Source organism: Streptomyces shinuiensis, from assembly GCF_043660855.1.
Classification (GTDB): Bacteria; Actinomycetota; Actinomycetes; order Streptomycetales; family Streptomycetaceae; genus Streptomyces.
On the sequence record NZ_JBIHML010000001.1, the window covers coordinates 3,061,421 to 3,118,017 of the forward strand.

The following is a 56,597-nucleotide window of genomic DNA, read 5'->3' on the forward strand; positions in this document are numbered from 1 at the left end:
ACGACGCCGGGGAAGGAGTTGGCCTTCACCGCATAGTGGACGGCCGCCCACTCCGGCAGCGCCGCGCGCAGCTCGCGGGCGCGCGCGGCGGCGGCCCGGCCGTCGTAGAGGTAGGCGGAGACGGGCGCCTCGCCCTCCGCCAGCTCCAGCAGGCGCCGGCGGACCGGCTCGGGCAGGACCTCGGCGGGGTAGGCGGAACGCGGGGCTGCGGAGGGCGGGAGAACGATGGACACGGGCTCTACCTCGCTTGGTGCGGCATGGGCGGGGAGGTGGTGCGGTCGTCCGGTGCGCGGCGTCAGCCGCCGTCGGAAGCGCTCACGTCCCCTCCTTCCGGGTGCGTGCCCGGGCCGCCCGAGCGGCCATAAAATTAGGTGAGGCTAACCTAATGACTTCTCTCTTCTCGTCCAAGAGCGCCACGCGGCACACGGGCGCTCGTACCCCGCTTCCCGCGCGGACGCCCGCGCACGCGCGCCGAAGACGTCGAATCCCTTACCAGCGAGAGCGTTTGTAGTCCTGGCCGACGGCCGCCTGCCGGCACCGAGGAGAACGCGAAGCAGAGCGTAATACGCGTCATGCAATGCATTCATGGCCAAGGCGAGGATCAGCATCAGCCTGGACAGCGAGCATGCCGGGCGCATCAGGGCCCATGCCGAGCGTGCGGGCATGGATGTCTCCGCCTGTCCGGTCAACGCCGCCACACGGCAGACGGCGGAGACCGAGGCCACAGAGGCCCAGTTCTCCCACATCGGCGCGGTGATCGCCGCAGCCGAGGCGGAGGCCGCCGGGCTGCCCGTGCTTCCAGAGCCCGGCGACGGTGATCTCACCGGGGAGGAGCGGCAGGAGGTGCGCGAAGCCGTGGAACCCGTTCTCGGGGGCGACGCACCCGTCAGGGCCGACAGCCGCGCCGGGAACGCTGCGTGACCGCACGGGTGCCGGTGTACGACACCGGAATGCTCATCGCGCTGGCCGACCGCAGGGCGAAGGCGGCACGCCTGCACGCCGCCATGAGGGAGACGCCGCACCGGGCCGTGGTGCCCGGCCCGGTGCTGGCCCAGGTGTGGCGGCCCAGTCCGGCGACGGTCCACGCGCTGGCCTCGGTGCCGAAGGGCTGTACGGTTCCGCAGGCGCGCGGCTCCGAGTCGGCCATGCGTCCCACCGAGGTCGGCCAGACGGCGTGCATCACCTGCGCGACAGGGCCGGATCCTGCCGACTGGCAGCGTATCGGCGCGGCCTTGGGAAAGGCGGAACTCCCGCCGAAGAAGCGTCCGGACGCGGTGGACGCGCTGGTGGCGCTGTCGGCGGTCCGGCACGGCAGTGCGGTGATCTTCACGAGCGATCCCGGCGATATCGAGGCGTATCTCCAGGTGATGAACGCCCGTGACGTCCACGTGGTTTCGGTTTGAAACGGTTCTGTGGCCCGCAGCGGCGCCCGCGCGGCCCCGCGGCAGCGGTTTCCGGCCATGGGGCCGGGTACCCGGGGCACCCCGGGAGGAATCCGCGGCCGAGGCGTGTCACGCTTGAAGTCCGCCACGTCGACGAAGACGCCGAGCACCCGATCTCCACGGGGGTGCTCGGCGTCATGCGTTCCACGGGTTCCGCAGGGGTCGGCGGAACCGGCGGGACAACAGGAGCCGCACCTTCGAGGAGTACGCGTGATCGAGAAGATCTACGACCGGATACTGCACCGCAATCCCGGCGAGAAGGAGTTCCACCAGGCCGTGTGGGAGGTCCTGGAATCCCTCGAACCGGTCTTCGCCCGGCGCCCCGAGCTGCTGGACGAATCTCTGATCGAGCGCCTGTGCGAGCCCGAGCGGCAGATCATCTTCCGCGTCCCGTGGAGCGACGACTCCGGGAGGACCCACGTCAACCGTGGTTTCCGGGTGGAGTTCAACAGCGCCCTCGGCCCGTACAAGGGCGGCCTGCGCTTCCACCCGTCCGTCAACCTGGGGATCATCAAGTTCCTGGGCTTCGAGCAGACCTTCAAGAACGCCCTGACCGGCATGCCGATCGGAGGCGGCAAGGGCGGCAGCGACTTCGACCCCAAGGGCAAGTCGGACGCGGAGGTCATGCGCTTCTGCCAGTCCTTCATGACCGAGCTCTACCGCCACCTGGGCGAGTACACCGACATCCCGGCGGGTGACATCGGGGTCGGCGAGCGCGAGATCGGCTACCTATTCGGCCAGTACCGCCGCATCACCAACCGCTGGGAGGCCGGCGTCCTGACCGGCAAGGGCGTCCTGTGGGGCGGCTCGCAGGCCCGCTCGGAGGCCACCGGCTACGGCCTGGTCGTCTTCACCGCCGAGATGCTGAAGACGCGCGGTGAGAGCCTGGAGGGCAAGCGGGTGGTCGTCTCCGGCTCCGGCAACGTGGCCATCCACGCCATGGAGAAGGCGCGGCAGCTCGGCGCCGTGCCGATCGCCTGCTCCGACTCCGGAGGCTACGTGGTGGAGGAGAAGGGCATCGACCTGGAACTCCTCAAGGAGGTCAAGCTGGCCGAGCGCGGACGCCTGTCGGCGTACGCCGAGCGCAGCGGCGCGCGCTTCGTGCCCGACGGCCGGGTCTGGGAGGTGCCCTGCGAGGTGGCCCTGCCGTCCGCCACCCAGAACGAACTGGACCGGGACGACGCGGCGACGCTGGCCCGCAACGGCGTGCTCGCGGTCGGTGAGGGCGCGAACATGCCGACCACGCCGGAGGGCGTGCGCGTGCTGCGCGAGGCCGGCGTCCTGTTCGGCCCGGGCAAGGCCGCCAACGCCGGCGGCGTGGCCACCAGCGCCCTGGAGATGCAGCAGAACGCCTCGCGCGACTCGTGGACCTTCGAGCACACCGAGGCCCGGCTGACCGAGATCATGCAGCACATCCACGACCTGTGCCACACCACCGCCGAGCGCTACGGCCGCCCCGGCGACTACGTGGCCGGCGCCAACATCGCCGGCTTCGAGCTGGTGGAGGAGGGCATGGTGGCGCAGGGCCTGATCTGAGCCGTACGGCGGGGCGCTACAGCAGGGCGCCCAGGGCGGCGAGCAGGACGGAGGCGGCGACGACCGCGCCGTTGACCGCCGCCAGGCGGGCCGGGGAGGCGCGGTGGGCCAGCCGGGCGCCGGCCAGGAGCCCGGCGAGCTGCGGCGGCAGGCACACCGCCGCCAGCAGCAGCGCGTCCGCGACCTGCGCACCGTCGCCGACGACGAGGAACGTGGCGACCCGCACCACGGCCGCCACCAGCAGGACGCGCGTCACCACCGCCCTGAGGTCGTGCGGGGTCAGGACGCGCTGGAGGTGGACGACGAGCGGCGGACCGCCGATCCCGGTGAGGCCGCCGACGAATCCGGCCAGCAGCCCGGCCGCCCCGTCACGGGCGTCCAGCGGCCGGGACTCGCCCACCGGGCCCCGCCGCCCGGCGTCCACCACCGCCGCCAGGCCGGCGAGCACCGCCAGCACCAGGGCGACGGCGGCCACGGTTTCGGGCACGCGGGTCAGGGCCACCACCCCGGCGGCCGTCCCCACCGCCATGAACGCGCCGGTCAGCAGGCCCTCCCTGCCCCGGCGGACGCGCCGGTCCGCGGCGGTGAGCGCCGCGCCTGAGGTGGCGTCCAGGACTCCGGAGGCGGCGACGGCGGCCGGCTGGCCGAACAGCAGCGACGCCGCCGGTACGAACAGCGTCGCGGGCCCGAAGCCGGTGAGGCCCTTGAGGCCGTGGGCGACCAGGGCCAGGAGGCCGACGGCCGCGAGCTGCTCCGGGCCGGGGCTCACGCGTGGAGCCGGTCGAGGAAGGCGAGGAGGCCGGCCCTGGTGCGCTCCGCCTGCTCCTCCACCGTCAGCGACTCCTCCAGGCGCCCGCCGCCGTCGGGGACCTTCCTGCCGCGCACGTACAGCGAGCAGGCCAGATCGGCGCACATGTACAGCCCGACCGAGTCGCCCTCCCGCCCGGCCCGGCCGGCCTTGGGCGCGGCCATCAGGGCCACGCCGTCGGCCGGGTGCGTGGTCAGGCACAGCGAGCACATGCCGCCGCCGCGGCGGGTGCGGCCCGGCTGCCGGGCCGGGGAGCGGAGCGCCACGCCCGTGAGCAGGCCGCCGCGTTCGACGACGATGCAGCGGCGGTCGGGGGCGGCGGGGTCGCGCCAGCCGAGGAAGTCCAGTTCTTCCCAGGGCTGTTCGGTCAGGTCGCGCGGCAGCGCCATGCGCTTCGCCTCGCCCTTGGAGCAGTTGACGAACGACGCGCGGATGTCCTTCTCGGTCACGGGTCTCATGGCGGGCAGCCAACCATTCGCGGGGAATCTCCGGCAAAAGGTTAATACTCACGGGAACACCCTTCGTTGACGCGGCTTGGCGCCGCGCCGAAGCCGTGCCGGCGCCGTCTGACGGCGGGGCGTGAAGGCTGCGGAGCGGGGCGGCGGGACGGCGGGCGTGCGCGTGTCTGAACGGCTAGAGGTCCGAAATGATCCAGAATGGTGGAAACTGCTCCATGTTGACCACAGTTGTCCCGTTGCCGAGGAGCGTGGCATGCATGTTCGCGAAGGGCTCCCCGACCAGCCCACCCGCGTCGGCCGCATCGACTGGCCCAAGGAAGGCGACAACGGTACGCACCTGCGCCTGAGGAGCGGGCACGTCGTCGTCTTCGACCGGCAGCCCTGGCGGATCCTGGAGATCGACGAGTACCGGGACCACCCCTGGCCGCTCTCCTACGAGCAGGCCTGGCGCGAGCACCTCGAACTGTGGCGGCACTCGGAGGACCTGCGCCGGATGAACGGGCGGCTGAACGCGCAGCCCCCGGAGCGGGCCGACTTCTACAAGCGGCCCGTGGTACTGGTCCTGCGCAACGAGAACTTCCCGCGCTCTGCGCCCAAGCACTGGTGCGCGCCGATCAGCCACGGCTGGCAGGTCCTGCCGGAGCACTACGCGGTCTGCCGCACCTGCGGCGAACTGCCGCCCTGCGGCAACGGGGAGTACCGCGGGGAGATCGGTCCCCGCGCCGCCGCGCAGAACGAGGGCGCGGGGCTGTGTGTGCCGGCGGGCTGCTGCATCGGCTGCGCGGAACCCGTCAAGCCCCGGATGCGGACGGTGCGCTTCCCCGGCCCGAACCTCTGGTACCCCGACCTGGGCGAGGGCAGCGCGGTCTTCCACGCCCGCACCGCCTGCGCCGACCAGGTCGAGTGCTACCGGCTGCAGTGGAAGGCCGAGCACGTCCCCACCGCGCCGCAGCCGACGGCGCCGCTGTGGTCCCCGGGCACCGCCGAGAACGTGCTGCCGCCGCAGACCAGGCTCTCGCCGGACGCGTCGAGGTCCGCCGGTGGGTGGAACGTTCCGGCGGCCGGCGGCAACGGTACGGGTGCGGCCGAGGCGGCGCCGGCCGCACCTGCCGAGCCCCGGACCGAGCCCCGGGCCGCGCCCGCGCCCGAGCGGGCACAGCCGCAGGCGTCCGCTCAGCCGGCCCGGTCCGGCCAGTCCCCCCAGCAGGCGGAACCGGCGCCCCCACCCGAGCCCGTACCCCTCGTCCCGGCGACCCCGGCCGCCCCTGCCGCACCGGCGGCCCCTTCGACCCCGCCGGCGGCGTCCGACGCGCCCGCCGTGCCGCCCGCCGAGGAGCTGGACGCGATGCGCCGGCTCACCGAGGACCTCAGCAGCTCCCTGTCCGCGTCCGCCGACCGCCCCGCCTTCCACGACGCCGAGCAGGCCGCCCGTGTGATCGAGGAGCTCACCGCCGCGGTCCGCAACATCGCCCTGTGCCTGAACGGCACCAACCTCCGCGCCCGCCCCTGAACGCGGGGTCCCGAGGCCGGGCGGCGGCGCCCGGCCGCAGAGGGCGCTCAGCCCAGGCGGGTGAGCGCGAGGACGGCCAGGTCGTCGCGGAGCCGCTCGCCCCACCAGGAGTGGGCGTCCTCCAGCAGGGCCGCCACCACGCGGTCGGCGGGACGCCCGTCGCCGGGCGGCGGCGGGTGCCCGGCGAGCAGGGCGGCGAGATCCTCGGGCTCGCGGCGGTCCTCCGCCCCGGCGCCCTCGGTGAAGCCGTCGGTGTAGAACACCAGGGTCTCGCCCGGACACAGCTCCACCTCGGTCACCGGGTGGTGCAGCTCGTCCAGGACGCCCAGCAGCGGGCCGCGCACCTCCAGCGGCACGGCTCCGCCGTCGGCGCGGCGCAGCAGCGGGGCGGGGTGCCCGGCGGAGGCGATGCGGACGCGGACGGTGCCGGAGGGATCCGAGGGGGCCGCCGGGTCGGAGGACGGCCCCGGGGAGGGCGGCTCCAGAACGGCGTAGGCCAGGGTGCAGAAAGGGGTGTTCTGGCGCCGCAGCGCGTTGTTGACCAGACCCAGGACGTGCTCGGGGTCGGTGGTGTGCTGGGCCGCGGCCCACAGGGTGTGGCGAACCAGGCCGGTGATGGCCGCGGCGCCGGGCCCCTTGCCGCAGACGTCGCCCAGGGCCAGGACGTACCGGCCGTCGGGGGCGGTGAAGGCGTCGTAGAAGTCCCCGCCGATGTGCAGGCCGCTGCCGAAGGGGTGGTAGCGGGCGGCGAGGTCGAAACCGGGCAGCTCGGGCAGGCGGGGCGGGAGCAGCGGGCGCTCCAGAGCCTGGGTGGTGGCGCGCAGCCGGTGCAGCAGGCGGTCCCGCTGGATGCCGACGGCCACCTGGTCGGCGATGTTCTCCAGGATGGACAGGGTGGAACCGGGCAGGGCCAGACGGGTGCTCAGAGTCAGCACACCGATCAGCTCCCCGCCGGAGACCAGCGGATAGCCGGCGAAGGACCCCTGGGGCCGGCCGGACCCGGCGCGCGGGCCGCCGGGGGGCGTGAGGTCCAGATGGGGGCGCTGCCGGGCGGCGATCCGCCCGACCAGCTCCTCGTCCGAGTGCTCGGGGTGGAGGTGGTCGGCGGCGGTGGTGCGGTCGACGTCGGCGCAGGCGGCGGGCTCGGGCCTGCCGGAAGGCGCCAGGGTCCACAGGCAGGCGCGGTCGGCGCCCAGCCGGTCCGCGGTGGCCCGCACGCAGCGGTGCAGGCGCTCGGCCAGCGGCCCGGAGGCCGTCATGGCGGCGGCGACCTCCGCGCTCAGCAGGGCGTGGCCGGTGCGCTCGGCGAGCTTGCGCTGTGCGTGCAGGCGGTCGGTGACGTCCTCGGCGAGCACCAGGACGCGCTCGCGGCCCTCGGAGTCCGTCACCCTCTGGGGGGCTATGCGCATGGCCTGCGAGGTGCCGTCGGACCTGGTGCGTTCGAAGACCACGTCGGGGCCGGGGGCGGACTGCTCCCGGGCGGTGTCCAGGTGCTGCCGCAGGGTGGCGCGGGCGTCCGGCGGGAACAGGTCGGCCAGCGAACGGCGGAGCGAGCCGTGGTCGTCCAGCTCCAGGACGTCCGAGGCCCGGTGGTTCCAGGCGAGCACCGCGCCGTCGTCGTCCAGCATGAGCGCGCCGATCGGGGCCTGGGTGAGGAACTCGCCCAGCAGCCGCTCCCCCAACTGCCGGCTCATCACCGCGCCGGTGACGAGCTGCCGCTGGGCGGCGGCCCGTACCGCGGTCTCGGCGCGTCGCCGGGAGACGCCCTCCAGCAGTTCGCGGGCCGTCTGCGGCAGCAGGCCGGCCCGCGCGTCCGGGATCCGGCGGACGAGGTCGGCGGAGAAGAGTATCGGCAGCGTGGTGAGCCGGGAGTCGGTGGCGGAGGTGGCGACCACCACCGCCGCCAGGTCCGCCGGGTGGGGGCGCAGCGCGTGGATCAGGCCGACCGGGGCCGGTACCCGCCGGCCCACCACCGCCACGGCGGGCCGGCGCGCGCCGGGCGTCCCCTCGGTGTGCTCCAGGACGCTCGCGGCCGTGACGTGGACCAGCTCGGTCTCCTCCCCGAACGCGGCCCGGAAGTCCTCCGCGGTCTCGGGGAGGACGTCCACCAGCAGGATGCGGGTTCTCCCGCCGGGTATCGTCAGCACACCGTCAGCCTTCCAGCAGCGGTTCGTCCAGCAGGGCCTTGCCGGCCCACACCCGCAGCACGTCGGTGACCGGGGCCATCACATGGGCGGCACGGGCGTCGCGCAGCATCCGCTGCAGCGGCGAGCCGGTCCCGTAGCCGATCCCGCCGACCAGGGTCAGGGCGTCGTTCACGGTCGCCTCGGCCGCGTCGGCGACCTCGGCCTTGGCCGAGGCCAGCCCCGGCAGGGCTTCGGGGCCGCCGAGCTCCGCCTCGGCGGCGGCGTGGTAGACCAGCCGCCGGGTGCGCTCCACCCGGGCCCACATCGTGCCCAGCCGGTGCTGTACGACCGGGTTGCCGGCCAGGGCGCGGCCGGCGCGCGTGTGCCGTCGCAGCAGATGGGCGCGGGTCTCCTCCAGGGCGGCCGCGGCGACGCCCAGGTAGGTGCCGGACATGGCCATCAGGAAGTAGGGGGCGACGACGTTGAACATGTACCAGATCTCGTCGCCCTCCTGCCCCAGCAGGCACTCGGCGGGGATCTCCACACCGGGCAGCTCCAGGCCGCGCGAGGCGTTGCCCCGCATGCCGAACCCGTGCCACTCGGGTCCCCACTCCAGGCCCGGCGTGCCGCCGTCGACGACCGTGCAGGAGAACTGGCCGGGCGGCGTCCGCGGCCCCACGGCGACGGTGGACAGGACGTAGGAGTCGGCGCGGCCGCCGTTGGTGACGAAGCTCTTGGAGCCGGTCAGCCGCAGCCTGTCGCCGCCGGGGCGCTCCATGCGCGTCTGCGGCAGCCAGAACTCGCCGCCCGTCCCGGGCTCCGACAGGGCCAGGGTCGTCAGGTGCTCCCCGGCGGCGATCGGTTCCAGGTACCGCTCCCGCTGCACGGTGTCGGCCTGCGCGGCGATCACCGCCGAGGCGACCAGGTGCATGCCGAAGCAGATCGACGTCGAGGCGCAGGCCCGGCCCGTCGCCTCGCCCACCTGCGTCACGGCCAGCAGCCCGTGTCCCATGCCGCCGGAGTGCTCGGGCACCACCAGTCCGCCCAGCCGGGAGAGCAGGGCCGCCATGCCCTCCTGGGGCCACCGCTGCTCCGCGTCGACCGCTGCCGCCCGCGGGGCCAGGACCTCTTCGGCGATCTCCCGGGCGACGGACACCGCGGCCCCCAGTTCGATCCGCACCACCGCTGTACTCCGCTTCTTCGTACGAACCCGGTCGAGAGCATCGGCGGGCGTCACGGTCTCCGGCATCATTGCCGGACGGCAACGGTGCCGTAGCCTACTTGAGACATCTTCCGTATCGGGAGGCCAGGACTCCGGTGGGCCCGGTCCCGCTCCGCGGCCCGCCCGGCGCCCCTCCCCGCGGGTCCGTCCGGCGGCCGTCCGCGCCCCGCCCGGGGCAGGCGGCCCCGGCGCTTCCGGATGGACGAAATCCCAGTGCAGCCGCTGTTTCCCGCATCGCGCGCGCCCGGTTTCGGGCCGGTGCGGGCCGAGGCTCCGGGCATGTCCGAGGCCCCCGCCGACGGCGGCGGACCACGCGCATGGGGCGTGCGTCACAGCGCTCAGGTCTTCCCGCGCGCCCCTCCCGTCATCACACCCCGGAACCGGCCCGCGCCGGCCCGCACCGGCCTCCGGCGGGGACGCGGCCGTAGGCCGGCTGCCGTACGGCCGTCGTCCGATCGGTGCGGCCGCCGCGCGGGCGCGCGCCGCCCCGGCCGGCGCGCTGGTACAACGGCGGGCGGGGGACAGACCGCAGGCCGCAGGACGACCGGGTGGAGGCCTCGTGAACGCCATGCCGGGCAGAACGCCGGGCAGAGCACCGACCTTCGGCCGCACGGTGCCGGTGCCCGGCGGGCTCCTCGCCCCCCGAGGACTCAGAGGACTCGGCGGCGTCGGCACCGGCGCCACGGCCGCGGCGCCGGGCTCGCCGAGCGCCCTGCGGCGGGAGTCCCGCAAGCTGGCGGCCGTCTGCGTCCTGCTGGCGCTGTCCGCCGCCCTCCTGGTGCCGCTCACCATGCCGCTCGGCTGGGACGAGACGGTCTACGCCAGCCGCTTCTCCCCCTACGGCCCCCCCACCCCGTTCAGCGCCCCGCGCACCCGCGGCGTACCCCTGCTGCTGTCCCCGGTCGCCTCCTGGAGCGACTCGGCCGTGCTGCTGCGGGTCTGGCTGCTGGCGCTGTCCAGCGCCGCGCTCTACCTGGGGTTCCGCCCCTGGCTGCGGGTGGTGCCCCGGCCGTCGGCGGTGTGGGTGGCGGCGGCGCTGTACGGCTCGCTGTGGACGGCGCTGTTCTACGCGGGCGCCGCCATGCCCAACCACTACACGGCGATGGGCGCGCTCGCGGCGGTGGGCTGCTTCGCGGGACGCGGACCCGGCCGCGGCGCGCGGTACGCCGGACTGGCCGCCGGGCTGGCCGTGGCGACCCTGATGCGGCCCAACGAGGGCGCGGCCCTCGCCGCGCCCCTGCTGCTGGCCGCCGTCGCGGTGCCCGCCTGGCGCGGCCGGGGCAGGATCTGGGCCGTCGCCGGGGGCGCCGCGGCGGGCGCGCTGCCGTGGCTGGTGGAGGCGCGGCTGCGGTTCGGCGGGGTGGCGCAGCGGCTCGCCGAGGCGAGCGAGGTCCAGGGCGGCATGCGGCCGGTGCTGTCGGTGGCCGACCACCTCATCTCGCTGGACGGCCCGCTGCTGTGCCGCCCCTGCACGGGCGACGGCGTGGGGTGGGCGGCCGCGGCCTGGTGGCCGCTGCTGGCACTGCTCGCCGCGCTGGGGCTGCTCGCGGCACGCCGTACCCGTACGCCGTGGAGCATGGCGGGCACGGGTGACGCGGCGCCGCTGTGGCTGGCCGCGGCCACGGCCGGCTCGCTCGTGGCGCAGTACTTCTTCCTGCTGCCCTACGCCGCGCCGCGCTTCCTGCTGCCCGGCTACGCGCTGCTGGCCGTACCGGCCGCCCTCGGCCTGCTCCGCCTCGCGGACCGGGCCCGCCGCTCGGCGACGGCGGCCGTCGCCCTCACCGCGGTGCTGGCGGGCCACCTGGCCGTCCAGGCCGGCCTGGCGCACACCCACGCGGGCATCCAGGAGGAGGCGCGCGAGGACTGGCAGCGCATCGCGGCGGTGCTGCACGCGCACGGCGTACGCGCCCCGTGCGCGGTCACGGGCAACGACTCGGCGATCCCCGTCGCGCACGCCGCGGGCTGCGTCAGGACGGACCCACGCGCCCCCGAGCGGTCCGACGCGGTGGTCATGCGCCGGGCGGACCCGCCGACCTGGGCGCGCGACTGGCCGCGCCACCCGGTGCCGGACGCCTACAAAAGCGGCTGGACGGTGTCGGTCCGCCCGTGACGTCCCGGGCGGACCCGGCCCGGCTCCGGCGCGAGTCCGAGCCGCCATCCGCCCGCCCGCCGAAGCCCTCACGCCCGCCGGAGCCCTCGCGGGCCGCGACCGAACCACCGGGAGACGCGCATGCCGCCACCCGACCCGACCCGCCGGCCGCCCCCGGGCAGCCGGGAGGGCGTCCGCGACGCCCGCGGCGTACCCGCGGTGATCGCGGCGGCGCGGCTGGCCTTCATCACCGCGGCGCTCCTGACCGCGTACTACCTGCTGCCCGTGGACGAGGAGTTCACCGGCGGCACGGCCGTCATCCTCACCCTGGGACTGCTCGCCGTCCTCGCCCTGTTCCTCTGGGAGATCCGCGAGATCGAGCACTCCCCCCGCCCGATCCTGCGGGCGGCCGAGGCGCTGGTGAGCGTGCTGCTGCTGTTCCTGCTGCTGTTCGCGACCGTCTACCACCTCCTGGAGAGGGCCGAGCCGAACAGCTTCACCGAGCCCCTCACCCGCACCGACGCCCTGTACTTCGCGCTCACGACGTTCGCCACCGTCGGCTACGGCGACATCACGGCACGCTCCCAGACGGCCCGGATCATCGTCATGGTCCAGATGACCGGCGGCCTGCTGCTGGTGGGCGTCGCGGCCCGGCTCGTGGCCGACACGGTCAAGTCGGCGCTGCGCCGCCAGGCGCCCTCCGAACCTGAGGCGTGAACCGAGTGCCGTACGCCGCCCGGCTTGCGGCACTCGGCTTACGTCGCTCCGCCGGGCTCCTCGTTCCGGGGACGCGGGACCGGCGGCCGATGCCCGCCGCGCGCCCGGCCGATAGCGTGGCAGGCGCCCCCGTCCGCCCCACAGAGGAGACCGCCGTGCGCGTCACCGCCTTCGACCACCTGGTGCTCAACGTCGAGGACGTCGAACGCTCCCTCGGCTTCTACTGCGGCCCGCTGGGCCTGGAACCGGTCCGCGTGGACGAGTGGCGAGCGGGGAAGGCGCCGTTCCCGTCGGTGCGGGTGAGCGACACGACCATCATCGATCTGGTCGCCGGCCCCCGCAGCGGCTCCAACGTGGACCACATCTGCCTGGTCGTCGAACCGCTGGACTGGCAGGAGGTCGTGGACTCCGGCGCCTTCACCGTGGTGGACGGCCCCGGCCCCCGCTTCGGCGCGCGCGGCACCGCCCAGTCCGTCTACGTCCTCGACCCGGACGGCAACACCGTCGAACTGCGCTGGTACCCCCAGGACCGCTCCCAGGAGGGTTCCCGGGACGCCTGACAGGGGCAGGACGCCCTGCCATCCTGGACGCCATGTCCAGGGGGAGTGACGAAGAGGACACCGAGCGCGGTCTCGTACGCCGCCGGCGCTGGACGGGGGCGGCCGTCACCTGTGTGGCGACGGCGCTGGCGCTGGTCCATGTGCTGCGCCCGGACCTGAGCATCGACAGCACGGCGGTCGCGCTGCTCGTGATCGCCCTGGTGCCGTGGATGGGCGACCTGTTCCACAGCATCGAACTGCCGGGCGGCGCGCGGCTGGAGTACCGGCGGCTGGAGGAGCGCATCGGCGCGGCGGAGGAGCGCGCCACGCACCTGGACCAGCAGGTGGACGGAGCCACGGCGACCGCACGGGTGGCCCTCGCCGCGGCCAACAGCCCCGATCCGGAAGGCCGGGAGGAAACAGGGGGCAACACCTCCTGGGCGGTCGGCGCCCTCGAACGGCTCGTCACCGAGTACGCGGAGGTACGCGAGCGGATGCCGAGCAGCCCCCTGCGCACCGCGCGCCAGGAGCGGATCTTCGGCGAGATGCTGAAGGCGGTGCCGCAAGTACCCGGCTTCGACACCGACGCCATGCTGGCGTCAGAGGAGCCCGGCGAGCGTCTGGCCGCCCTCGCCCGCCTCTACGTCGAACCGGACCCGGCGAAGCTGGAGGTGCTGCTGGACGCCGCGGCCCGTGAGGAGTTGCCGTTCCTCCTGTACTGGTGCGCCAACACCACCGACCGCCTGCTGAGCGGCACGGCCGCGGACGCGTACTCCGTCCCCGTCGGCCTCGTCCGCCGTCTGCGCATCCGCCTCGCCGAACTCCCCGCCGGCAGCGACCGCGCCCGCTCCCTGCGCCGCGTCCTGCGCCACCTCGACCCGGCCGCCCCCTCGCCCGCCGGCGGCGGCTGAGCCGGCACGGCCGACCGGGCGCCTTGTTCCGGTACGCACTCGCTACGGAGCCTCTGCTTGGAGGCGGCCGCCTGCGGCGGGGATCTTGGGCGAGATTGGTGGCCGTCAGCTCTCGCGGTCGCGACAGATGGCCGCGAAGTCGCAGCCGGCGCAGGACGAGCACCAGCTGTCCAGGCGGGACAACCGGTTGGTGCGCAGCGAATCCGCAGCTCCCGTAACCCGCTTGCCGAGGTCGGCCATGACCTCGGGATCCACCATTTCACGGGTGTCGCGTCCCGCCTTGTCGAGGTTGAGGACCTCGACGACATCCGCGTCCTCCCCGGTCAGCTCCCGGTAACCGGGTACGTACAGGTGCAGCTGGTCACGTGTCAGGTCCTCGGCCAGGGCGCGTTAAGGCGGTTCCCAACCGGCCCGGCGGCCGACGCGACTCCATCGTGCGGGAGTTGCTGATCAACCCGGCCGTACGTTCCGTATCCCCCGCGCTGCGGTGGCACGCGGAGAACGACGCGTGGGTCGTGCTCGGCTTCGACACCGTGGAAGGCCGGGCAGCCGACTTCTCGCCGGGCTCCCCCGCCCTGCTGGCGGTCGTCGGTCTGGTGAACCGGATCGGGGAGCTGGACCTCCCCGAAGTGGCACGGGAGTGGCCGGAGACCCGATGGGAGCGATTCACCAAGGACGAGAGCCAGGCTGCCCTCCTCCAGGGAGATGACCTGCCCTACACCGACATCAACCCCAACAACATGATGATCGGGAAGCACACCGCCTGGGCGGTGGACTGGTCATGGCCCACCCATGGCGCGGGTTTCATCGACCCGGCCTGTCTGGTGGTGCAGCTCATCGCGGCCGGACACAGCCCCGAGTCCGCCGAATCTCGGGTCTCGGTCTGCGCGGCAGATGTGGAAGGCTTCACGGAAGTACTCCGACTCCGCACTGCCCTCCTGCGCGGCGGCTTCCTTGACCAGGGTCAGGTCCGCTTCTCCCACCATGACGGTCATCTTCTTCAGAGCCGTATGAGCATGGTGTCTCCGCCGTATGTGCAGTGGTCGCCCCACGCCTCCGGTACCGGTCGGTGGCCCCTGCCTCGGGGAGCACGGGGGTGCCGTCGGTGATGGCCATGGGCTCCCGGGACCAGGAGAGCTGGACGGGTCGGCCGTCGCTGAGGAGCTCGTGGCGGGTGGCCATGCACGGGCCGCCGGGGCTGATGGCACCGCAGTTACGGCTGTGTGCTCATCACCCGGCAAACCCCGTTTTGCAGCCAAGGAGGCGCTGCCCGCGGACCTGGTGTATCTGCTGATCCACCGGGCCGGTCTCGCGGAGGAGACGGTGGCCCGGCTCCAGCGATACTGGACCGAAGGAAACTGAGCGAGGGTGGTCGCCGTGGACGGTCCTGTCCCTCGGTCGGTCAACCGGAGTCGGCAGGGCGGGCGGTAGAAGGTGTTCGCTCAGCACCGCTGGAACGGCGCTGAGAAGTCCGGGGAACGAACAAGGCCCAGGTCGCTGACCTGGGCCTTCGTCATGGAGCGGGTGACGGGAATCGAACCCGCGCTCTGAGCTTGGGAAGCTCATGTTCTACCATTAAACTACACCCGCGAGGAGTGGGCGATCGCGTCGCTCACCGACGCACACTGTACCCCATACCGGGCCCCCGGCGCACAGCCGCGGGGTCCTTTTCGTCGTGTCCCCGGAGCGTGTGACGGGCGGTTTTCCGGGAAGCGGGGGAAGGGAGTTGGGGCGTACGGTGGGTGCGGAGCGCCGGGCGCGAGGCAGGCCGATTGATCCCCTAATGTGGCTTTGGTCGTACACGTAGTGGGGAGAGGCAGGCGATGGAGTCCACCGTCGTTCAGTGTGCCGATGGGCATGTGTTCAGCACCTCGACGTTCCCGATGCAGAACCTCGGCAGCGGCCGGATCGGTCCGGGCCGGCTGCTGCGGTGTCCGCGGTGCGCGCGGCTGAGGCAGGCGGTGCCGGTGGCGCGGCAGGCCGTGGCGGGCATGGAGGCCGCGAGGCGCTGAGGTGCCGACGCGTCGAGGCGGCCGTGGTGAGCGGTCGTGACGGGTGAGGGCACGCGGGCCCGGTGCGCAGGCGCCGGGCCCGCGGTCTGTACGCTCGGCGTCGTGCTTCTCTCAGACAAGGACATCCGGGCCGAGGTCGACTCCGGGCGGGTGAGGATCGATCCGTACGACCCGGCGATGGTGCAGCCGTCCAGCATCGACGTGCGGCTGGACCGCTTCTTCCGGGTGTTCGAGAACCACCGCTACCCCCACATCGACCCCGCGGTCGAGCAGTCCGACCTGACGCGGCTGATCGAGCCGGAGGGGGACGAGCCGTTCATCCTCCACCCGGGCGAGTTCGTGCTGGCCTCGACGTACGAGGTCGTCACGCTGCCCGACGACATCGCCTCCCGGCTGGAGGGCAAGAGCTCGCTGGGGCGGCTGGGCCTGCTGACGCACTCCACGGCCGGCTTCATCGACCCCGGCTTCTCCGGGCACGTGACGCTGGAGCTGTCGAACGTGGCGACGCTGCCGATCAAGCTCTGGCCCGGGATGAAGATCGGGCAGCTGTGCATGTTCCGTCTCTCCTCACCCGCCGAGCACCCCTACGGCTCCGCCCGCTACGGCTCCCGCTACCAGGGGCAGCGCGGCCCGACGCCCTCGCGCTCCTATCTGAACTTCCACCGCACGCAGGTCTGAGCGGGGAGCGGGGAGCGACGCATGGGCGACGAGCGGGAGAACCTGACCTACGAGCTGTTCGGGCGGGCGATCCGGGAGCTGGCGCGGGCCGTCGCGGACGACGGTTACGAACCGGACATGATCCTGTCCATCGCGCGCGGCGGACTGTTCGTCGCCGGAGGGCTCGGCTACGCGCTGGACGTGAAGAACCTGCACGTGATGAACGTGGAGTTCTGCACCGGCGTCGGCACGATGCTGGAGATGCCCGTCATGCTGCCGCCGGTGCCCAGCGTCGTCGACCTGAGCGAGAAGAAGGTCCTGGTCGCCGACGACGTCGCCGACAGCGGCAGGACGCTCAAGCTGGTGCACGACTTCTGCGCCGAGCACGTGGCCGAGGTGCGGTCCGCGGTGGTGTACGAGAAGCCGCGGTCGCTGGTGAAGTGCGAGTACGTGTGGAAGCACACCGACCGCTGGATCGACTTCCCGTGGAGTGTGGAGCCGCCGGTCGTGCGGCGGGAGGGGCAGGTCCTCGACTCCTGACACGTGACGGGGGTCCGCGCACCGGCGCGGGCCCCCGTCACGTGCGGCGTACGGGCGGCTGTACGGGCCGTTCCCGCCGCGCCCTACAGGGTGCCGAGCTTGAACAGCGCCAGCAGCGCGATCAGCTGGATCGCACAGGCGCCCAGCGCCTTCGGCCAGGGCAGGTCGTGCGAGCGGCGGACCATCGAGGTGAGCAGCACGCCCGCAGCGAGCAGGGTGATCCAGCCGACGACCTGGACCACCGTGGCGCTGCCGCCCAGGAACATCGCCAGCAGCAGCCGCGGGGCGTCCGTGATCGTCATGATCAGCATGGACAGGCCGACCGTCGGGGCCCACAGCCCCTCACCGCCGAGCTGGCGGGCCAGGGTGTGGGTGACCAAGCCCATCAGCAGGGCGGAGACGACGACGGCCAGGCCGGTGATCAGCACGAACGGGATCGCGCTGGAGAGCGTGGAGTTGATCGCGTCCTCGCGGGCCTGCTCGAAGCCGAAGACGGCGAGCAGGCCGTAGACGAAGGTGACGATGAGCGCCGGGCCCCACACCGAGTGGTCGCGCATCTGCCAGAAGGTGGCGCCGGGGCGCAGCACGATGCCGCTCAGCAACTGCTTCCAGTGCAGCCGCGGGCCGGAGGGGGCTGCGGGCGGCTGCCCCGCCGCGTAGGTGCCGCCGTCGGTGTAGCCGTCGCCGGCCGGGTGGCCCGGCTGCGGGGCGTGGCCGTGGTCGGGGGCCTCGCCGAAGCTGAACATCTGGGTGTGCCCGGGGTTGTTGGCGGGATCGTGCGCGGCCGGGCGCACCTGGCCGCCGTGCCCGCCGTGCCCGCCGTGTCCGGGGTGGCCGCCGTGGCCGCCGTGGCCGGGGTCGCCGAAGTACTCCGGCTCGCCGTGTTGTCCGCCGCCCTGGTGCCACAGGGTGTGCCCGGGCTGACCGGGCTGCTGCCCCGGCTGCGCGGGAGGCGCGTACGGCGGCTGCCCGGGTGCGCCGGGAGCCTGCTGCGGGGGGCGGTGCCCTTGCTGTCGTGCGTTCCGGGGATCCCGGCCGTGTCCCATCCTGAATCCAGCCACGCCTTCGAACGTACCGTGTCCGGCCGTACGTGGTGCCGTGGGCCGGGCGGCGGGCCGCGCATTGCCGCCGAGCTGTGACATCACCCGGGGGACGCCCCGTGGGGGACGCCCCGGGCGGGGGTCGGGGCACCCGCAGGGCGGCGCCGCGGGGACGGCCGTGGGGCCCGGCCCGCCGGACCGGGCTCCACGGGGGCGCGTGTGCACCGGAGCGCCGCCGAGGCGGCGGCCGGAGTGGTGCGGAAGGCGTCAGCCGGCGAAGTTGACGCCGAACAGCGGGGTGCCGGCCGTGGAGACGCCCACCCTGCTGACGGAGAGGAAGTAGCCGCCGCCGGCGATCTGCGTCCCGTCGGAACGGAGCGCGGTGACCGCGCCGTTGCCGTTGTTCTCGCCCAGGGCGCCGACCGTCAGGTCCGCCAGGCCGTCGCCGTTCATGTCGGCGAGGTGGACGTCGCTGCCGAACTGGTCATCGGTCTCGTTGCCGCCGGGGACGCCGGGGGTGTCCTGGTGGATGAACTGCGAGCCGGAGCCGGTGAGGCCGGAGCCGTCCGCCGCGCCGTACAGGACGACGACCGCGCCGGTGTACTGCGCGTCGCCCAGGGACTCGCCGGGTGCGCCGACGGCCAGGTCGAGGTGGCCGTCGCCGTTGACGTCGCCCAGGTCCAGTTCGGAGCCGAAGCCGTCGTACCGCTCCGAGCCGCCGGGGACGCCGGGGGAGTCCTGGGTGAAGGACTGGCGGTTGCCGTTCGGGCCGGAGGGGGAGCCGTGGAGGACGTTGACCAGGCCGCCGGTGCGGCTGCCGGGGACACCGGAGTCCGCGTCGAACCGCATGCCGATGACGATGTCGCCGAAGCCGTCGCTGTTGACGTCGCCGATGTCGGTGATCAGGCCGGCGGGGAGCTTCTGCTGGCCGCTCGCGGTCAGACCGGAGGCGGAGCCGGGGACGTAGTAGTTGGCGTTCCAGTGGTACTCGCCGTCGGCGGAGTCCCTCTCGTAGCCGTCCACGACCAGATCGGCGATGTCGTCGCCGTTGACGTCGCCGGAGTGGAGGTTCATCGGGCCGGTGTCCGCTCCGCTGAGGATGGCGGGGCGGACACCGTAGGCGCCGCCGTACTCCCCCTTGCTCTTGCCGAAGCCGCCGCGGAAGACGCGGACGTAGGAGGAGCTGGTGCCGACGGCCAGGTCGGCCTTGTCGTCGCCGTCGTAGTCGGCGGCGTCCAGCACGTAGCCGAAGCGGTCGTGGGAGCTCGGCGCGGGGTCGGGGACGGTGGTGCCCCCGTACAGGCCCGAGGCGGAGCCCCAGATGATCTGTACCGTGCCGCCGTTGACGTCCTTGCCGACCTTCTCGCGCGGGGTGCCGACGGCGAGGTCGGTGAAGCCGTCGTTGTTGAAGTCGGCCGCGGTGGTGTCGTGGCCGAAGCCGTCGCCGGCCTCGGAGACGCCGGGCACCCCGGGGCTGTCCTGGCTGATGAGGGTGCGCTTGGAACTGGTGGTGATGCCGTCGGCGGAGCCGTAGAGCACCACGATCTGGCCTGCGTCCTTCTGGCCGTTGACGGTGGCGAAGGGGGCCGAGACGGCGAGGTCGCGGTAGCCGTCGCCGTTGAAGTCGGCGGTCGGGCGGTCGCCTTCGGCGGCGGCCGAACCGGCGGTGGCGGCCATCAGGCCACCGGTCAGGGCCGTCACGGTGGCGGCCGCGAGGGCCGTACGGAAACGATTGTGCACTCGGAACTCTCCTGCTGCACGAGGAGGATGCCGCCAGGCATCCCGGGCTGATGTGGCCAAATCCGCCTGTGTCACCGGGCGTTGGCCAGGGGGTCACGCGGATATGCCTCAACAGGAGACCTCCGGGGAGGCGCCGGGGTTGTACGGGGGGCGGGGTTTTCTTCACCGGCCGGGCACGGGACCGTCTGTCGCGGGTGCGGGTTCGTCGGCCATACTGCCCGCCGTGGAACAGCTCAGAGGTCCGGTCATCCCGCCCGTAACCGCAGCCGGCACCGATCCGGCCTACATCCCCGGCCTCGCTCCGCCGAGCCCGGACCGGGCCGGTGAGGAGGCCACCGGGGAGGAGGTGGAGCAGACGGAGGAGAAGGCCCCTGCCGGGGAGGCGGCCCCGGAAGAGCCCGCCGAGGAGTCCGGCGGCCTGGACGAGGACGGGGACGACGAGCAGGACGAGGACGAGGAGGGTGACGAGGAGGAGGACGACGGGCCCGCCTTCGAGGCGTCCGACCGCCGCGGCTCGATTGCCGCCGGCCGCTTCGGGGTGGTGTTCCGGCTGGACGGCGAGGAGGCCCGGTTCCCCTGGGACGAGATCGGCGCGGTCGAGACGGATCTCCCGCGCTTCGGGCGCCGGTTCTCCGTGTCGGTCTGCACGACCGCCCGCCGCTGGTACGAGGCCGACGTCGACGCCCCCTCCCGGAAGGTCCTGAAGGAGTGGGACGAGGAGTTCGACGCCGTCCTGGACGAGTGGTTCGGCGAGGACTGAGGAACCGGGGAAAGGCCGGCGCCGGTACGGCACGGCAGGAGGACGCAGAGCGGCGGAGGCCGGCCACGCGGGATGCGTGGCCGGCCTCCGCCGTCTTGCGTACTGCCCGGGGCGCGAGCGCTACGAGGCGGGCTCGGTCTCGGGAGCCGGCTCCGTGCCGGCCGGGCCCTCCGGCTCCGCCGGGGTCCTGACCGACTCCAGCAGGAGCTGGGCGACGTCCACGACCTGGACGTTCTCCTTGGCCTTGCCCTCGTTCTTCTTGCCGTTGACCGAGTCGGTCAGCATCACCAGGCAGAACGGGCAGGCGGTGGAGACGATGTCCGGGTTCAGCGACAGCGCCTCGTCCACGCGCTCGGTGTTGATGCGCTTGCCGATGCGCTCCTCCATCCACATCCGCGCGCCGCCGGCGCCGCAGCAGAAGCCCCGCTCCTTGTGTCGGTGCATCTCCTCGTTGCGCAGGCCGGGCACGCGGCCGATGATCTCGCGCGGCGGCGTGTAGACCTTGTTGTGGCGGCCCAGGTAGCACGGGTCGTGGTAGGTGATCAGACCCTCGACCGGCGTGACCGGCACCAGGCGTCCCTCGTCGATGAGGTGCTGGAGCAGCTGGGTGTGGTGGATGACCTCGTAGTGCCCGCCGAGCTGCGGGTACTCGTTGGCGATCGTGTTGAAGCAGTGCGGGCAGGTCGCGACGATCTTCTTCTTGGACCGCTCGACGGTGACGCCCTCGTCCTCGTCCTCGCCGAAGGCCATGTTCAGCATGGCCACGTTCTCCTGGCCGAGCTGCTGGAAGAGGAACTCGTTGCCCAGGCGGCGGGGGGAGTCGCCGCTGCACTTCTCGTCGCCGCCCATGATCGCGAACTTCACGCCCGCGATGTGCAGCAGCTCGGCGAAGGCCTTGGTGGTCTTCTTGGCCCGGTCCTCCAGGGCGCCGGCGCAGCCGACCCAGTACAGGTACTCGACCTCGGTGAGGTCCTCGATGTCCTTGCCGACGACCGGGACCTCGAAGCCGACCTCCTTCGTCCACTCCAGGCGCTGCTTCTTGGCCAGCCCCCAGGGGTTGCCCTTCTTCTCCAGGTTCTTGAGCATCGTGCCCGCCTCGGACGGGAACGAGGACTCGATCATCACCTGGTAGCGGCGCATGTCGACGATGTGGTCGACGTGCTCGATGTCGACGGGGCACTGCTCGACGCAGGCGCCGCAGGTGGTGCAGGACCACAGCACGTCCGGGTCGATGACGCCGTTCTCCTCCAGCGTCCCGACCAGCGGGCGCTCGGCCTCGGCCAGGGCGGCGGCGGGAACGTCCCCGAGCTGCTCCTCGGTGGCCTTCTCCTCGCCCTCCATGTCCTTGCCGCCGCCGGCCAGCAGGTAGGGGGCCTTGGCGTGTGCGTGGTCGCGCAGCGACATGATCAGCAGCTTGGGCGACAGCGGCTTGCCGGTGTTCCAGGCGGGGCACTGGGACTGGCAGCGGCCGCACTCGGTGCAGGTGGAGAAGTCGAGGATGCCCTTCCAGGAGAACTGCTCGACCTGGGAGACGCCGAAGGTGTCGTCCTCGCCCGGGTCCTCGAAGTCGATCGGCTTGCCGCCCGAGGTCATCGGCTGGAGGGCGCCGAGCGCCACGTCGCCGCTGGACTCGCGCTTGAACCAGATGTTGGGGAACGCCAGGAAGCGGTGCCAGGCGACGCCCATGTCGATGTTGAGGCTGACGGTGATCATCCAGACCATCGTCGTGCCGAGCTTCACCATGGCGGTGAGGTAGACGAGGTTCTGCAGGGTGCCCGTGCTCAGCCCGTCGAAGGCGGCCACCAGCGGGTACGAGGCGAAGTACGCGGCCTCGTAGCCCTCCACGCCGTGCAGCGCGCCCTCCAGGCCGCGCAGGACGAGGATGGCCAGGCCGATGATCAGGATGACGTACTCGACGAAGTACGCCTGCCACGCGGTCGAGCCGGCGAAGCGGGACTTGCGGCCGGGGCGGGTGGGCAGGTTCAGCAGCCGGATCACGATCAGGGTGAGGATGCCCACCGTGGTCATCAGGGCGATGAACTCGATGTACATCTCGTACGGCAGGAAGCCGCCGAGGACCGGCAGCACCCAGTCGGCCCGGAAGAGCTGGCCGTACGCGGTGATGATCGTCAGGCCGAGGGTGAGGAAGCCGATCGCCACGAACCAGTGCGCGACGCCGACGATGCCCCAGCGGTTCATCCGGGTGTGGCCGAGGAACTCCTTGGCCAGGGTGATGGTGCGCTGCTTGGGGTCGTCCGTGCGCGTGCCCGCCGGGACCGGTTGGCCGAGCTTGACGAAGCGGTAGATCTGCGCGACGGCGCGTGCCAAGAGCGCAACGCCGACCGCGGTGAGTACCAGCGAGACGACGATCGCGGCGAGTTGCATGGCGGCTCCTCGAACCTGCGGGGCGGTGCCTGCGGCTGCAAGCTTACTAAGCGGTAACTTATCCGATCTGTTCGAGACTACCCATGAACAGAGGCCGTCTGTAGCCACTCGTGCGGTGATCTGCGTCGCTGAGGCGGCCCTTGCCCGGGAGGCGGCCGCGGGGCCTCGCGGAGGGCCCGGGAACGGAAGGGTGGATCCATCCTATAGACCTCCCGCATCCCGTCCTCCGAATCGGTGCCGAATGCGGTAAAAAGGGATGCATCCGTTTCCCGCGGCCGGGAGGAAGTCCCTATGCGCACTCCGCGCGCGGGGCTCGCGCGGGCCTCCGTGAGGCTCTGGGAGGGCCTGTGGGAGCGTCTGTGGGGGCGGCTGTGGGTCTGGCTGCTCCTCCCCTGGCTGCTCGTCCTCGCGGTCGCCGTCATCGAGGTCACCGACGGGCTCCAGGGCCGCGTCGCGCACGCCGGCTCCCTGCTCACCCCGGCGCCCGCGCTCGCCGCGGTCCGCGGACGCCCCCGTGACGTGCTCGCCGTCTCCGCCGCCGCCCTGGTCCTCGGGCTGGCCACGTCCTTCGAGCCGGTCACGTCCGAGACGGACACCTCCGCGACCGCACTGGTCTCGCTGGCGGTGGTGAGCGCCGCCAGCCTGGTGGCGGCCGCGGCCCGGCGGCGGCGCGAGGGGCAGCTCGTCCGGATCCGGCAGGTCGCCGAGGCGGCCCAGCTCGCCCTCCTCTCCCCGGTGCCGCGCCGCGCGGGCGGGCTGCGCCTGGCGGCCGGGTACAGCGCCGCCGAGTCCGACACTTTGATCGGCGGCGATCTGTACGAGGTCGTGGTCCGCCCGGACCGCACCCGGCTGATCATCGGCGATGTGCGCGGCAAGGGCCTGCCCGCGATCCGTACGGCGGCCGCGGTGCTGGGCGCCTTCCGGGAGGCGGCCCAGTACGAGTCCGCGCTGACGACCGTGGCCGGCCGCTGCTCGCGCGCGGTGGCGCGGTGCGCGCGGGAGGCGGCCGGCGGTGGCGGCCCGGACGCGCAGGCGGAGGCGGACGAGCTGTTCGTCACCGCCGCGCTGGTGGAGATCCAGGGCGGGCGGCTGCGCGTCGTCGACCTGGGGCATCCGCCGCCGCTGCTGCTCACCGACGAGGGCTGCGAGCCGCTGGTGGTCGATCCGCTGCCGCCACTGGGGCTGGTGCACGGCTTCACGGCCGGGTGGGACGACGAACGCGGCCTGACCGTCCACACCCGGTGGCGCCCCGGTGACCGGCTGCTGCTCCACACCGACGGCATCGACGAGGCGCGCGACGAGAGGGGGCGCTTCTTCCCGCTCGCCGAGGAGCTGTGGGAGATGCGCGGGGTGCCCACCGAGCGGCTGCCGGACGAGCTGATGGCTGCGGTCGCCCGGCACACCGGCGGGAGGCTGCGGGACGACGCGGCGGTCGTCGCCGTCGAGTTCCCGTCGGCCGGGGAAGCGGCCGGGTGAACGGGGAGCGGACGGGGACGGGGGCGGGGAAGGCCGGATGGAACGGTCGTCGCGGGGAAGGCTGCCCCGTCCGGGAGCCATGACGGCTCCGGCGGGCCTCCCGCCCCTCCGGACGCTCTCCGGCGACCGGTTTTCCGCGGGCAGTTGAGAAGGGGATGTCCGGGCATGAGTTCAATCACCGGAGGAGAGTTGAGTCGGCATGGCTCAGGTCTCTTGACGCTGCCCGCCCTCCTGCTGCACTCTTGAGCCAGATCTACTCAAGGCATGAGCTGGAGGAACCCGAAATGGCACGAGCGGTCGGCATCGACCTGGGTACGACGAACTCCGTCGTCAGTGTTCTCGAGGGCGGTGAGCCCACCGTCATCACCAACGCCGAGGGCGCCAGGACCACGCCGTCCGTCGTCGCCTTCGCCAAGAACGGCGAGGTCCTCGTCGGTGAGGTCGCCAAGCGCCAGGCCGTCACCAACGTCGACAGGACGATCCGGTCGGTCAAGCGCCACATGGGCACCGACTGGAAGATCAACCTGGACGGCAAGGACTTCAACCCCCAGCAGATCAGCGCCTTCGTGCTGCAGAAGCTGAAGCGGGACGCCGAGGCGTACCTGGGCGAGAAGGTCACCGACGCGGTGATCACCGTCCCCGCCTACTTCAACGACCACGAGCGCCAGGCCACCAAGGAGGCCGGCGAGATCGCGGGCCTGAACGTCCTGCGCATCGTGAACGAGCCGACCGCCGCCGCCCTGGCCTACGGGCTGGAGAAGGACGACCAGACGATCCTGGTCTTCGACCTCGGCGGCGGCACCTTCGACGTCTCGCTGCTGGAGATCGGCGACGGCGTGGTGGAGGTGAAGGCCACCAACGGCGACAACCAGCTCGGCGGCGACGACTGGGACCAGCGGATCGTCGACTACCTGGTCAAGCAGTTCCAGTCCGGCCACGGCGTGGACCTGGCCAAGGACAAGATGGCCCTCCAGCGGCTGCGCGAGGCGGCGGAGAAGGCGAAGATCGAGCTCTCCAGCTCGACCGAGACCACCATCAACCTGCCCTACATCACCGCGTCGGCCGAGGGGCCGCTGCACCTGGACGAGAAGCTGACCCGGGCCCAGTTCCAGCAGCTCACCGCCGATCTGCTGGAGCGCTGCAAGATCCCGTTCCACAACGTGATCAAGGACGCGGGCATCCAGCTCTCCGAGATCGACCACGTCGTCCTCGTCGGCGGCTCGACCCGCATGCCGGCCGTCGCCGAGCTCGTCAAGGAGCTGACCGGCGGCAAGGAGGCGAACAAGGGCGTCAACCCGGACGAGGTGGTGGCCATCGGCGCCTCGCTGCAGGCCGGTGTGCTCAAGGGCGAGGTCAAGGACGTCCTGCTGCTGGACGTCACCCCGCTGTCCCTGGGGATCGAGACCAAGGGCGGCATCATGACCAAGCTGATCGAGCGCAACACCACGATTCCGACCAAGCGCTCGGAGATCTTCACCACCGCCGAGGACAACCAGCCCAGCGTGCAGATCCAGGTGTACCAGGGCGAGCGGGAGATCGCGGCGTACAACAAGAAGCTGGGGATGTTCGAGCTGACCGGTCTGCCGCCGGCGCCGCGCGGGGTGCCGCAGATCGAGGTCACCTTCGACATCGACGCCAACGGCATCATGCACGTGTCCGCCAAGGACCTGGGCACGGGCAAGGAGCAGCGGATGACCGTCACCGGCGGTTCGGCGCTGCCCAAGGACGACATCGAGCGGATGATGCGGGAGGCCGAGCAGTACGCGGAGGAGGACCACCGGCGCCGGGAGGCGGCCGAGACCCGCAACCAGGCCGAGCAGCTGGTGTACACCACCGAGAAGTTCCTGGCGGACAACGCCGACAAGGTGCCCGGTGAGGTGAAGAGCGAGGTCGAGGCGTCGGTGGCGGACCTGAAGGAGAAGCTCAGGGGCGAGGACACCACCGCCATCCGCGAGGCCTCCGAGAAGGTCGCGGCCACCAGCCAGAAGCTGGGCCAGGCCCTGTACGCCGACGCCCAGGGCCAGCAGGCCGCGGGCGGCGCCGGAGCCGGTGCGGGTGCCAAGGCCGGCGGTGCGGACGACGACGTGGTGGACGCCGAGATCGTCGACGACGACAAGCCCAAGGGTGATGCAGCGTGACGGAGGAGACCCCGGGTTTCGAGCAGGAGCCCGACGTCCCCGTCGAGCCGGGCAAGCCGGACGAGCAGTCCGGTGACGCGGCGCAGGCCTCCGGGGCCGCCGAGGAGGCGGGCCCGGAGGCGGCCCCCGGGACGTCCGGGGCGTCCGGGGACGCCGAGCGGGTGGCGGGCCTGACCGCCCAGCTCGACCAGACCCGTACCGCGCTGGGCGAGCGCACCCAGGACCTGCAGCGGCTCCAGGCGGAGTTCTCCAACTACCGCCGCCGGGTCGAACGGGACCGGGTGGCGGTCAAGGAGGTCGCGATCGCCAACGTGCTCACCGAGCTGCTGCCGGTGCTCGACGACATCGGCCGCGCCCGGGACCACGGCGAGCTGGTCGGCGGCTTCAAGTCGGTGGCCGAGTCGCTGGAGACGGTCGTGGCGAAGATGGGCCTGCAGCAGTTCGGCAAGGAGGGCGAGGCCTTCGACCCGATGGTGCACGAGGCCCTGATGCACTCGTACTCGCCCGACGTCACCGAGACGACGTGCGTGCAGATCCTGCAGCCCGGGTATCGCATCGGCGAGCGCACGATCCGCCCCGCACGGGTCGGTGTCGCCGAGCCCCAGCCGGGCGCACAGTCCGGCAAGGGCGAGGACCAGCAGGCGGAGACGGCAGCTGATGAGGAGAGCGGTGGCCCCGAACAGGGCTGACGCGAGGGAAGACCGGGAGGAGGGACGCCGGGGATGAGCACCAAGGACTTCGTGGAGAAGGACTACTACAAGGTCCTCGGCGTCCCCAAGGACGCCACCGAGGCGGAGATCAAGAAGGCGTACCGGAAGCTCGCCCGCGAGTTCCACCCGGACGCCAACAAGGGCGACGCCCGGGCCGAGGAGCGCTTCAAGGAGGTCTCCGAGGCCCATGACGTCCTGGGCGATCCCAAGCGCCGCAAGGAGTACGACGAGGCCCGCGCGCTCTTCGGCGCCGGCGGTTTCCGCACCGGCCCGGGGGCGGGCGGCCCCGGCGGCTTCAACTTCGACCTGGGCGACCTCTTCGGAGGCGCCCAGGGCGGCGGCGGTCCCGGGGCGGGCGGCTTCGGCGGCGGCCTGGGGGACGTCTTCGGCGGTCTGTTCGGCCGGGGCGGCGGCGCGGGCACGCGCACCCAGCCGCGCCGCGGCCAGGACGTCGAGTCCGAGGTGACGCTCAGCTTCACCGAGGCGGTGGACGGGGCCACGGTCCCGCTGCGGATGTCCAGCTCGGCGGCGTGCAAGGCCTGCGCGGGCACCGGCGACAAGAACGGCACTCCCAGGGTCTGCCCGACCTGCGTCGGCACCGGCCAGGTCAGCCGGGGCGGCGGGGGCGGGTTCTCGCTCACCGATCCGTGCGTGGACTGCAAGGGCCGGGGCCTGATCGCCCAGGACCCGTGCGAGGTCTGCAAGGGCAGCGGCCGGGCCACCAGCTCGCGCACCATGCAGGTCCGCATCCCCGCCGGGGTCTCGGACGGCCAGCGCATCCGGCTGCGCGGCAAGGGCGCGCCGGGCGAGCGCGGCGGCCCCAACGGCGACCTGTACGTCGTGGTGCACGTCGAGCCGCACCCGGTGTTCGGCCGCAAGGGCGACAACCTGACCGTCACCGTGCCCGTCACCTTCACGGAGGCGGCGCTCGGCGGCGAGATCAAGGTGCCCACCCTGGGCGGCCCGCCGGTCACCCTGAGGCTCCCGCCCGGCACGCCGAGCGGCCGGACGATGCGCGCCCGCGGAAAAGGGGCGGTGCGCAAGGATGGCACCAGGGGCGACCTGTTGGTCACCATGGAGGTGACGGTTCCGAGGGAGCTGAGCGACAAGGCAAGGGACCTGCTGGAGTCCTACCGTGACGCGACCGCGGGCGAGGACCCGCGGGCGGCGCTGTTCGAGGCCGCGAAGGGAGACTGACCGATATGGACGGCTACGGCCGCGGACGACAGGGCCAGGGGCGGGGGCGCACCAACCCGTACGAGCTGACGGACGAGTCACCGGTCTACGTCATCTCCGTCGCGGCGCAGCTCTCCGGGCTCCACCCGCAGACGCTGCGGCAGTACGACCGGCTCGGTCTCGTCTCCCCCGACCGTACGGCCGGGCGCGGCCGCCGCTACTCGGCGCGGGACATCCAGCTCCTGCGCCAGGTGCAGCGGCTGTCCCAGGACGAGGGCATCAACCTCGCGGGCATCAAGCGCATCATCGAGCTGGAGAACCAGGTCGCGGCCCTCCAGGCCAAGGTGGCCGAGCTCCAGCAGGCGGTGGAGGGCGCGGCGGTGGCCATGCGCCAGCGCGAGGCGCAGGTGCACGCCTCCTACCGCCGCGACCTGGTGCCCTACCACGACGTGCGGCAGTCCAGCGCACTGGTGGTCTGGCGGCCTCAGCGCTCCGCCGACTGACCTCCGCTCCGCACCGCCCCGGAGACACGGCCTCCTGAGGCTCCCACGGTCCGCCCCGGCTCGGAGTGGGGCCGTCCGGCGTACACATGCGTCCGTCCGGGTCCGCCCGAACGGACGCTCCGCGCCACCCGGCCGGCGGTGTGCGGATGGCATGCCGGCGTGGGAGGGGCGCAGCGTGAGGGCATGGACAGGATACGTGCCGTCATAGCCGCGTTCGTCACCGTCGCGACCTCCGCCGCGCTGCTGGGGGCCGCTCCCCTGGGCGTCCCCGCGGTCGATCCGGTGTCCGGCGCCGCGGCCGTTCGCACGACGGCCGACGGGGCCGGTGCTCCCCGGGCGCCCTGGCCCGGCGGTACCGTGCGGACCGTCGGAAAGCTCATCGGGACCTATCCGGACGGGCAGTTGCTCGCCTGCTCCGGCGCCGTCGTGGACGCCCCCAACGGAAGCGTCGTCGTCACCGCCGCGCACTGCGTCCACAACCCCGGCGAGGCCCGCTGGAAGCAGGCCTGGTTCGTCCCCGCCTACGACCGCCACGGCACCGCGAACGCCGCCCGGGCCGGCTGGCGGGTGACGTCGGTGCACCTGGAGTCCGCCTGGAAGCGGGGGAAGCTGCCGCAGGCCCTGCCGTACGACTACGCCTTCCTGAAGGTGGAGAAGAGGGACGGGCGGACGCTCCAGGAGACGGTCGGCGCCAACCGCCTGGACTTCGAGCCCGTCGATCCGGCCGAGCGCACCGTGGCCCTCGGCTACCCGGCCACGAAGCCGTACGACGGCGAGACGCTCGCCCACTGCGCGGGCACGCCCACCCTGCTGACCGAGGGGGACACCCAGCAGCCGAACGTGGGCGGGCTGCTGCTGGAGTCCTGCGACCTGACCCAGGGCTCCAGCGGCGGGCCCTGGCTGCGGGACTACGACGCCGCGAGCCAGTCCGGCACGGTGGTGGCCGTGATGTCGGTCGGCGACGACCGGGGCAGGGTGCTGGGCCGCCCCTTCCCGGCCGAGGCGCGCCGGCTGCTCCGGGCGGCGGGCGGTTCCGGCGCCTGAGCCGCGCCGGACCCGCCGGACCGGCCGTCCCACGAGCCGACGCCGTCCCGCCCGATGTGCGACCGGGCGGGGCGGCGTCCTGCCTGCGCGGGTGCGGGTGCGGGTTCGGGGCAGGACGGGTTCAGACGGGCCGGACGGTGCCCATCGCCCGGTCCAGGGCGATCTCGATCAGCACCCGTTCCGGGTTGGGCGAGGGAGTGCGCCCGTACCGTTCGGCGTAGCGGGCGACCGCGTCCGCGACCGCCCCGGCGTCGGTGCGCACCGACGCGACGCCCTCCAGGGTGGCCCAGCGCCCCCGGTCCACCTGGCAGACGGCGGCCCGGGCGCCTCCGGGCCGGTCCGCGGCGGCCAGGACGTTGGCGACCTTGGTGCTGGTACGGCGGGTGATGACCCGCGCCAGACCGGCCGCGGGATCGTAGGTGACCCCGACGGGCACCACATGGGGGGTGCCGTCGGGGCGGAGCGTGGTCAGGGTGCACAGGTGCCGCTCCCGCCAGAAGGCGAGGTATGCGTCGTCCGGGTGCCCGGGGTCCCGCCGGGATTCACTGGCCATGCTCCGGAAACTATCCCGGCGGCACTCCCGTTCATGCATTGAGTGGAATAGACTCAACTTACTGCATGCTGATGTATGCAGAGTTGGCGACAGGAGGAGGAGCACGTACCCGTGGACGCCGAGCTGACCAACAGGAGCCGGGACGCGATCAGCGCGGCCAACAACCGCGCCCTCACCGGGGGCCACCCCGACATCACCCCGGCGCATCTGCTGCTGGCCCTGCTGGAGGGCCAGGACAACGAGAACATCCAGGACCTGCTCGCGGCGGTCGACGCCGACCAGGCCGCCCTGCGCTCGGCGGCCGAGCGGCTGCTGGGCTCGCTGCCCAGCGTGCAGGGCTCCACCGTCGCCAAGCCGCAGCCCGACCGCGACCTGATGGCCGTCCTCGCCGACGCCTCCCAGCGGGCCAAGGAGCTGGGCGACGCCTACGTCTCCACCGAGCACCTGCTCATCGGCCTGGCGGCCAGGGGCGGTCAGACCGGCACGCTGCTCACCGAGCAGGGGGCCACGGCCGAGAAGCTGCTCACCGCCTTCGAGACCGCCCGCGGCGGCCAGCGCGTCAACACCGCCGACCCCGAGGGCACCTACAAGGCGCTGGAGAAGTTCGGCACGGACCTGACCGCCGCGGCGCGCGAGGGCCGGCTCGACCCCGTCATCGGCCGCGACCAGGAGATCCGCCGCGTGGTGCAGGTGCTCTCGCGGCGCACCAAGAACAACCCGGTCCTCATCGGCGAGCCCGGCGTCGGCAAGACGGCGGTCGTGGAGGGTCTGGCGCAGCGGATCGTCAAGGGCGACGTCCCCGAGTCGCTGAAGAACAAGCGCCTGGTCGCCCTCGACCTGGGCGCGATGGTGGCCGGGGCGAAGTACCGCGGCGAGTTCGAGGAGCGGCTCAAGGCCGTCCTGGGGGAGATCAAGTCCAGCGACGGGCGGATCATCACCTTCATCGACGAACTGCACACCGTCGTCGGCGCGGGCGCCGGCGGCGACTCGGCGATGGACGCGGGCAACATGCTCAAGCCCATGCTCGCCCGCGGCGAGCTGCGCATGGTCGGCGCCACCACGCTGGACGAGTACCGCGAGCGGATCGAGAAGGACCCGGCCCTGGAGCGCCGCTTCCAGCAGGTGCTGGTCGCCGAGCCCACCGTCGAGGACACCATCGCCATCCTGCGCGGCCTCAAGGGCCGCTACGAGGCGCACCACAAGGTGCAGATCGCCGACGGCGCGCTGGTGGCCGCCGCCGCCCTGTCCGACCGCTACATCACCTCCCGCTTCCTGCCGGACAAGGCCATCGACCTGGTCGACGAGGCCGCCTCCCGGCTGCGCATGGAGATCGACTCCTCGCCCGTGGAGATCGACGAGCTCCAGCGCGCCGTGGACCGGCTGAAGATGGAGGAGCTGGCGCTGGCGGGCGAGAGCGACGAGAGCTCCCTGGAGCGGCTGGAGCGGCTGCGCCGCGAACTGGCCGACCGCGAGGAGGAACTGCGGGGGCTGACCGCCCGCTGGGAGAAGGAGAAGCAGGGCCTCAACCGCGTCGGCGAGCTGAAGGAGAAGCTCGACGAGGTGCGCGGCCAGGCCGAGCGCGCCCAGCGCGACGGCGACTTCGAGACCGCCTCCAAGCTGCTGTACGGCGAGATCCCCACCCTGGAGCGCGAGCTGGAGGAGGCCTCGGCCGCCGAGCAGGAGCAGGAGCCGGGCAAGGACACCATGGTCAAGGAGGAGGTCGGCTCGGACGACATCGCCGATGTCGTCGCCTCCTGGACCGGCATCCCCGCCGGGCGGCTGCTGGAGGGCGAGACGCGGAAGCTGCTGCGCATGGAGGAGGAGCTGGGCGGGCGGCTGATCGGCCAGAGCGAGGCCGTGCGCGCCGTCTCCGACGCCGTACGCCGCTCCCGCGCCGGCGTCGCCGACCCCGACCGGCCCACGGGATCGTTCATGTTCCTCGGCCCCACCGGCGTCGGCAAGACCGAGCTGGCCAAGGCGCTCGCCGACTTCCTCTTCGACGACGAGCGGGCCATGGTCCGCATCGACATGAGCGAGTACGGCGAGAAGCACTCGGTCGCCCGGCTGGTCGGCGCGCCCCCCGGCTACGTCGGCTACGAGGAGGGCGGCCAGCTCACCGAGGCCGTGCGGCGGCGCCCGTACAGCGTGGTGCTCCTGGACGAGGTGGAGAAGGCCCACCACGAGGTCTTCGACGTCCTGCTCCAGGTGCTCGACGACGGGCGGCTGACCGACGGGCAGGGCCGGACGGTGGACTTCCGCAACACCATCCTCGTCCTCACCTCCAACCTCGGCAGCCAGTTCCTGATGGACCCGCTCGCCAAGGAGGAGGAGAAGCGGGAGAAGGTCATGGCGAGCGTCCGCTCCGCCTTCCGTCCGGAGTTCCTCAACCGGCTGGACGATCTGGTGATCTTCTCCGCGCTCAGCGGCGAGGAGCTGCGCAGCATCGCCCGGCTCCAGATCGGCGCCCTCTCCCGGCGCCTGTCCGACCGCCGCCTCACCCTCGACGTCTCCGACGCCGCGCTGGACTGGCTGGCGGTCGAGGGCAACGACCCGGCCTACGGCGCCCGGCCGCTGCGCCGCCTGGTCCAGACGGCCATCGGCGACCGGCTCGCCCGCGCGATCCTGGCGGGCGGGGTCCGCGACGGCGACACCGTCCGCGTGGACATCGGCCTGGAGGAGGAGGGCCTGACCGTCACCCCGGTGCGGTGACCGCACCGCTGTGCCCGGCGGCGGCCCCGCCACCCGCGGGGCCGCCGCCCCGGGCCGCGGAACGCTCCGGGCGTCCGCCCGCCGGGCGGACGCGTCAGTCCGACGGGCGAGCACGCGGGCCCGGCTTGCCAGGACCGGGCCGGAGTGGGGGAGGATGGCAGGAATCGTATGAAGGGAAATCCACGGTGACTATCGACCCGTCCTCGATCCCGAACTTCGGGGGCCAGCAGCCCGAACAGCAGCCGACGGGGCCTGCCGGGCCCGTCATCCCGGACCAGGACCTGGTCAAGCAGCTCCTCGACCAGATGGAGCTGAAGTACGTCGTCGACGACGAGGGTGACCTCGCGGCGCCGTGGGAGGAGTTCCGCACCTACTTCATGTTCCGCGGCGAGAAGGAGCAGCAGGTCTTCTCCGTCCGGACGTTCTACGACCGTCCCCACTCCATCGAGGACAAGACCCGTCTGCTGGAACTGGTCGACGACTGGAACCGCCGCACCCTGTGGCCGAAGCTCTACAGCCACACGCACGACGACGGCACGGTCCGCCTGATCGGCGAGGCCCAGATGCTGGTCGGCGTCGGCGTCTCGCTGGAGCACTTCGTCTCCAGCACTGTGAGCTGGATCCGCGCCTCGGTCGAGTTCGACCGCTGGCTCGTGGAGCAGCTCGGCCTGGCCAAGGACGTCGAGGAGTCCGACGGTGAGGGCGAGGGCTGACCCCTCCACCCCCCCACACGAGGCCCCGCGCGGCCCCGGTGCACGGAACGCTTCGCGTCCGGCGCGCCGGGGCCGCCGCGCGTCCGGCCCTCGGAGGGCCGGATCGTCAGGAGGCGGTCCGGGCGCGGTCCGGGGCCGCGCTCAGCGCGCCCAGACGCTCCACCGCCTCCCGCAGCACCTCCTGGCGCTTGCAGAACGCGAAGCGGACGAAGTGCGCGCCCTCCGCCGCGTGGTCGTAGAAGACCGCGTTGGGGACGGCGACGACGCCGCAGCGCCCGGGCAGGGCGCGGCAGAAGGCCACACCGTCGCCCTCGCCCAGGGGACGGATGTCGGTGGTGACGAAGTACGTGCCCGCGGGGCGGTGGACGGTGAAGCCCGCGGCCTCCAGGCCGCCGGCCAGCAGGTCCCGCTTGGCGCGCAGGTCCTCGCGCAGCTCCGTGTAGTACGAGTCCGGCAGGGCGAGCGCCTCGGCGACCGCGTACTGGAACGGGCCCGCCGAGACGTACGTCAGGTACTGCTTGGCCGAGCGCACCGCCGACACCAGCTCCGGCGTGCCCGTCACCCAGCCGACCTTCCAGCCGGTGAAGGAGAAGATCTTGCCGGCGGAGGAGATGGAGACGGTGCGCTCGCGCATCCCCGGCAGGGAGGCGATGGGGATGTGCTCGCCGTCGAAGACCAGGTGCTCGTAGACCTCGTCGGTGACCACCAGCAGATCCCGCTCCACCGCCAGCGCGGCGATCGCCGTCAGCTCCTCGCGGGTGAGGACGGTGCCGGTGGGGTTGTGCGGGGTGTTCAGCAGGATCAGCCGGGTGCGGCCGGTGACGGCGTCGCGCAGCTCGTCCAGGTCCAGGCGGTACGCCGGCCCGGGTCCGGGAGAGGGCCGCAGGGTGACGGGGACGCGGGTGCCGCCGGCCATGGCGACGCAGGCCGCGTACGAGTCGTAGTACGGCTCCAGCGCGATCACCTCGTCGCCCGGCTCCAACAGTGCCAGCAGGGCGGCGGCGATCGCCTCGGTGGCCCCCGCGGTGACCAGGACCTCGGTGTCGGGGTCGTACTCAAGGCCGTGGAAGCGCCGCTGATGGCCGGCGATCGCGGTGCGCAGCTCGGGGACGCCGGGGCCGGGCGGGTACTGGTTGCCGCGGCCCTCCCGCAGGGCGCGGACGGCGGCCTCGCGGACCTGTTCGGGCCCGTCGGTGTCGGGGAAGCCCTGGCCCAGGTTGATCGATCCGGTCCGGACGGCCAGCGCCGACATCTCGGCGAAGACCGTCGTGCCGAACCCGGCCAGGCGGCGGTTGAGCATCGGTCGTCCGGTGGAGGTCATGGCGGCCATCCTCCGCCCGGCGCCCGGCTTCCTCAACTCCTCCCGCCCGTGCTTTCCCGCGGATGTCGTGACGGCGGCCCCGGTGGGGGCGGCACCGCCCGAACCTCTGGACTTCCTCAACTCGGCTTTGGCGCGGGCGGCGCGGGGGGATCGTGACATCAGGCCCGCACGGGGGGATGTGCGGACACGAGGGGACACGAGGGGACACGAGGGGGATGCCGTGACGGCGGTCGTCATCATCTGCATGGTTCTGGTCCTGGTACTGGCCGTGGTGGCGGTCGGCGCGGTCACGGGAGGGCGCCGCCGCACGCGGCGGAGCACCGGCGGCGGGGGAGCGTCGGGGGTGTGGATCGGGGCCGGCGGCGGTTTCCACGACAGCGGTCCGCACGACGGCGGTTCGTCGTGCGGTGGTGGCGGCGGTGGCGGCGGGGGATGCGGGGGCGCCTGACGCCATTCACCCGTACGGCGGTTGCAGTTCAACGGGGAGAACATCTGACCCGCTAGGCCCCCGCTGGTATGGAAAACAGACGAAGGTGCGTAAAAAGCCTGTAGGAGCCGCACATTCCGTGGTTCGGTGACTGATGTACCCGGACTTCACGTGGGCGCGAGCCGGCGGCAGGCAGCATCCCTGTCCCCCTCCGGGGCCCTGTTCCAGGGGCTGAGTCGGCCCGCCCTCACTGCGTTGCGGAGCCGACCCATGCTCACCGATCTCAAGACCCCGTACACCGACACCCGTGCCGGTGACCTCGCCTGGGCGCTCGGGCGCGACCCCATGCCGGCCCTGGCGAAGCTGGATCTCGAACTCCAGGGAACGACGGTCCAGCTGAGGCTGCTCGGCGCTTCACACCAGGTGCTGCTCAGGGACGAGGGCGGCATCTTCTGCTCGGAGACCGTGGCGTGCATCCCCGGCAGCAGGACGCCGCTGCCCCTGGGGGTGTCGAAACGGATGGACGACTGGGAGTACGCGTTCGCGGCACGTGTCGAGACGCTCTCCGGCGGCTCCTTCACGGGGCGCGCCCAGGAGCTGCTCGCGCTCGTCGCGGACCACCCGCACGGGCTGGCCGGCACCTTCCCCGGCAGCCCGAACGCCTTCACCGCCCTGCTGGTCCAGCGGCGCGGCGGCCAGACGCACTGGCGGACCTGGCACGCCTATCCGCAGGAGCGGCGGCTCGTCGTGACCCACACCAGAGTGGGGGTGCGCGTGCGGGAGCCGGAGTGGGTGGGCGTGTGATCCCGGTGCGGCCCGTACGGGGCGTACGCGGCTGTGTGCCGTGCGCCTCCGTCGCGCCCTGCGCTCCCGCCGGGACGTACGCGCCGTACGCGGGATCAGGGGGTGTCGGTTCGCGCGTATGTGCGGTCCATTGCACCTGTGTGGGTGACAGGACTGGCGGGAGGCGTCCCGTAGCGTTCCCGACATGATCGAGACGCCCGCTTCCGTACCGGCGGGGGCGTCGGGGCCCGCGCCGCCGCGGAAGGAGCTGCCACGGGCCCCGTCGCAGGAGCCGGCGCGGCTGCCCGTGCCGGCCGGGGTCGGGCGGTTCCTCGTCCTCGCCGCGGTCTTCGTCTGCGCCGCCTGCGGTCTCGTCTACGAGCTCGAACTCGTCGCCCTCGGATCCCACCTGGCCGGCGACTCCGTCACCCACACCTCCGTCGTGCTGTCGGTGATGGTCTTCGCCATGGGCCTGGGGTCGCTGCTCGCCAAGCGGCTGCGCGCCCGCGCCGCGGCCGGGTTCGGGATCGTCGAGGCGCTGCTGGCACTGGCCGGCGGAGGCTCGGCGATGGCGCTGTACGCCTACTTCGCCTGGGTCGGCGGCTCGGTGGCGGTGCTGATCGGCTTCTCGCTGGTCATCGGAGTGCTCATCGGCGCCGAGATGCCGCTGCTGATGACCCTCATCCAGCGGATCCGGGAACAGGACGCCGGCGGCGCGGTCGCCGACCTGTTCGCCGCGGACTACGTGGGCGCCCTCGTCGGCGGGCTCGCCTTCCCCTTCCTGCTCCTCCCGCTGATGGGCCAGCTCCCGGGAGCGCTGGCGGTCGGGACGGTGAACGCCGTCGCGGGCGGCGTGCTGGTGCTGTGGCTGTTCCGCGGCGACCTGTCGACCCGCTCGCGCCGCGCCCTGCTGCTCGTCAACGCACTGGTGGTGGCACTGCTGATCACCGGTGTCGCCGTCGTCGACTCCTTCGAGGAGGCCGCGCGCCGGGAGGTGTACGGCGGCGAGGTGCGGACGGTGCGGAACACCGCCGTCCAGGAGATCGTGCTCACCGAGGGCGTCCGGCACTCCGGCGGGAGCGAGCCGGCCGGGTTCGGGATGTTCCTCGACGGCCGGCTGCGGGTGTGCGGCGGGGACGAGCGGCGCTACCACGAGGCGCTGGTCGGCCCCGCGATGGCGGCGGGCCCGCACGGCAGGGTGCTGGTCCTGGGCGGCGGCGACGGACTGGCCCTGCGCGAGGTGCTGCGCCATCCGGAGGTGGAGTCGGCGACGGTGGTGGAGCTCGACCCCGGCGTCGTGGAGCTGGCACGCGCCGATCCGGTGCTCGGCCGCCTCAACCACCGTTCGCTGGACGATCCGCGGGTGCGGGTGGAGGCGGGGGACGCCTTCGACTGGCTGCGCTCCTGGCCGGACTCCGGCCGGCCGCCGTACGACGTGATCGTCTCCGACCTGCCCGACCCCGGCGTCCCGGACGGCTCCCGGCTGTACTCGCAGGAGTTCTTCGGGCTGGCCGCGCGGGCGCTGTCCGAGCGGGGGCGGCTGGCGGTGCACGCGGGACCGGCCGGGGAGCGCCCCCGCGCGTACTGGACGGCGGAGACCACGCTGCGGACCGTGGGCCTGCGCACCGCCCCCTATGCGGTGGACGGGCGGCTGTCCGGCTTCACCGCCGGCCCCGAACGCCCGCGGCGGCACGACGGCGCGGGCGCGGGCGGCCGGGGCCGGACCGGCGACTGGGGCTTCGTACTGGCGGCACACGGCGCTCCGCCGGCGCTCACCCTCGGGCCGGACGGTCCGGCCCCGCGCGCCTTCGGCCCGGCGGATCTGCGCCGTGCCGCGGCTCGTGCGGAGCGGGGCCGTATCGCCGGCCTGCGGCCCTCCACCCTGACGCACCCCCGCTACCGGGACTCGGCGCGGTGAAAGCCGAGCTGCCGCCGCACGTGCGGACCTACGAACGCGACGCCTGCGGCCTGGCCATCGGCCGGGACGACAACGCCGCGCTCAACCTTGTCGCGCTCGCGGCAGCCGCAGTGACTGGTACCGGAGCGACCGGAGACCGGGACGCCGCCCCGGTGGTGTCGAGGCCTCGTGGAGCAGACCGGAAGACCCGCGCCACCCGCACCCGTCGCAAGACGGTTGCGGGGCGGGCAGGGGGCGCGGCCCCGCCGCAGCGGCGGCAGGAGGAAACGAGAGACCGTACTCAAGCAGGAGAGCGCTCACGCTTTGGCGATGGGGCGGACCTTCCGGGTCGAAACACCCGGAATGCCGGGAGCCGCCGAGGCTCTGGGTAACGGAGGTACTGGGTAGGCTCCGCCCCATGGAGCATGAGGTGTACGTTCCGTTCACTGCCGCAGCCGTGCGGGCGGCGCTCGCCGAGCCGGAGCGCGTCGCGCGCTGTGTGCCGGGGCTCCAGCCCGAGGCCCTGGAACCCGAGGCCTCGGAGCCCGAAGCCCCGCACACGGAGCCCGGAGGCGCCGGGGACGGCGCGGTCGTCCGGGGGCGGCTGCGGGTGCGGATCGGCGGCTCCAGCATCACGTACCGCGGCAGCCTGCGCCTGACGCACGACGTGGACGGCACAGACGGCGAAGGCGGTGCCTACACGGTCCGCGGCGAGGGCGCCGAAGCCCGGGGCGACGGCTCGGTGGAGCTGGATCTGACGATCGTGCCGCGCCCGGCCGACGACGGTGAGGGCACCGTGCTCGTCTGCACCGGGAGGCTGCGCGGCGACGGCCGGATCACGGAGATCGGGGAGAAGCAGCGGACCGCCGCCGGCCGCCGGCTGCTCGACCGTTTCGGCGGTGAACTGGCCGCCGGTATGGCGGCCGACCCGGTCTCCCCGGTGGACGCCGCCGGCACGGTCGCCGCGCCCGGCGGGATCGGCGAGCCCGACGACAACGAGCCCGTGATCCCGGGCATCCCCGCGCCCGAGACGCCCGGCTCCGCGGACGCCAGGAACAGCAAGGGCGCCGGAAGCGACGAGGAAGCGGGAAAGCCGGAGGAGCCCGGTGTCCCGGGCGCCCCGGACGAAGGGGGCCAGGGCCAGGGGGTCTTCGACATCGAGGTTCCGCCGTCCTCGCCCGACCCGTCGGGCGAGGACGGCTTCGGCGACGAGGCGCCCGGTGGGGAGGCGCTCGACGGCAGGGAGCTCACCGGTGGCCTGGGCGACGACCTCGTCGACGAACTGGACGAGGAGTCGCGGTCCGCGGCCGAGGCGGCCCACGCCCGCCGGACGATGATCGGACGCAGCGCCGAGGAGGTCGACCACGCCCCGCCGCGCGGCCGCTACGCCCCCGTGCCCCCGCCCGAGGAGGTCTCCCCGGCCGCGGCGGTGCTGCGCTGGGCCGCCCCGGCGGCGGCGCTGGCGGTGGCCTCGGCGGTCGTGGTGGGCCGAGTGCTGCGGCGGCGGCGCTGAAGATCGCGGTTACCACCGGCCGTCCTGGTTAAGGTCATGAATGTGAATGTCCATGACGCCCAAGACACAGACAGCGGAGTCCGTCTGCGAGCCGGCGGCACCGAGGTGACCATCGATCCGGCGCACGGCTGCCGGATCTCCTCCCTGCGCATCGACGGCACTGAGGTGCTGAGGCAGGGAGAGCGGTACGGCGCGTTCGTGATGGTGCCCTGGTGCGGACGGACCCGGCAGGGACGGTTCCTCAACGGCGGCGAGCGGTACCAGCTCCCCGTGACCGCCGGGGAGCACGCCATCCACGGCACCGTGCGCGGTGTTCCCTGGCACACCGTCCGCAGCGACGGGCGGACCGCGTCCTTCTACCGCGATCTCGCCGACCCCTGGCCATGGCCGGGCCGGGTGACCCAGGTGGTGGAACTGGCCGAGGACGGCGGCGGGCTCACCCTCACCCTGGGCGTGGAGACGGCCGGGGACTCCTTCCCGGCGCAGGCCGGCTGGCACCCCTGGTTCCTGCGCAACCTCGGGCAGGGCGGGCAGGACGTGGCGCTGGACTTCGCGCCCGCCTGGCAGGAGGAGCGCGGCGGGGACCACATCCCCACCGGCCGCCGCACCGAGCCGCGTCCGGGCCCCTGGGACGACTGCTTCGGCATGCCGGACGGGGTGGATGTGACGCTGACCTGGCCGGGTGAGCTGGTGTTGAAGGTCACCAGCCGCGCCGAGTGGGTGGTCGTCTACGACGAGCAGCCCGAGGCCGTCTGCGTGGAGCCGCAGACCGGCCCGCCCGACGGGCTCAACTCCCACCCCCGCCTGGTCACGCCCATCGACCCGCTGGAGGTCTCCACGGTCTGGTCGTGGCGCAGGCCGGCGTAGAGCCGGGGCGGGGCAGGGGTGAGGGAGCGTCGCGGGGCTGGCTTAGTCTCGTCGGCATGAGCGACGCGCGCGAGAAGCTTCTGCAGCAGATCAAGGACAAGGCCGTGGTCCACGGCAGGGTGACCCTCTCCTCCGGCAAGGAGGCCGACTACTACGTCGACCTCCGCCGGATCACCCTGGACGCCGAGGCGGCTCCGCTGGTCGGCCAGGTACTGCTCGACCTGACCGCCGGCGTCGAGTACGACGCGGTGGGAGGTCTGACCCTCGGCGCCGACCCGGTGGCCACCGCGATGCTGCACGCCGCCGCCGCGCGCGGCCGGAAGCTGGACGCGTTCGTCGTTCGCAAGGCGGGCAAGGCCCATGGCCTCCAGCGCCGGATCGAGGGACCGGACGTGGCGGGCCGCCGGGTGCTGGCGGTCGAGGACACCTCCACCACGGGCGGATCGGTCCTCACGGCGGTCGAGGCGCTGCGGGAGGCCGGTGCGGAGGTCGTGGGTGTGGCGGTCATCGTCGAGCGCGGTGCGGCTCCGGCGATCGGGAAGGCGGGGCTGCCGTACTACCAGGCGTACGGGCTGGAGGATCTGGACCTGTCCTGACCCCTTCCCGGCCTCGCCCTCCGCCGGTCCCTTTCCCGGTCCCGGTTACGGCTCCGCGCAAACCTCGCGGGGCAACCCGGGAGGTCCGTGAGAGTCACTGTTTCACGTGAAACGGTGACTCTCTGTCGTCCGGCCGGCGGTGCCGGGCCGCTCCCCGGCCGGGCGCGGTACAGGGACCGGTCTCCTCCCCGGGCTCCTTCCCGGTCCCTGGACGCGGAGGTGGAGCAATCGCACACGTCTGGGAGGATGGGGACGACGATGACGTCGATCCGTTGACCACACCAGAGCCGTAGAGCTTCGCACACCATCAAGGAGCGGACAGATGCCCATCGCAACCCCCGAGGTCTACAACGAGATGCTCGACAGGGCGAAGGCAGGCAGGTTCGCCTACCCCGCCATCAACGTGACCTCGACGCAGACGCTGCACGCCGCGCTGCGCGGTTTCGCCGAGGCGGAGAGCGACGGCATCATCCAGATCTCCACCGGCGGCGCCGAGTTCCTGGGCGGCCAGTACAGCAAGGACATGGTGACCGGTGCGGTCGCGCTGGCCGAGTTCGCGCACATCGTCGCCGAGAAGTACCCGGTCAACATCGCGCTGCACACCGACCACTGCCCCAAGGGCAAGCTGGACGGCTATGTACGCCCGCTGCTGGAGCTCTCCCGCAAGCGCGTCGAGGCGGGCATGAGCCCGCTGTTCCAGTCCCACATGTGGGACGGCTCGGCCGAGACCCTGGCCGACAACCTGGAGATCGCCCAGGAGCTGCTGGCCGCCGCCGCTGCCGCGAAGATCATCCTTGAGGTCGAGATCACCCCGACCGGCGGCGAGGAGGACGGGGTCAGCCACGAGATCAACGACGAGCTGTACACCACCGTCGACGACGCCATCCGCACCGCCGAGGCCCTGGGCCTGGGCGAGAAGGGCCGCTACCTGCTGGCCGCCTCCTTCGGCAACGTCCACGGCGTCTACAAGCCGGGCAACGTCGTGCTCCGGCCCGAACTGCTGAAGGACCTCCAGGAGGGCGTGGCCGCCAAGTTCGGCAAGCAGAGCCCGTTCGACTTCGTCTTCCACGGCGGCTCCGGCTCCACCGAGCAGGAGATCGCCACCGCGCTGGACAACGGCGTGGTGAAGATGAACCTCGACACCGACACCCAGTACGCGTTCACCCGCCCCGTCGCGGACCACATGTTCCGCAACTACGACGGTGTGCTGAAGGTGGACGGCGAGGTCGGCGACAAGAAGACCTACGACCCGCGCAGCTGGGGCAAGCTGGCCGAGAAGAGCATGGCCGAGCGCGTCGCCAAGGCGTGCGCCGACCTGCGCTCCACCGGCACCCGCATGAAGTAGCACCCGCGTCTCCCCGTACGTCCCCCGCCCGGCCGCCCCGGACCCGGGCGGGGGACGCGGACGGACACGAGCCCGGTACCCGGCACTTGCCGCCGGATACCGGGCTCGCCGCGCACCACCCTCCGCACACCGGCGGCGAGCGTGCAGACTGGGGCCATGGCCATTCACGAGAACCTGCTCGGGGGACCGCCCCCGACCCACCTTCCCGACGACCCGGAGCCGCGTGAGCTGCTCGCCTCGGGCACCTCGCCCGCCGAGGTCGCCGCGAAGCACCCGACATCCTCCCTGGCCTGGGCACAGCTCGCGGACGACGCCTTCGCGGCCGGGCGCACGGTCGAGTCGTACGCGTACGCCCGCACCGGCTACCACCGCGGCCTGGACGCGCTGCGCCGCAGCGGCTGGAAGGGGCACGGCCCGATCCCGTTCGAACACGAGCCGAACCGGGGCTTCCTGCGCGCCCTGCACGCCCTCGCCCGCGCCGCCCAGGCCATCGGCGAGCAGGAGGAGTACGAGCGCTGCACCACCTTCCTGAAGGAGAGCTCGCCCACCGCGGCGGCGACACTTTCCTGACAGCTGTCCTGACGGGAGACACCTCCTGGCGGGAGATCCCTCCCGATCGGCCCTTGCCGTCGCCGGGTCCCGAACCGATGATCTGCGGAGAAGGCCCGGCGACCCCGGGCGAGCGCGCGAGGAGAACAGAGAACAGTCATGCCGTCAGAGCCGTCCAGGACGTCACAGCCGACCGGAGCGCAGTCCGGTGCCGGTGCCGAAGCCGGTGCCGGGAGCGGAGCCGAGAACGGTTCGGAGAACCCGAACCTCGACTTCGCGGGCACCACCCCCTACGAGGACTACGTCAGAGCGGATGTCCTCACCCACCTCCAGCACCCTCTCTCCGACGATCCCGGAGAGATGTCGTTCCTGGTGACCACACAGGTGATGGAGCTGTGGTTCACCGTCATCGTCCACGAGTGGACGGTCGCCTCCCGGGCGCTGCGCGCGGACGACCCGCGCACCGCGCTGGAGGCGCTCAAGCGCTCGGTGTACGAGATGCTCTCGCTCAACGCCTCCTGGGAGCCCCTGGCCCATCTCACCCCGGCGCAGTTCAACGCCTACCGGGGCGCCCTCGGCGAGGGGTCCGGCTTCCAGTCCGCGATGTACCGGCGCATGGAGTTCATGCTCGGGGAGAAGTCCGCGTCCATGCTCGTCCCGCACCGTGGCGCGCCGCGCGTGCACGACGAACTGGAGAAGGCGCTGCACGAGCCGAGCCTGTACGACGAGGTGCTGCGCTATCTCGCCCGCCGCGGCGAGGACATCCCAGAGGAGGTCACCGGCCGGGACGTCTCGCAGCGGTACGAGCCCCACCCGCGGGTCGAGCAGGTCTGGGCGCGGATCTACTCCGGCGATCCCGGCAGCGAGCTGCTGCGTCTGGGCGAGGGGCTGACCGAGGTGGCCGAGCAGGTCTGGCGCTGGCGCAACGACCATCTGGTGGCCACCCGCCGCGCGATGGGCTCCAAGCAGGGCACCGGCGGTTCCGCGGGCGTGGCCTGGCTGGAGAAGCGCGCCCGCAAGAACGTCTTCCCCGAACTCTGGACGGCCCGCAGCCATGTCTGACGCGACCGGGAGCACCACCGGGAACGTCCCCGGGAGCACCCCCGGGAACACGGCCCCGCGCGAGGAGGCGGCGAAGCTCGACGCCGCCGACGGCCTGGCCGGCCGGCGCGACGCCTTCGTCCTGGAGGACGAGAAGGGCGAGCGCGTCGTCTACCTCGACGGCAACTCCCTCGGCGCGCTGCCCCGTTCCGTGCCCGCACGCGTCGCCGACGTGGTGGAGCGCGAGTGGGGGCGGCTGCGGATCCGCTCCTGGACCGAGTCCGGCTGGTGGACGGCGCCCGAGCGGATCGGCGATCTGATCGCCCCGATCATCGGCGCCGCGCCCGGCCAGACCGTGGCGGGCGACTCCACCAGCGTCAACGTCCTCAAGGCGGTGGTCGCCGCGATCCGGATGGCCCGCGAGGACAACCCGGCCCGCACCGACCTTCTGGTGGACGCCACCACCTTCCCCACCGACGGCTACATCGCCGCCTCCGCGGCCCGGCTGACCGGCGCCGCCGTCCGCGCGATCCCGGCCGAGGGCATCCCCGGCTCGGTGGGCCCGCGCACCGCCGCCGTGCTGGTCAACCACGTCGACTACCGCACCGGCGAGCTCCACGACCTGCCCGGCATCACCGCCGCCGCCCACGAGGCGGGGGCGTACACGGTGTGGGACCTGTGCCACAGCGCGGGCGCCCTCCCGGTCGGGCTGGACGAGCACGGTGTGGACCTGGCCGTCGGCTGCACGTACAAGTACCTCAACGGCGGCCCCGGCGCCCCGGCGTACCTCTACGTCCGCCGCGGTCTCCAGCCGCGCTTCGACTCCCCGCTGCCCGGCTGGCACTCGCACGCCGACCCGTTCGGCATGAGCCACGAGTACGAGCCCGCCGAGGGCGTGCCGCGCGGCCGGGTCGGCACGCCGGACATCCTGTCCATGCTGGCGCTGGAGGAGGCGCTGAAGGTCTGGGACGGGGTGGACGTGGCGGCCGTGCGCGCCAAGAGCCTGGCCCTGACGGACTTCTTCCTTCGCTGTGTGGAGGGTTACGTGCCCCGGGGGCGCGTGGAGTCCGTGACCCCGGCCGAGCACGCCCGGCGCGGCAGCCAGATCGCGCTGCGCTGCGCGGACGCGGGCGAGGTGATGGCGGAGCTGGTCGCGCGCGGCGTGGTGGGCGACTTCCGCCGCCCGGACGTGCTGCGCTTCGGCTTCACCCCGCTGTACACGTCCTTCGCCGACGCCGAGCTGGCCGCCCGTGTCCTCGGCGAGGTGCTGGCGGAGCGCGGCGCGTGAGCGAACGGCCCGAGGCGTCCGCCGGATCCGGGCCCGGCGGTGTGTCCGGCGGTGCGTCCGGCAACGAGGCGGAGGAGGCGGCGCTGCTGGGCCTGGCCCCGGTGGCGCCGTCCGCCACCGAGCACTACGGCCCCCACCCCTCGCAGGTGATCGACCTGTACGGCCCACCCGGCGGGCCCCTGGTGGCCGTCCTGCACGGCGGCTTCTGGCGGGAGGCGTACGACCGAGTCCATCTGTCCCCGCTCGCCGCCGCGCTGGCCGGCGGGCACGGGCTGCGGGTCGCGCTGGTGGAGTACCGGCGCGTCGGCGGGGGCGGCGGCTGGCCGGGCACCTTCGAGGACGTCGGGGCCGCCCTGGAGCACCTGCGCGGGGCGGGGGAGCTACGCGCGCTGGCCGGGCACTCGGCGGGCGGCCACCTCGCCCTGTGGGCGGCCTCCCGGGGCCCGGCGCGGTGTCCGGTGGTCGCCGTCGCCCCGGTCGCCGACCTCGCCCGCGCCCATGAACTGGGCCTGAGCGGCGGCGCGGTGGCCGCTCTGCTGGGCGGTGAGGAGCACCTCGCGGCCCGGCTGCCCGGGGCCGATCCGGTGCTGCTGCCGTCGCCGGACACCACGGCGGCCCCCGTGGTGCTGCTGCACGGCGCCGAGGACACGGACGTACCCGTCGAGCTGTCCCGCCGCTACGCCGCCGCCCGGCCCGGCGTCCGGCTGGCCGAGCTGCCCGGCACCGGCCACTACGCGCCCGTCACCCCGGGCACGGCGGCCTTCGCGCGGCTGGTGCGGGAGCTGGCGCGGTACGCCGGGCGGGCGCGTAGTACCTGAGACGGACCCGGAAGGATGCGACCGCGGGCGGACGACCGGGACGCCCGCGGTCCCTAGTGTCGTCACCGTGACCGACATGACGAAGAGCGCCGCGACGAAGACGGCAGCGACGAAGACGGCCGCCGCCGGCGGCCCCCGGCAGCCCACCGAGCTGCGGATGGCCCGCGACGCCCTGCACGACCTGCGCGCGGACCTGCTGACCGGAGCCTTCGCCTTCCGGCCGCTGCCCCCGCTGCCGGAGGGCCACCTCCTGCTGCGCGGGCTGCCCGCCGCCCTGCGCGGCCCGGCCCGCCGGCTGCCGCACCTGGCCCTGGTGGGCCTGGCGCTGCTGCTGATGTTCGCCGAGGTCGTCAACTCCCAGCCCTACGACGACGGCGGCTTCGTGCGGGCGCTGTTCCTGGGCGTGCCGCTGATCGTGCTGCTCTTCCGGCCGATCGGGGCCTTCTGGCTGTCGCTCGGCGGCATGCTGTTCACGGCGGTGGCCGCCGAGGGGTCCTGGAACGCCTGGCCCTGGACGGGCGTCTCCTTCGTGGCGCATCTGGTGGTGCTGCTGGTCGTCGCGGCCCGCACCGGTCCCCGGGCGGCGGTCCACTTGTGGCTGCTGACCGCCCTGGCCGGGGGGCTCGCCGCCGCGACGGACCCCTACCGGGGCTCGGCGGTCGCCTTCGCCATGGTGGTGGTCTCCGGAATCGTCCTCACGCTGCTGCTCGCCGTGCGCGGCTGGCGCGACTCGCGGCGGCAGGTCGTCGAGCAGGTCGCGGTGGTGGAGGAGGAAAGGTCCCGGCGCACGCTGCTGGAGGAGCGCACCACCATCGCCCGCGAGCTGCACGACGTGGTGGCCCACCACATGTCGGTGGTCGCCATCCAGGCCGAGGCGGCCCCCTACCGTGTCCAGGACCCGCCCGGCGAACTGGTGGCGGCGCTGGCCACCATTCGGGAGAACGCGGTGACGGCCCTGACCGAACTGCGCCGCGTCCTGGGCGTCGTCCGCGCCGACCTGCCCGGCGGCCTGGACGGCGGTCTGGACGGCTGGGGCCCCGAGGCGCCGCAGCCCACCCTCGCCGACCTCGGTGATCTGCTGGAGAACGTGCGCCGGGCCGGGCTGGAGGTGGAGTCGGTGACCACCGGGAGGGCGCGGCCGCTGCCGCAGGGTGTGGAGCTGTCCGCGTACCGCATCGTGCAGGAGGCGCTGAGCAACGCCCTGCGCCACGCGCCCGGCGCGAGCGCCCGGGTGGAGCTGGGCTACGTACCGGTCGGACTCGGCCTGCGGATCGTCAACGGGCCGCCGACGGGCCCGGCCGAGGACCGGACGGGGGCGGGCCGGGGCACCGGACACGGGGTGCTGGGGATGCGGGAGCGCACGGCGATGCTCGGGGGCGAGCTGACGGCCGAGGAGACCGGGGACGGCGGCTTCGCGGTGGAGGCGTTCCTGCCGGTGGAGCCGGACGCCGCGCCGGACGCCGCGCCCCGGAAGGACGCGCCGTGATCCGGGTGGTGATCACCGACGACCAGATGATGGTCCGCGAGGGCTTCTCCGTCCTGCTGAACGCCCAGCCGGACATCGAGGTCGTCGGCGAGGCGGTCAACGGGCGCGAGGCCGCGGAGGCGGTCGCCGGACTGGAACCGGACGTCGTGCTGATGGACATCCGCATGCCCGTGGTCAACGGGCTGGAGGCCACCCGCGAGATCTGCGCCTCCGGCTCGGCCGCCAGAGTGCTGATCCTGACCACCTACGACCTGGACGAGTACGTCTACCAGGCGCTGCGCGCCGGGGCGAGCGGCTTCCTGCTCAAGGACGCCTCCGCCGGCCAACTGGCCGACGGGGTGCGGACGGTGGCGGCCGGCGAGGCGCTGCTCGCGCCGACGGTCACCCGGCGACTGATCGCGGAGTTCTCCCGGCTCCCGGCCGCCGCCGGCCCGCGCGCCCCGCTCAGGGAGCGCATCGGGGACCTGACCGAGCGTGAGGCGCAGGTGCTCGCGCTCGTCGCCCGGGGCCTGTCCAACGGCGAGATCGCCGGCCGCCTCGTCGTCGCCGAGTCCACCGTGAAGACGCACGTCAGCCGGGTGCTGGTCAAGCTGGGACTGCGCGACCGCACCCAGGCGGCCGTCTTCGCCTACGAGTCGGGGCTCGTCGTCCCCGGAGGCTGAGCTTCCGGATGCCGAACCTCCGGAGGCTCGGCCTCCGGGGCAGCGGGGCGGGAACCGGTCACGGATCGGTTGCCGCCGTCACCGGCTTGCGTCCGCACCTCTATTCTCGACGGACGAGGTGAACGGGGAGGAGCCGCGCGCGATGGAACCACTGGGGGACGGTGACCCGCGCTGGATCGGCGCGTACAGGTTGCTGGGCAGACTGGGCGCGGGCGGGATGGGCCGGGTCTACCTGGCGCGTTCCGAACGCGGCCGCACGGTCGCGGTGAAGGTCGTACAGGAGGAGCTGGCCCGCCAGCCGTCCTTCCGTGAGCGCTTCGCCCAGGAGGTCAACGCCGCGCGGCGGGTCGGCGGCCAGTGGACGGCTCCGGTGCTGGACGCCGACACCGGCGCCGCGACCCCCTGGGTGGCCACCGGCTACATAGCCGGGCCGTCGCTGCAGGAGGTGGTGGACGAGGACTACGGGCCGCTGCCCGGGCACTCGGTGTACGCGCTGGCCGCCGGGCTGGTCGAGGCGCTGCGCGCGATCCACGGCGCGGAGCTGGTGCACCGCGATCTGAAGCCCTCGAACGTGCTGGTCACCATCGACGGGCCGAAGGTGATCGACTTCGGCATCGCCCGCGCCCTGGACTCGGTGACCGGGAGCGGGCTGACCCAGACCGGCGCCGTCATCGGCTCGCCGGGCTTCATGTCGCCCGAGCAGGTGCGCGGCGAGCGGGTCACCCCGGCCGGCGACGTGTTCTGCCTCGGCGCGGTGCTCGCCTACGCGGCGACCGGGCGGATGCCGTTCGGCACGGCCGACAGCGGCTTCCACGCACTGCTGTTCCGCATCGCCGAGGAGGAGCCCGACCTGACCGGGATCCCCGGGCCGCTGCGCGAACTGGTGGCGGACTGCCTGGTCAAGGACCCGGCCGGCCGGCCCGCGCTCGACGCCCTGGCCGCCCGCGTCGCGGCGCACACGCCGTCCGGCGGGACCTGGCTGCCGGGCGAGGTGCTGGCCCAGCTCGGCCGCCACGCGGTGCGGCTGCTGGACAGCGAGGATCCGGACGCGGCGGCGAGCGCCCTCGCGCGGCCCGAGGCCGCGGCGCGGGCGGCCCCGCCGGCGCCGCCCGCCGCACCGGGCACGCCCCCGCCGCACATGGGGCTCGCGCCGGGAACCGCCCCGGGATACGCGACGCCCGTTCCGCCGACCGCGCCGCCCCAGCCCGCGTACCTTTCGGGGCCGGCCGCCGCGCCGTACGCGCCGCAGGCACCCCGGCCGTGGCACTCCACGCCCCCGCCGCCGGTCACCGCCTCCTACCCCGCGCCCGGCGGCGCCGCGCGTCCCGGCGCCGCGCGGTCGGCGCGCACGCTGTCCCTCGTGCTGAGCGCCGGGCTGAGCGCGCTGCTGCTGTGCACGCTGGTGCAGCTCGTGCTCGACTTCCGTCTCTACGGGAAGCTGGACACCCTCCACGAGGGGACCCATCTGGCGTACGCGGCCTTCGACTACGACTCCCTGCGGAGTACCACCGAGGCGATGGCGGGCCTCTCCGCGCTGTTCTACCTGCCGGTGATCGTGCTGTGGCTGGTGTGGTTCTGGCGGGTCCGGGCGAACGCGGAGGCGTTCGCCCCCGGGCAGATCCGCTACCACCGGGGGTGGTCGATCGGCTCCTGGCTGGTGCCGGTGGTCTGGTTCTTCATGCCCAAGCAGATCATCAACGACATCTGCGACCACAGCGACCCCACCTCGACCCGCACCGCCTGGTACGGCCCCCGCCGGAGCAGCAACCGCGGTCTGCTCAACGGATGGTGGACGATGTGGCTGGCCGGCATGGTCGTCGGAGTCGTCAACTACGAGCCGTGGTACGACGCCGAGACCGTCGACCAGGCGCAGGGCAGCGCGGCCCTCACGGTCCTGACCGACTTCCTGGCCGTGCCCTCCACGGTGCTGGCGATCCTGGTCGTCCTGCGGCTGACATCCCTCCAGGACGACCGGATCAAGGCCGGCCGCTGATCCGCCGGCCGCCGACCCGGCGCAGCCGGCGTACCGCGGACAGGGCCCCGGCACGGTGGCGCAGGAGCACCGCGCCGACCGCCAGCCCCGCCAGTGCGGCCGCCCCGCCGAAGGCCGCCGCCGGGGACGATCCGGCGCCGGGTTCCGCGGCGACGCCGGTATGCACGAAGGACGCGGACAGCAGCTCCCCGGTGCCGCAGACCGCGACCACGGGGTAGCTGCCGCCGACGGCCAGCCCCTCCCGCAGAGGAGCGGTGGCGTGTCTCTCCCGGGCGGGACGCTCGTCGGCGCGTTCGAGTGCGACGGTCCGCTCGAAGGCGGGGGAGGAGACGACACCGCCCGAGCCGCCCGCCTCGCACACGGCGCGTACGCCGAGGGCCCCGACTCCGTCCCCGCCCGCGCGAGCGGGGGTGAGGGTGATCCCCTGGCCCGCGCCCGGCCCGCCGCCCCCTTCCCCGCCCTCCGCGGCGGACGCGGCGGTGGGGGCGGTCAGCGCCAGAGCGGCGGCGGCCGTACCGGCGGCCAGCGTACGGCGGGCGCCTCGGCCACGGAGGCGGACGGGGGCGTGGGCGTGTGGACGGGGGCGGGGAGAGTGCATGGCGGCGACCTCCGCTGCGTTCGGGTGCACGTCGCCCCCATGCGAGCAGCGTCCCCGCCGCCCCGCATCCCCGGATGGTGCGGGGGGATGACGCGGCTGCCCCGTACGGCGGAACGGGACCCGGCCCGTCCCGCCCGGTGCCTCAGCCGATGTCGCGGCGGCGGAACGCGGCGAGCCCCGCCGCCGTCAGTGCCGCCGCGGCCAGCAGTGTCCACAGGTACGGCGCCGCGGCCGGATCCCCGCCCGGCAGCTTGGGCAGGTGGGTGAACGGCGTGAGGTTCACGACCGCCTGGGGCAGGTCGAGCGCCGGGCCGAGCCAGCCGATGACGAGCGCGCCGCCGACCACCCCCCACGCCGCCGCGGCCGCCCCGGGCACGGCGCCCAGGAGCAGCACCGCCACAGCGGCGAGCGCCCACACCGCCGGCGCCTGCGCGAGGACCGCGCCGGTCACCCGCCACACCGCGCCCGGCTCACCGGCGGCCAGCCCGTAGCCCGCTCCCATGGCCAGACCGCAGGCTGCGAGCAGCACGGCCGATCCGGCGAAGGCGAAGAGCAGATGGCCGGCCGCCCAGCGCAGCCGGGGCACCGCGCCGGCCAGGATCGGCTCGGCGCGCTCGGAGGTCTCCTCGCCGCGCATCCGCAGGACCGCGCTCACCGCGTAGATCGCGGTGATCATGCCGAACATCCCGGCCATGGCGGCGAGGAAGGCGTCGGTGATGCCCGACGCGCCGCCCATCCGCTCGATCATCTCGCGGCTCTGCTCGTTGTCGCCGAGCAGGTCGGCCGCCCCCTCGGCCATGGCGCCGAAGACCAGGCCCGCGAGCACCAGCCCGGTGCCCCAGCCCAGCAGCGAGCCGCGCTGGAGCCGCCAGGCCAGCCCGTAGGGGCCGTTGATCCGGCCGGTGGCGGGTCCGGGCCTGGTGGCCAGGAAGCTCGCGCCGATGTCGCGCCGCCCGGCCAGCTCGTACGCGGCGGCCGTCACCGCCGCCGCCAGGCCCAGGGACAGCAGCAGGACCCAGGGCCGTTCGTCGGCGAACGGCCGTACGTTGCGTGCCCAGGCCAGCGGGGAGGCCCAGGACAGGGGTGAGGAGCCGTCGGTGGTGCCGGAGTCCCCGGCGGCCCGCAGTACGAAGGCGGCGCCCAGCACGGCACCGGTCAGTCCCTTGGCGAGCCGGGCACTCTCGGTGAGCTGCGCGGCCATGGCGGCGACCGCGGCGAAGACCAGACCGGTGCCGCCGAGGGCGAGTCCGGTGGCCAGTGATCCGCCCGCGGGCAGCCCGGTGCCCGCCAGGCCGAGGGCGACGAGGGCCGCGACGGCCGCGTCGGCGATCGCCGCGGCCAGCAGGGCGGAGGTGAGCGGGGCGCGGCGGCCCACCATCGCGGCGGAGATCAGCTCCTGACGGCCGGTCTCCTCCTCCTCGCGGGTGTGCCGCACCACGATGATCATGTTCATGATGGCGATGAGCACGCTGCCGACGGTGAGCATCTCCCAGACGGCCAGGCCGCCGAGGGAGGCGCTGAAGGCCGGGCCGTACACCGCGCGCATCGAGCTGTTGGCGTTCATCGACGCGACCACTTCGGCGCGTTCGGCGGCGGTGGGATAGAACTGCTCGACCGCCGCGGCGTTCTGCACGGCGAGTACGGTCAGCAGCAGGACCCACACCGGGATCAGCACGCGGTCGCGGCGCAGCGCGAGCCGCAGCAGTGTGCCGGTGCCGGCCAGGTCGCGGCGGGAGCCGTCGCGGCGGGCGGCCGCCGCCGGCTGGGCGACGGCGGTCATGACGCCACGACCTCCTCGCCGTCGGCCGCCGCCGCGGCGGCGGCGGTGTCCCGGAGGCCCCCCGGCTTCCCCTGCTCATCCTGGTAGTGCCGCAGGAAGAGCTCCTCCAGGGTGGGCGGGGTGCTGGTCAGGCTCCGCACGCCGGACTCCGCGAGCCGCCGCAGCACGCCGTCCAGCTTGTCGGTGTCCACCTGGAGCCGCACCCGGCGGCCCCGGACGGACAGGTCGTGGACGCCGGGCAGGCCGGACAGCCCGTCCGGCTCGCCCGCCAGCTCCGCGCTGACGGAGGTGCGGGTCAGATGCCGCAGGTCGGCGAGCGACCCGCTCTCCACGGTGACGCCCCGGCGGATGATGCTGACCCGGTCGCACAGCGCCTCGACCTCGCCGAGGATGTGGCTGGACAGCAGCACCGTCCGTCCCCGGTCGCGCTCCTCGGCGACGCAGTCCCGGAAGACCCCTTCCATCAGCGGGTCGAGCCCGGAGGTCGGTTCGTCCAGGATCAGCAGCTCCACGTCGGAGGCGAAGGCCGCGACGAGGGCGACCTTCTGCCGGTTGCCCTTGGAGTAGGTGCGCCCCTTCTTGGTGGGGTCGAGTTCGAACCGCTCCAGCAGCTCGTCGCGGCGCCGGGCGTCGAGTCCGCCGCGCAGCCGCCCGTAGAGGTCGATGACCTCGCCCCCGGACAGATTGCGCCACAGGGTCACGTCGCCGGGCACGTACGCGACGCGGCGGTGGAGTTCGACGGCGTCCCGCCAGGGATCGCCGTCCAGCAGCCGGGCGGCGCCGGAGTCGGCGCGCAGCAGGCCCAGCAGGACGCGGATGGTGGTGGACTTCCCCGAGCCGTTGGGCCCCAGGAAGCCGTGGACCTCGCCGGTTTCGACGTGCAGGTCGAGTCCGTCGAGCGCACGGGTGCGGCCGAAGGTCTTCACGAGACCGGAGACCGAGATGGCGGTGGTTGCCTTGGACATGCTTGCGAAGCTACTCTAATTTCAGAAATTTGTGAAGGTAGGAAATGGTCGGGATGGCCCAGGCGCTTGCGGCCTGGAAGGATGGGGCCCGTGGTGGTGAGTGAACAGCCGAACGAGCCGAACGAGCCGAACGAGCAGGCCGACGGCCCGCGGGTGCGGCCCTACGGTCCCGAGGTCGCCGAGTTCGTCGAGCGTTTCGCCGCCGAGCTGGCCGAGGCGGGCATGCAGCGCATGGCCTCGCGGGTCTTCGCCTGCCTGCTGACCGAGGACTCCGGCATCCTCGGCTCCGCCGAGCTCTCCGAGCGCCTGCGGATCAGTCCGGCCGCCGTCTCCGGCGCCATCCGCTACCTCTCCCAGGTCCATCTGGTCACCCGCGAACGGGAACCCGGCTCGCGCCGGGAACGCTACCGGGTGCACGCGGACGTCTGGTACGAGGCGATGACCGACCGCGACGCGCTGCTCGGGCGCTGGAGCACCACCTTCGACCAGGGCCTCAAGGCCGTCGGCCCGGACACCCCGGCAGGCCGCCGCATAGCCGAGACGGCGGAGTTCTTCGACTTCATGCGGCGGGAGCTGGCCATGACGCTGGAGCGCTGGCACGCCCACCGCGAGGCCGCACGCGGCGGTGACCCCGAGCCCTCCTGAGGCCCCGCCCGGACAAGGGCCCGGCTCCCGGCCGGCCTCGGACCTCGGGCCCCGGCCCTCAGACGGGCGAGGACCGCTGGGGCGGCACGGCCGGAGGGGCGGCCGGCGGTACGGTCAGGCGCAGCGCCGAGGGGTGCGCCGTCCAGGTGCGGGTGAGGACGGGGCCGGAGACCACCGCGTCGGCTCGGTAGCGGAAGTGCGGCCCCGAGACCGTGACCGTACGGGCCCGCGCCCGCACCGGGCCGTCCTCCGACCGCCGCCGCACGACCACGTCCACCAGACCGCCGCCCGGTGTGAGCGAGACCCGTTCCACAGGGCTGTCGAGGTCGGTCAGCAGCACCCCGTCGGCCTCGACGCGCAGCCGCGCCGCCCCGGGTCCGGGCGCGGGCCGGGCCAGGGTGCGCACCAGGGAGCGGCAGCGGCCCAGCGGCCCGCGCGCCGGACCGCCCGGGCCGCCCCGCCGCTCCCGCTCCCCGTGCAGCGGCGGGATGCGCAGGTCCCCCAGCACCACCCCGCCGCTGTCGTCTATCAGCAGGTCGAAGCGTCTCTCCCGGCCCTCCAGCACCGTCCGCGCCGCCCGCACCGCGTCCAGCGGCACCCCCAGCGTCCCTGCCAGCGCCACCGATCCCGGCCGTCCCACCGGCACCACCGACAGCGCGCAGTGCGTCAGCCCGCGCTCCAGGTGCAGCAGCCGCACCGCCCGCAGCAGTGCCCGGTCGTCCCCTATGACCACCGGGCGCCGGCGGCCCCGGCGGGCCAGCGCACGCGCGGTCTCCTCGGGGCCGTCCGGCAGGCACACCTTCACTCCGGGAGAGCCCGCGGCCAGCACGTCCCTGGCGATCCGTACGGACTCCCCGTCCGTACGGCGGGCGAGGGGGTCGACGAGCACGAGCAGCGGATGCGGAACCGGCACCTCGGTCCTTCCTTCGGTCGTCCCGGCCGCCTGCGGCCACCGGGGGCGGCCGGAATCGGCGGCCGCGGAGGGGAGTTGGCTGTGGTGGGTACGGACGGCGGGACCGGCGGGGTGTGGCCGGGGGTCGTCGCGTTCGCCTCCCGTCGGAGGAGTCCGGTAATCTCTCGGTGCAAGAGCCCCTGCCGCTGTTGCGGTCAGGGGTTTCGTCGATTCGGGGCACCGGTCCGACGGTTCTTGTCAGCGCGTCCGGTTCACGGCCGACACGCACGTTGGACATGCCCCGGCCGGAAGGGGTGTACGCCTGTGCCCGCACTCGTGCTGCTCGGCGCTCAGTGGGGTGATGAAGGCAAGGGGAAGGCCACCGACCTGCTCGGTGGCTCGGTGGACTACGTGGTGCGCTACCAGGGCGGCAACAACGCCGGCCACACGGTCGTCGTCGGCGACCAGAAGTACGCGCTCCACCTCCTCCCCTCCGGCATCCTCTCCCCGGGCTGCGTCCCGGTGATCGGAAACGGCGTCGTGGTGGATCCGGCGGTCCTGCTCTCCGAGCTGAGCGGGCTCGAAGATCGCGGCGTGGACACGTCCAAGCTGCTGATCAGCGGCAACGCGCACCTGATCACGCCGTACCACACCACGATGGACAAGGTGACCGAGCGCTTCCTGGGCAAGCGCAAGATCGGCACCACCGGACGCGGCATCGGCCCGGCGTACGCGGACAAGATCAACCGTGTGGGCATCCGCGTCCAGGACCTCTTCGACGAGTCGATCCTGACGCAGAAGGTCGAGGCGGCCCTCGACCAGAAGAACCAGATCCTCGCCAAGCTCTACAACCGCCGGGCCATCGCCGTGGAGCAGGTGGTCGAGGAGCTGCTCGGCTACGCGGACGCGCTGCGCGGCTACGTCTGCGACACCACCCTGCTGCTCAACGACGCGCTCGACGGGGACAAGGTCGTCCTCTTCGAGGGCGGCCAGGGCACGCTGCTGGACGTGGACCACGGCACGTACCCCTTCGTGACCTCCTCCAACCCGACCGCCGGCGGCGCCTGCACCGGCGCGGGGGTGGGCCCGACGAGGATCGACCGGGTCATCGGCATCCTCAAGGCGTACACCACGCGCGTGGGCGCCGGGCCGTTCCCGACCGAGCTGTTCGACGAGGACGGCGAGAAGCTGCGCACCATCGGCGGCGAGCGCGGCGTCACCACCGGCCGCGACCGGCGCTGCGGCTGGTTCGACGCGGTGATCGCCCGGTACGCCACCCGCGTCAACGGGCTCACCGACTTCTTCCTCACCAAGCTGGACGTGCTCACCGGCTGGGAGAGCGTCCCGGTCTGCGTCGCCTACGAGATCGACGGCCGGCGGGTTGAGGAACTGCCCTACAGCCAGACCGACTTCCACCATGCCAAGCCTGTCTACGAGATGCTGCCGGGCTGGTCCGAGGACATCTCGGGGGCCAGGGAGTTCTCCGACCTGCCGAAGAACGCGCAGGCCTACGTGAAGGCGCTGGAGGAGATGTCGGGCGCGCCGGTCTCCGCCATCGGCGTCGGACCGGGTCGGGACGAGACGATCCAGATCAACTCGTTCCTCTGACCGGCGGCT

General features: G+C 73.4%; 52 protein-coding genes and 1 tRNA gene (1 of these 53 cut by a window edge). 38 read left to right on the top strand and 15 right to left on the bottom strand.

Features of this window, described 5'->3' with window-relative positions:
- Positions 1 to 233: the beginning of a type III PLP-dependent enzyme domain-containing protein gene (locus tag ACGRHY_RS13855; protein ID WP_394635651.1), read on the bottom strand. The gene continues 1,063 nt to the left of window position 1, outside the view; the window shows 233 of its 1,296 coding nt (coding positions 1–233); its start codon is at positions 231 to 233; its stop codon lies off the left edge, out of view.
- A 352-nt stretch (positions 234 to 585) separates the two neighbouring features.
- Here ACGRHY_RS13855 and ACGRHY_RS13860 point away from each other — a divergent pair, with 352 nt between their 5' ends.
- The 3 genes from ACGRHY_RS13860 (at position 586) to gdhA (ending at position 2,978) form a co-directional block, all read left to right on the top strand.
- Entirely contained in the window at positions 586 to 921 is a 336-nt protein-coding gene (locus ACGRHY_RS13860; protein WP_394635652.1) for a hypothetical protein, read from the top strand.
- Positions 918 to 1,403 (top strand): hypothetical protein, encoded by a 486-nt coding sequence (locus ACGRHY_RS13865; RefSeq protein ID WP_394635653.1) that lies wholly within the window; start codon positions 918 to 920, stop codon positions 1,401 to 1,403. The genes ACGRHY_RS13860 and ACGRHY_RS13865 overlap by 4 nt, the downstream gene beginning before the upstream one ends.
- 249 nt (positions 1,404 to 1,652) lie before the next feature.
- Positions 1,653 to 2,978 (top strand): NADP-specific glutamate dehydrogenase, encoded by a 1,326-nt coding sequence (gdhA, locus tag ACGRHY_RS13870; RefSeq protein ID WP_394635654.1) that lies wholly within the window; start codon positions 1,653 to 1,655, stop codon positions 2,976 to 2,978.
- Between the two features lie 16 nt (positions 2,979 to 2,994).
- Here the strand turns inward: gdhA and ACGRHY_RS13875 are convergent, their stop codons facing one another.
- Together ACGRHY_RS13875 and ACGRHY_RS13880 are read right to left on the bottom strand one after the other, a co-directional pair.
- Positions 2,995 to 3,747: a sulfite exporter TauE/SafE family protein gene (locus ACGRHY_RS13875; RefSeq protein ID WP_394635655.1), complete on the bottom strand. Its 753-nt coding sequence runs from the start codon at positions 3,745 to 3,747 to the stop codon at positions 2,995 to 2,997.
- Entirely contained in the window at positions 3,744 to 4,244 is a 501-nt protein-coding gene (locus ACGRHY_RS13880) for an FBP domain-containing protein (protein ID WP_394635656.1), read from the bottom strand. The genes ACGRHY_RS13875 and ACGRHY_RS13880 overlap by 4 nt, the downstream gene beginning before the upstream one ends.
- Positions 4,245 to 4,497: 253 nt before the next feature.
- Between ACGRHY_RS13880 and ACGRHY_RS13885 the strand changes: the two genes are divergently transcribed.
- Positions 4,498 to 5,754: a hypothetical protein gene (locus ACGRHY_RS13885; RefSeq protein ID WP_394635657.1), complete on the top strand. Its 1,257-nt coding sequence runs from the start codon at positions 4,498 to 4,500 to the stop codon at positions 5,752 to 5,754.
- A 47-nt stretch (positions 5,755 to 5,801) separates the two neighbouring features.
- Here ACGRHY_RS13885 and ACGRHY_RS13890 read toward each other — a convergent pair whose 3' ends face one another.
- A complete protein-coding gene (locus tag ACGRHY_RS13890) occupies positions 5,802 to 7,901 on the bottom strand; it encodes a SpoIIE family protein phosphatase (RefSeq protein ID WP_394635658.1) in 2,100 nt (699 codons plus the stop codon).
- Between the two features lie 4 nt (positions 7,902 to 7,905).
- Positions 7,906 to 9,132, bottom strand: coding sequence for an acyl-CoA dehydrogenase family protein (locus tag ACGRHY_RS13895; RefSeq protein WP_394635659.1), 1,227 nt, complete (start codon positions 9,130 to 9,132; stop codon positions 7,906 to 7,908).
- Positions 9,133 to 9,670: 538 nt separating this feature from the next.
- Between ACGRHY_RS13895 and ACGRHY_RS13900 the strand changes: the two genes are divergently transcribed.
- From ACGRHY_RS13900 to ACGRHY_RS13925, 6 genes are all read left to right on the top strand, one after another.
- Positions 9,671 to 11,212, top strand: coding sequence for a hypothetical protein (locus ACGRHY_RS13900; RefSeq protein ID WP_394638040.1), 1,542 nt, complete (start codon positions 9,671 to 9,673; stop codon positions 11,210 to 11,212).
- Between the two features lie 120 nt (positions 11,213 to 11,332).
- A complete protein-coding gene (locus ACGRHY_RS13905) occupies positions 11,333 to 11,908 on the top strand; it encodes a potassium channel family protein (protein WP_394635660.1) in 576 nt (191 codons plus the stop codon).
- 155 nt (positions 11,909 to 12,063) lie between these two features.
- Complete coding sequence (locus tag ACGRHY_RS13910; RefSeq protein ID WP_394635661.1) at positions 12,064 to 12,468, top strand: VOC family protein; 405 nt, start codon at positions 12,064 to 12,066, stop codon at positions 12,466 to 12,468.
- Positions 12,469 to 12,500: 32 nt separating this feature from the next.
- Positions 12,501 to 13,358, top strand: coding sequence for a hypothetical protein (locus tag ACGRHY_RS13915; RefSeq protein WP_394635662.1), 858 nt, complete (start codon positions 12,501 to 12,503; stop codon positions 13,356 to 13,358).
- A 443-nt stretch (positions 13,359 to 13,801) separates the two neighbouring features.
- Positions 13,802 to 14,467 carry a hypothetical protein gene (locus ACGRHY_RS13920; RefSeq protein ID WP_394635663.1) on the top strand — a complete coding sequence of 222 codons (666 nt, stop codon included), beginning with the start codon at positions 13,802 to 13,804 and terminating at the stop codon, positions 14,465 to 14,467.
- A 112-nt stretch (positions 14,468 to 14,579) separates the two neighbouring features.
- A complete protein-coding gene (locus ACGRHY_RS13925) occupies positions 14,580 to 14,720 on the top strand; it encodes a hypothetical protein (RefSeq protein WP_394635664.1) in 141 nt (46 codons plus the stop codon).
- Positions 14,721 to 14,874: 154 nt separating this feature from the next.
- On the opposite strand, the gene ACGRHY_RS13930 is transcribed toward ACGRHY_RS13925, so the two are convergent.
- Positions 14,875 to 14,948 (bottom strand) — tRNA-Gly (locus ACGRHY_RS13930).
- A gap of 233 nt (positions 14,949 to 15,181) precedes the next feature.
- Between ACGRHY_RS13930 and ACGRHY_RS13935 the strand changes: the two genes are divergently transcribed.
- The 3 genes from ACGRHY_RS13935 (at position 15,182) to ACGRHY_RS13945 (ending at position 16,567) form a co-directional block, all read left to right on the top strand.
- A complete protein-coding gene (locus tag ACGRHY_RS13935; RefSeq protein ID WP_394635665.1) occupies positions 15,182 to 15,370 on the top strand; it encodes a hypothetical protein in 189 nt (62 codons plus the stop codon).
- 102 nt (positions 15,371 to 15,472) lie between these two features.
- On the top strand, positions 15,473 to 16,048 hold the full coding sequence (dcd, locus tag ACGRHY_RS13940; protein ID WP_093657735.1) for a dCTP deaminase: 576 nt from the start codon (positions 15,473 to 15,475) through the stop codon (positions 16,046 to 16,048).
- A gap of 21 nt (positions 16,049 to 16,069) precedes the next feature.
- Positions 16,070 to 16,567, top strand: a complete 498-nt coding sequence (locus tag ACGRHY_RS13945; protein WP_394635666.1) for a phosphoribosyltransferase — start codon at positions 16,070 to 16,072, stop codon at positions 16,565 to 16,567.
- A gap of 83 nt (positions 16,568 to 16,650) precedes the next feature.
- Here ACGRHY_RS13945 and ACGRHY_RS13950 read toward each other — a convergent pair whose 3' ends face one another.
- Positions 16,651 to 17,628, bottom strand: coding sequence for a Yip1 family protein (locus tag ACGRHY_RS13950; protein WP_394635667.1), 978 nt, complete (start codon positions 17,626 to 17,628; stop codon positions 16,651 to 16,653).
- A gap of 246 nt (positions 17,629 to 17,874) precedes the next feature.
- Entirely contained in the window at positions 17,875 to 19,347 is a 1,473-nt protein-coding gene (locus tag ACGRHY_RS13955; RefSeq protein WP_394635668.1) for an FG-GAP-like repeat-containing protein, read from the bottom strand.
- A 223-nt stretch (positions 19,348 to 19,570) separates the two neighbouring features.
- On the opposite strand from ACGRHY_RS13955, the gene ACGRHY_RS13960 reads away from it, so the two are divergent.
- Positions 19,571 to 20,107, top strand: a complete 537-nt coding sequence (locus ACGRHY_RS13960; protein WP_394635669.1) for a hypothetical protein — start codon at positions 19,571 to 19,573, stop codon at positions 20,105 to 20,107.
- Positions 20,108 to 20,227: 120 nt separating this feature from the next.
- Here ACGRHY_RS13960 and ACGRHY_RS13965 read toward each other — a convergent pair whose 3' ends face one another.
- Positions 20,228 to 22,492 carry a (Fe-S)-binding protein gene (locus tag ACGRHY_RS13965; protein WP_394635670.1) on the bottom strand — a complete coding sequence of 755 codons (2,265 nt, stop codon included), beginning with the start codon at positions 22,490 to 22,492 and terminating at the stop codon, positions 20,228 to 20,230.
- Positions 22,493 to 22,783: 291 nt separating this feature from the next.
- Between ACGRHY_RS13965 and ACGRHY_RS13970 the strand changes: the two genes are divergently transcribed.
- The 6 genes from ACGRHY_RS13970 (at position 22,784) to ACGRHY_RS13995 (ending at position 29,539) form a co-directional block, all read left to right on the top strand.
- Positions 22,784 to 23,968, top strand: a complete 1,185-nt coding sequence (locus ACGRHY_RS13970; RefSeq protein WP_394635671.1) for a PP2C family protein-serine/threonine phosphatase — start codon at positions 22,784 to 22,786, stop codon at positions 23,966 to 23,968.
- Between the two features lie 284 nt (positions 23,969 to 24,252).
- Positions 24,253 to 26,106, top strand: coding sequence for a molecular chaperone DnaK (gene dnaK / locus ACGRHY_RS13975; protein ID WP_394635672.1), 1,854 nt, complete (start codon positions 24,253 to 24,255; stop codon positions 26,104 to 26,106).
- Positions 26,103 to 26,795 (top strand): nucleotide exchange factor GrpE, encoded by a 693-nt coding sequence (gene grpE, locus ACGRHY_RS13980; protein ID WP_394635673.1) that lies wholly within the window; start codon positions 26,103 to 26,105, stop codon positions 26,793 to 26,795. Before dnaK ends, grpE begins: the two co-directional genes overlap by 4 nt.
- A 33-nt stretch (positions 26,796 to 26,828) precedes the next feature.
- Positions 26,829 to 28,013, top strand: coding sequence for a molecular chaperone DnaJ (gene dnaJ, locus ACGRHY_RS13985; RefSeq protein ID WP_394635674.1), 1,185 nt, complete (start codon positions 26,829 to 26,831; stop codon positions 28,011 to 28,013).
- Positions 28,014 to 28,018: 5 nt separating this feature from the next.
- Positions 28,019 to 28,495, top strand: coding sequence for a heat shock protein transcriptional repressor HspR (locus ACGRHY_RS13990; protein WP_394635675.1), 477 nt, complete (start codon positions 28,019 to 28,021; stop codon positions 28,493 to 28,495).
- Positions 28,496 to 28,678: 183 nt separating this feature from the next.
- Positions 28,679 to 29,539: a trypsin-like serine peptidase gene (locus tag ACGRHY_RS13995; protein WP_394635676.1), complete on the top strand. Its 861-nt coding sequence runs from the start codon at positions 28,679 to 28,681 to the stop codon at positions 29,537 to 29,539.
- Between the two features lie 121 nt (positions 29,540 to 29,660).
- On the opposite strand, the gene ACGRHY_RS14000 is transcribed toward ACGRHY_RS13995, so the two are convergent.
- Positions 29,661 to 30,092 carry a pyridoxamine 5'-phosphate oxidase family protein gene (locus tag ACGRHY_RS14000; protein WP_394635677.1) on the bottom strand — a complete coding sequence of 144 codons (432 nt, stop codon included), beginning with the start codon at positions 30,090 to 30,092 and terminating at the stop codon, positions 29,661 to 29,663.
- Positions 30,093 to 30,203: 111 nt separating this feature from the next.
- Here ACGRHY_RS14000 and clpB point away from each other — a divergent pair, with 111 nt between their 5' ends.
- Together clpB and ACGRHY_RS14010 are read left to right on the top strand one after the other, a co-directional pair.
- Positions 30,204 to 32,801 (top strand): ATP-dependent chaperone ClpB, encoded by a 2,598-nt coding sequence (gene clpB, locus ACGRHY_RS14005; protein WP_394638041.1) that lies wholly within the window; start codon positions 30,204 to 30,206, stop codon positions 32,799 to 32,801.
- Between the two features lie 185 nt (positions 32,802 to 32,986).
- A complete protein-coding gene (locus ACGRHY_RS14010; protein ID WP_394635678.1) occupies positions 32,987 to 33,514 on the top strand; it encodes a YbjN domain-containing protein in 528 nt (175 codons plus the stop codon).
- A gap of 106 nt (positions 33,515 to 33,620) precedes the next feature.
- Here the strand turns inward: ACGRHY_RS14010 and ACGRHY_RS14015 are convergent, their stop codons facing one another.
- Entirely contained in the window at positions 33,621 to 34,844 is a 1,224-nt protein-coding gene (locus ACGRHY_RS14015) for a pyridoxal phosphate-dependent aminotransferase (RefSeq protein WP_394635679.1), read from the bottom strand.
- Between the two features lie 211 nt (positions 34,845 to 35,055).
- Here ACGRHY_RS14015 and ACGRHY_RS14020 point away from each other — a divergent pair, with 211 nt between their 5' ends.
- The 14 genes from ACGRHY_RS14020 to ACGRHY_RS14085 all read left to right on the top strand — a co-directional run bounded on the left by ACGRHY_RS14020 (position 35,056) and on the right by ACGRHY_RS14085 (position 50,100).
- Complete coding sequence (locus ACGRHY_RS14020) at positions 35,056 to 35,283, top strand: hypothetical protein (RefSeq protein ID WP_394635680.1); 228 nt, start codon at positions 35,056 to 35,058, stop codon at positions 35,281 to 35,283.
- Positions 35,284 to 35,532: 249 nt separating this feature from the next.
- The gene (locus tag ACGRHY_RS14025; protein WP_394635681.1) at positions 35,533 to 36,066 is read left to right on the top strand and encodes a DUF2617 family protein; all 534 of its coding nucleotides are present in this window, start codon (positions 35,533 to 35,535) and stop codon (positions 36,064 to 36,066) included.
- Positions 36,067 to 36,250: 184 nt separating this feature from the next.
- Entirely contained in the window at positions 36,251 to 37,963 is a 1,713-nt protein-coding gene (locus ACGRHY_RS14030) for a polyamine aminopropyltransferase (protein WP_394635682.1), read from the top strand.
- A 397-nt stretch (positions 37,964 to 38,360) separates the two neighbouring features.
- Entirely contained in the window at positions 38,361 to 39,455 is a 1,095-nt protein-coding gene (locus ACGRHY_RS14035; RefSeq protein ID WP_394635683.1) for an SRPBCC family protein, read from the top strand.
- 42 nt (positions 39,456 to 39,497) lie between these two features.
- Positions 39,498 to 40,322 (top strand): aldose epimerase family protein, encoded by an 825-nt coding sequence (locus tag ACGRHY_RS14040; RefSeq protein ID WP_491630962.1) that lies wholly within the window; start codon positions 39,498 to 39,500, stop codon positions 40,320 to 40,322.
- A 56-nt stretch (positions 40,323 to 40,378) separates the two neighbouring features.
- On the top strand, positions 40,379 to 40,918 hold the full coding sequence (gene pyrE / locus ACGRHY_RS14045; protein ID WP_394635685.1) for an orotate phosphoribosyltransferase: 540 nt from the start codon (positions 40,379 to 40,381) through the stop codon (positions 40,916 to 40,918).
- Positions 40,919 to 41,240: 322 nt separating this feature from the next.
- Positions 41,241 to 42,263: a class II fructose-bisphosphate aldolase gene (gene fbaA, locus ACGRHY_RS14050; RefSeq protein ID WP_394635686.1), complete on the top strand. Its 1,023-nt coding sequence runs from the start codon at positions 41,241 to 41,243 to the stop codon at positions 42,261 to 42,263.
- A 156-nt stretch (positions 42,264 to 42,419) separates the two neighbouring features.
- Entirely contained in the window at positions 42,420 to 42,833 is a 414-nt protein-coding gene (locus ACGRHY_RS14055) for a DUF3151 domain-containing protein (protein WP_237880779.1), read from the top strand.
- 138 nt (positions 42,834 to 42,971) lie between these two features.
- On the top strand, positions 42,972 to 43,874 hold the full coding sequence (locus ACGRHY_RS14060) for a tryptophan 2,3-dioxygenase family protein (RefSeq protein ID WP_394635687.1): 903 nt from the start codon (positions 42,972 to 42,974) through the stop codon (positions 43,872 to 43,874).
- Positions 43,867 to 45,141 (top strand): kynureninase, encoded by a 1,275-nt coding sequence (gene kynU / locus ACGRHY_RS14065; protein ID WP_394635688.1) that lies wholly within the window; start codon positions 43,867 to 43,869, stop codon positions 45,139 to 45,141. Before ACGRHY_RS14060 ends, kynU begins: the two co-directional genes overlap by 8 nt.
- 41 nt (positions 45,142 to 45,182) lie before the next feature.
- Positions 45,183 to 45,959 (top strand): alpha/beta hydrolase family protein, encoded by a 777-nt coding sequence (locus ACGRHY_RS14070; RefSeq protein ID WP_394638042.1) that lies wholly within the window; start codon positions 45,183 to 45,185, stop codon positions 45,957 to 45,959.
- 76 nt (positions 45,960 to 46,035) lie between these two features.
- Entirely contained in the window at positions 46,036 to 47,445 is a 1,410-nt protein-coding gene (locus tag ACGRHY_RS14075) for a sensor histidine kinase (RefSeq protein WP_394638043.1), read from the top strand.
- Positions 47,442 to 48,107 carry a response regulator gene (locus tag ACGRHY_RS14080; RefSeq protein WP_394635689.1) on the top strand — a complete coding sequence of 222 codons (666 nt, stop codon included), beginning with the start codon at positions 47,442 to 47,444 and terminating at the stop codon, positions 48,105 to 48,107. The genes ACGRHY_RS14075 and ACGRHY_RS14080 overlap by 4 nt, the downstream gene beginning before the upstream one ends.
- Before the next feature lie 142 nt (positions 48,108 to 48,249).
- Positions 48,250 to 50,100, top strand: coding sequence for a protein kinase domain-containing protein (locus tag ACGRHY_RS14085; protein WP_394635690.1), 1,851 nt, complete (start codon positions 48,250 to 48,252; stop codon positions 50,098 to 50,100).
- On the opposite strand, the gene ACGRHY_RS14090 is transcribed toward ACGRHY_RS14085, so the two are convergent.
- The 3 genes from ACGRHY_RS14090 to ACGRHY_RS14100 all read right to left on the bottom strand — a co-directional run bounded on the left by ACGRHY_RS14090 (position 50,084) and on the right by ACGRHY_RS14100 (position 53,443).
- The gene (locus tag ACGRHY_RS14090; RefSeq protein WP_394635691.1) at positions 50,084 to 50,728 is read right to left on the bottom strand and encodes a hypothetical protein; all 645 of its coding nucleotides are present in this window, start codon (positions 50,726 to 50,728) and stop codon (positions 50,084 to 50,086) included. The two genes, ACGRHY_RS14085 and ACGRHY_RS14090, sit on opposite strands and share 17 nt — an antisense overlap.
- 112 nt (positions 50,729 to 50,840) lie before the next feature.
- Positions 50,841 to 52,478: an ABC transporter permease gene (locus ACGRHY_RS14095; protein ID WP_394635692.1), complete on the bottom strand. Its 1,638-nt coding sequence runs from the start codon at positions 52,476 to 52,478 to the stop codon at positions 50,841 to 50,843.
- Positions 52,475 to 53,443, bottom strand: a complete 969-nt coding sequence (locus ACGRHY_RS14100; RefSeq protein ID WP_394635693.1) for an ABC transporter ATP-binding protein — start codon at positions 53,441 to 53,443, stop codon at positions 52,475 to 52,477. The genes ACGRHY_RS14095 and ACGRHY_RS14100 overlap by 4 nt, the downstream gene beginning before the upstream one ends.
- Before the next feature lie 96 nt (positions 53,444 to 53,539).
- Between ACGRHY_RS14100 and ACGRHY_RS14105 the strand changes: the two genes are divergently transcribed.
- Entirely contained in the window at positions 53,540 to 54,088 is a 549-nt protein-coding gene (locus ACGRHY_RS14105) for a GbsR/MarR family transcriptional regulator (protein WP_394638044.1), read from the top strand.
- Positions 54,089 to 54,146: 58 nt separating this feature from the next.
- Here ACGRHY_RS14105 and ACGRHY_RS14110 read toward each other — a convergent pair whose 3' ends face one another.
- Positions 54,147 to 55,001 (bottom strand): diacylglycerol kinase, encoded by an 855-nt coding sequence (locus ACGRHY_RS14110; RefSeq protein ID WP_394635694.1) that lies wholly within the window; start codon positions 54,999 to 55,001, stop codon positions 54,147 to 54,149.
- Between the two features lie 303 nt (positions 55,002 to 55,304).
- Between ACGRHY_RS14110 and ACGRHY_RS14115 the strand changes: the two genes are divergently transcribed.
- Complete coding sequence (locus tag ACGRHY_RS14115; RefSeq protein ID WP_394635695.1) at positions 55,305 to 56,588, top strand: adenylosuccinate synthase; 1,284 nt, start codon at positions 55,305 to 55,307, stop codon at positions 56,586 to 56,588.
- Positions 56,589 to 56,597 lie beyond the last annotated feature (9 nt).

Bases quoted from the DNA above. Each gene is read 5' to 3' on its own strand.
- ACGRHY_RS13880 (WP_394635656.1), bottom strand. From the start codon at position 4,244: ATGAGACCCGTGACCGAGAAGGACATCCGCGCGTCGTTCGTCAACTGC.
- ACGRHY_RS13995 (WP_394635676.1), top strand. From the start codon at position 28,679: ATGGACAGGATACGTGCCGTCATAGCCGCGTTCGTCACCGTCGCGACC.
- fbaA (WP_394635686.1), top strand. From the start codon at position 41,241: ATGCCCATCGCAACCCCCGAGGTCTACAACGAGATGCTCGACAGGGCG.
- ACGRHY_RS13935 (WP_394635665.1), top strand. From the start codon at position 15,182: ATGGAGTCCACCGTCGTTCAGTGTGCCGATGGGCATGTGTTCAGCACC.
- ACGRHY_RS14100 (WP_394635693.1), bottom strand. From the start codon at position 53,443: ATGTCCAAGGCAACCACCGCCATCTCGGTCTCCGGTCTCGTGAAGACC.
- ACGRHY_RS14000 (WP_394635677.1), bottom strand. From the start codon at position 30,092: ATGGCCAGTGAATCCCGGCGGGACCCCGGGCACCCGGACGACGCATAC.
- ACGRHY_RS13885 (WP_394635657.1), top strand. From the start codon at position 4,498: ATGCATGTTCGCGAAGGGCTCCCCGACCAGCCCACCCGCGTCGGCCGC.
- ACGRHY_RS13860 (WP_394635652.1), top strand. From the start codon at position 586: ATGGCCAAGGCGAGGATCAGCATCAGCCTGGACAGCGAGCATGCCGGG.
- ACGRHY_RS13970 (WP_394635671.1), top strand. From the start codon at position 22,784: ATGCGCACTCCGCGCGCGGGGCTCGCGCGGGCCTCCGTGAGGCTCTGG.
- ACGRHY_RS13895 (WP_394635659.1), bottom strand. From the start codon at position 9,132: ATGATGCCGGAGACCGTGACGCCCGCCGATGCTCTCGACCGGGTTCGT.
- ACGRHY_RS13915 (WP_394635662.1), top strand. From the start codon at position 12,501: ATGTCCAGGGGGAGTGACGAAGAGGACACCGAGCGCGGTCTCGTACGC.
- ACGRHY_RS13990 (WP_394635675.1), top strand. From the start codon at position 28,019: ATGGACGGCTACGGCCGCGGACGACAGGGCCAGGGGCGGGGGCGCACC.
- ACGRHY_RS14015 (WP_394635679.1), bottom strand. From the start codon at position 34,844: ATGGCCGCCATGACCTCCACCGGACGACCGATGCTCAACCGCCGCCTG.
- ACGRHY_RS14025 (WP_394635681.1), top strand. From the start codon at position 35,533: ATGCTCACCGATCTCAAGACCCCGTACACCGACACCCGTGCCGGTGAC.
- ACGRHY_RS13900 (WP_394638040.1), top strand. From the start codon at position 9,671: ATGCCGGGCAGAACGCCGGGCAGAGCACCGACCTTCGGCCGCACGGTG.
- ACGRHY_RS13905 (WP_394635660.1), top strand. From the start codon at position 11,333: ATGCCGCCACCCGACCCGACCCGCCGGCCGCCCCCGGGCAGCCGGGAG.
- ACGRHY_RS14060 (WP_394635687.1), top strand. From the start codon at position 42,972: ATGCCGTCAGAGCCGTCCAGGACGTCACAGCCGACCGGAGCGCAGTCC.
- ACGRHY_RS14075 (WP_394638043.1), top strand. From the start codon at position 46,036: ATGACGAAGAGCGCCGCGACGAAGACGGCAGCGACGAAGACGGCCGCC.
- kynU (WP_394635688.1), top strand. From the start codon at position 43,867: ATGTCTGACGCGACCGGGAGCACCACCGGGAACGTCCCCGGGAGCACC.
- ACGRHY_RS14030 (WP_394635682.1), top strand. From the start codon at position 36,251: ATGATCGAGACGCCCGCTTCCGTACCGGCGGGGGCGTCGGGGCCCGCG.
- ACGRHY_RS14095 (WP_394635692.1), bottom strand. From the start codon at position 52,478: ATGACCGCCGTCGCCCAGCCGGCGGCGGCCGCCCGCCGCGACGGCTCC.
- ACGRHY_RS14085 (WP_394635690.1), top strand. From the start codon at position 48,250: ATGGAACCACTGGGGGACGGTGACCCGCGCTGGATCGGCGCGTACAGG.
- dnaJ (WP_394635674.1), top strand. From the start codon at position 26,829: ATGAGCACCAAGGACTTCGTGGAGAAGGACTACTACAAGGTCCTCGGC.
- ACGRHY_RS13965 (WP_394635670.1), bottom strand. From the start codon at position 22,492: ATGCAACTCGCCGCGATCGTCGTCTCGCTGGTACTCACCGCGGTCGGC.
- ACGRHY_RS14035 (WP_394635683.1), top strand. From the start codon at position 38,361: ATGGAGCATGAGGTGTACGTTCCGTTCACTGCCGCAGCCGTGCGGGCG.
- dnaK (WP_394635672.1), top strand. From the start codon at position 24,253: ATGGCACGAGCGGTCGGCATCGACCTGGGTACGACGAACTCCGTCGTC.
- ACGRHY_RS13945 (WP_394635666.1), top strand. From the start codon at position 16,070: ATGGGCGACGAGCGGGAGAACCTGACCTACGAGCTGTTCGGGCGGGCG.
- pyrE (WP_394635685.1), top strand. From the start codon at position 40,379: ATGAGCGACGCGCGCGAGAAGCTTCTGCAGCAGATCAAGGACAAGGCC.
- ACGRHY_RS14055 (WP_237880779.1), top strand. From the start codon at position 42,420: ATGGCCATTCACGAGAACCTGCTCGGGGGACCGCCCCCGACCCACCTT.